General features: G+C 56.2%; 47 protein-coding genes and 5 tRNA genes (1 of these 52 running past the window's edge). 32 read left to right on the plus strand and 20 right to left on the minus strand.

The window, feature by feature from the left end; genetic code table 11:
• Positions 1–166 precede the first annotated feature (166 nt).
• Positions 167–242, minus strand: a tRNA-Asn gene (locus DSL70_RS07590).
• A 264-nt stretch (positions 243–506) separates the two neighbouring features.
• On the opposite strand from DSL70_RS07590, the gene DSL70_RS07595 reads away from it, so the two are divergent.
• Both DSL70_RS07595 and cobU read left to right on the plus strand, forming a co-directional pair.
• Complete coding sequence (locus DSL70_RS07595; protein ID WP_119307851.1) at positions 507–794, plus strand: hypothetical protein; 288 nt, start codon at positions 507–509, stop codon at positions 792–794.
• On the plus strand, positions 791–1,345 hold the full coding sequence (cobU, locus tag DSL70_RS07600) for a bifunctional adenosylcobinamide kinase/adenosylcobinamide-phosphate guanylyltransferase (protein WP_119307342.1): 555 nt from the start codon (positions 791–793) through the stop codon (positions 1,343–1,345). The genes DSL70_RS07595 and cobU overlap by 4 nt, the downstream gene beginning before the upstream one ends.
• 48 nt (positions 1,346–1,393) lie before the next feature.
• Here the strand turns inward: cobU and cbiB are convergent, their stop codons facing one another.
• From cbiB to DSL70_RS22560, 3 genes are all read right to left on the minus strand, one after another.
• Positions 1,394–2,389: an adenosylcobinamide-phosphate synthase CbiB gene (gene cbiB, locus DSL70_RS07605; RefSeq protein ID WP_245418132.1), complete on the minus strand. Its 996-nt coding sequence runs from the start codon at positions 2,387–2,389 to the stop codon at positions 1,394–1,396.
• Positions 2,386–3,414, minus strand: a complete 1,029-nt coding sequence (gene cobD / locus DSL70_RS07610; protein ID WP_162916454.1) for a threonine-phosphate decarboxylase CobD — start codon at positions 3,412–3,414, stop codon at positions 2,386–2,388. The genes cbiB and cobD overlap by 4 nt, the downstream gene beginning before the upstream one ends.
• A gap of 220 nt (positions 3,415–3,634) precedes the next feature.
• Positions 3,635–3,973 (minus strand): hypothetical protein, encoded by a 339-nt coding sequence (locus DSL70_RS22560; protein WP_245418180.1) that lies wholly within the window; start codon positions 3,971–3,973, stop codon positions 3,635–3,637.
• Here DSL70_RS22560 and DSL70_RS07615 point away from each other — a divergent pair.
• Positions 3,950–4,672: a WcbI family polysaccharide biosynthesis putative acetyltransferase gene (locus tag DSL70_RS07615; protein ID WP_425359344.1), complete on the plus strand. Its 723-nt coding sequence runs from the start codon at positions 3,950–3,952 to the stop codon at positions 4,670–4,672. The two genes, DSL70_RS22560 and DSL70_RS07615, sit on opposite strands and share 24 nt — an antisense overlap.
• 3 nt (positions 4,673–4,675) lie before the next feature.
• On the plus strand, positions 4,676–5,761 hold the full coding sequence (locus DSL70_RS07620) for a GSCFA domain-containing protein (RefSeq protein WP_119307345.1): 1,086 nt from the start codon (positions 4,676–4,678) through the stop codon (positions 5,759–5,761).
• Positions 5,762–5,920: 159 nt separating this feature from the next.
• Here DSL70_RS07620 and DSL70_RS07625 read toward each other — a convergent pair.
• Positions 5,921–5,994, minus strand: a tRNA-Cys gene (locus tag DSL70_RS07625).
• 307 nt (positions 5,995–6,301) lie between these two features.
• On the opposite strand from DSL70_RS07625, the gene DSL70_RS07630 reads away from it, so the two are divergent.
• From DSL70_RS07630 to DSL70_RS07650, 5 genes are all read left to right on the plus strand, one after another.
• Positions 6,302–6,955: a protein-L-isoaspartate O-methyltransferase family protein gene (locus DSL70_RS07630; protein ID WP_119307346.1), complete on the plus strand. Its 654-nt coding sequence runs from the start codon at positions 6,302–6,304 to the stop codon at positions 6,953–6,955.
• Between the two features lie 401 nt (positions 6,956–7,356).
• Positions 7,357–8,688: a TolC family outer membrane protein gene (locus tag DSL70_RS07635; RefSeq protein ID WP_425359353.1), complete on the plus strand. Its 1,332-nt coding sequence runs from the start codon at positions 7,357–7,359 to the stop codon at positions 8,686–8,688.
• 348 nt (positions 8,689–9,036) lie between these two features.
• Positions 9,037–9,732 carry a PopZ family protein gene (locus tag DSL70_RS07640; RefSeq protein ID WP_245418133.1) on the plus strand — a complete coding sequence of 232 codons (696 nt, stop codon included), beginning with the start codon at positions 9,037–9,039 and terminating at the stop codon, positions 9,730–9,732.
• A 270-nt stretch (positions 9,733–10,002) separates the two neighbouring features.
• On the plus strand, positions 10,003–12,864 hold the full coding sequence (locus tag DSL70_RS07645) for a valine--tRNA ligase (RefSeq protein WP_119307853.1): 2,862 nt from the start codon (positions 10,003–10,005) through the stop codon (positions 12,862–12,864).
• A gap of 145 nt (positions 12,865–13,009) precedes the next feature.
• Positions 13,010–13,261 (plus strand): hypothetical protein, encoded by a 252-nt coding sequence (locus DSL70_RS07650; protein WP_119307349.1) that lies wholly within the window; start codon positions 13,010–13,012, stop codon positions 13,259–13,261.
• 131 nt (positions 13,262–13,392) lie between these two features.
• Here DSL70_RS07650 and DSL70_RS07655 read toward each other — a convergent pair whose 3' ends face one another.
• Positions 13,393–14,271: an ATP-binding protein gene (locus tag DSL70_RS07655; RefSeq protein ID WP_119307350.1), complete on the minus strand. Its 879-nt coding sequence runs from the start codon at positions 14,269–14,271 to the stop codon at positions 13,393–13,395.
• A 254-nt stretch (positions 14,272–14,525) separates the two neighbouring features.
• On the opposite strand from DSL70_RS07655, the gene yajC reads away from it, so the two are divergent.
• The 5 genes from yajC (at position 14,526) to DSL70_RS07680 (ending at position 18,943) form a co-directional block, all read left to right on the plus strand.
• Positions 14,526–14,864 carry a preprotein translocase subunit YajC gene (yajC, locus tag DSL70_RS07660; protein WP_119307351.1) on the plus strand — a complete coding sequence of 113 codons (339 nt, stop codon included), beginning with the start codon at positions 14,526–14,528 and terminating at the stop codon, positions 14,862–14,864.
• 79 nt (positions 14,865–14,943) lie between these two features.
• A complete protein-coding gene (gene secD, locus DSL70_RS22565; RefSeq protein WP_119307352.1) occupies positions 14,944–16,578 on the plus strand; it encodes a protein translocase subunit SecD in 1,635 nt (544 codons plus the stop codon).
• An 18-nt stretch (positions 16,579–16,596) separates the two neighbouring features.
• Entirely contained in the window at positions 16,597–17,556 is a 960-nt protein-coding gene (secF, locus tag DSL70_RS22570) for a protein translocase subunit SecF (RefSeq protein WP_119307353.1), read from the plus strand.
• Positions 17,557–17,664: 108 nt separating this feature from the next.
• Entirely contained in the window at positions 17,665–18,051 is a 387-nt protein-coding gene (locus DSL70_RS07675; RefSeq protein WP_119307854.1) for an Mth938-like domain-containing protein, read from the plus strand.
• A gap of 22 nt (positions 18,052–18,073) precedes the next feature.
• Positions 18,074–18,943 (plus strand): phytoene/squalene synthase family protein, encoded by an 870-nt coding sequence (locus tag DSL70_RS07680; RefSeq protein WP_119307354.1) that lies wholly within the window; start codon positions 18,074–18,076, stop codon positions 18,941–18,943.
• Here DSL70_RS07680 and trmFO read toward each other — a convergent pair.
• Positions 18,940–20,352 (minus strand): methylenetetrahydrofolate--tRNA-(uracil(54)-C(5))-methyltransferase (FADH(2)-oxidizing) TrmFO, encoded by a 1,413-nt coding sequence (trmFO, locus tag DSL70_RS07685; protein ID WP_119307355.1) that lies wholly within the window; start codon positions 20,350–20,352, stop codon positions 18,940–18,942. The genes DSL70_RS07680 and trmFO overlap by 4 nt on opposite strands.
• A gap of 252 nt (positions 20,353–20,604) precedes the next feature.
• On the opposite strand from trmFO, the gene DSL70_RS07690 reads away from it, so the two are divergent.
• Positions 20,605–21,225 carry a hypothetical protein gene (locus DSL70_RS07690; protein ID WP_119307356.1) on the plus strand — a complete coding sequence of 207 codons (621 nt, stop codon included), beginning with the start codon at positions 20,605–20,607 and terminating at the stop codon, positions 21,223–21,225.
• Between the two features lie 1,009 nt (positions 21,226–22,234).
• Here the strand turns inward: DSL70_RS07690 and uvrA are convergent.
• Entirely contained in the window at positions 22,235–25,129 is a 2,895-nt protein-coding gene (gene uvrA, locus DSL70_RS07700) for an excinuclease ABC subunit UvrA (protein WP_119307357.1), read from the minus strand.
• A gap of 397 nt (positions 25,130–25,526) precedes the next feature.
• Here uvrA and DSL70_RS07705 point away from each other — a divergent pair, with 397 nt between their 5' ends.
• Positions 25,527–26,081, plus strand: coding sequence for a single-stranded DNA-binding protein (locus DSL70_RS07705; protein WP_119307358.1), 555 nt, complete (start codon positions 25,527–25,529; stop codon positions 26,079–26,081).
• Between the two features lie 101 nt (positions 26,082–26,182).
• Here the strand turns inward: DSL70_RS07705 and DSL70_RS07710 are convergent, their stop codons facing one another.
• Positions 26,183–26,797, minus strand: coding sequence for an NADase-type glycan-binding domain-containing protein (locus DSL70_RS07710; RefSeq protein WP_119307359.1), 615 nt, complete (start codon positions 26,795–26,797; stop codon positions 26,183–26,185).
• A 171-nt stretch (positions 26,798–26,968) separates the two neighbouring features.
• Positions 26,969–27,916 (minus strand): cation diffusion facilitator family transporter, encoded by a 948-nt coding sequence (locus DSL70_RS07715; RefSeq protein WP_119307360.1) that lies wholly within the window; start codon positions 27,914–27,916, stop codon positions 26,969–26,971.
• 168 nt (positions 27,917–28,084) lie between these two features.
• Here DSL70_RS07715 and DSL70_RS07720 point away from each other — a divergent pair, with 168 nt between their 5' ends.
• Together DSL70_RS07720 and DSL70_RS07725 are read left to right on the plus strand one after the other, a co-directional pair.
• A complete protein-coding gene (locus DSL70_RS07720; RefSeq protein ID WP_119307361.1) occupies positions 28,085–29,098 on the plus strand; it encodes an efflux RND transporter periplasmic adaptor subunit in 1,014 nt (337 codons plus the stop codon).
• An 18-nt stretch (positions 29,099–29,116) separates the two neighbouring features.
• Positions 29,117–32,323 carry an efflux RND transporter permease subunit gene (locus DSL70_RS07725; protein ID WP_119307362.1) on the plus strand — a complete coding sequence of 1,069 codons (3,207 nt, stop codon included), beginning with the start codon at positions 29,117–29,119 and terminating at the stop codon, positions 32,321–32,323.
• 212 nt (positions 32,324–32,535) lie between these two features.
• Here the strand turns inward: DSL70_RS07725 and DSL70_RS07730 are convergent, their stop codons facing one another.
• A complete protein-coding gene (locus tag DSL70_RS07730) occupies positions 32,536–33,261 on the minus strand; it encodes a DUF2971 domain-containing protein (protein WP_119307363.1) in 726 nt (241 codons plus the stop codon).
• Between the two features lie 223 nt (positions 33,262–33,484).
• Entirely contained in the window at positions 33,485–34,117 is a 633-nt protein-coding gene (locus tag DSL70_RS07735) for a MarC family protein (protein ID WP_119307364.1), read from the minus strand.
• A gap of 289 nt (positions 34,118–34,406) precedes the next feature.
• Here DSL70_RS07735 and gyrA point away from each other — a divergent pair, with 289 nt between their 5' ends.
• Complete coding sequence (gyrA, locus tag DSL70_RS07740; RefSeq protein ID WP_119307856.1) at positions 34,407–37,127, plus strand: DNA gyrase subunit A; 2,721 nt, start codon at positions 34,407–34,409, stop codon at positions 37,125–37,127.
• 204 nt (positions 37,128–37,331) lie between these two features.
• Here the strand turns inward: gyrA and DSL70_RS07745 are convergent, their stop codons facing one another.
• The gene (locus DSL70_RS07745; protein ID WP_162916458.1) at positions 37,332–37,604 is read right to left on the minus strand and encodes a hypothetical protein; all 273 of its coding nucleotides are present in this window, start codon (positions 37,602–37,604) and stop codon (positions 37,332–37,334) included.
• A 179-nt stretch (positions 37,605–37,783) separates the two neighbouring features.
• Between DSL70_RS07745 and coaD the strand changes: the two genes are divergently transcribed.
• The 6 genes from coaD to tgt all read left to right on the plus strand — a co-directional run bounded on the left by coaD (position 37,784) and on the right by tgt (position 42,189).
• The gene (coaD, locus tag DSL70_RS07750; RefSeq protein ID WP_119307366.1) at positions 37,784–38,284 is read left to right on the plus strand and encodes a pantetheine-phosphate adenylyltransferase; all 501 of its coding nucleotides are present in this window, start codon (positions 37,784–37,786) and stop codon (positions 38,282–38,284) included.
• A 56-nt stretch (positions 38,285–38,340) separates the two neighbouring features.
• Positions 38,341–38,853, plus strand: a complete 513-nt coding sequence (locus DSL70_RS07755; RefSeq protein ID WP_119307857.1) for a peptidylprolyl isomerase — start codon at positions 38,341–38,343, stop codon at positions 38,851–38,853.
• An 80-nt stretch (positions 38,854–38,933) separates the two neighbouring features.
• On the plus strand, positions 38,934–39,407 hold the full coding sequence (locus DSL70_RS07760) for a peptidylprolyl isomerase (RefSeq protein ID WP_119307367.1): 474 nt from the start codon (positions 38,934–38,936) through the stop codon (positions 39,405–39,407).
• 38 nt (positions 39,408–39,445) lie between these two features.
• A complete protein-coding gene (locus tag DSL70_RS07765) occupies positions 39,446–39,850 on the plus strand; it encodes a VOC family protein (protein WP_119307368.1) in 405 nt (134 codons plus the stop codon).
• A gap of 44 nt (positions 39,851–39,894) precedes the next feature.
• Entirely contained in the window at positions 39,895–40,950 is a 1,056-nt protein-coding gene (queA, locus tag DSL70_RS07770; protein ID WP_119307369.1) for a tRNA preQ1(34) S-adenosylmethionine ribosyltransferase-isomerase QueA, read from the plus strand.
• Positions 40,951–41,028: 78 nt separating this feature from the next.
• Positions 41,029–42,189, plus strand: a complete 1,161-nt coding sequence (tgt, locus tag DSL70_RS07775; protein WP_119307858.1) for a tRNA guanosine(34) transglycosylase Tgt — start codon at positions 41,029–41,031, stop codon at positions 42,187–42,189.
• Between the two features lie 201 nt (positions 42,190–42,390).
• On the opposite strand, the gene DSL70_RS07780 is transcribed toward tgt, so the two are convergent.
• The 3 genes from DSL70_RS07780 to DSL70_RS07790 form a co-directional block, all read right to left on the minus strand.
• Positions 42,391–42,466: transfer RNA gene (locus tag DSL70_RS07780), tRNA-Lys, on the minus strand.
• Between the two features lie 232 nt (positions 42,467–42,698).
• Positions 42,699–42,774 (minus strand) — tRNA-Lys (locus DSL70_RS07785).
• A gap of 213 nt (positions 42,775–42,987) precedes the next feature.
• Positions 42,988–43,063 (minus strand) — tRNA-Lys (locus tag DSL70_RS07790).
• Between the two features lie 425 nt (positions 43,064–43,488).
• Here DSL70_RS07790 and DSL70_RS07795 point away from each other — a divergent pair.
• Entirely contained in the window at positions 43,489–44,226 is a 738-nt protein-coding gene (locus DSL70_RS07795; protein ID WP_119307370.1) for a cytochrome c biogenesis CcdA family protein, read from the plus strand.
• A 79-nt stretch (positions 44,227–44,305) separates the two neighbouring features.
• Here DSL70_RS07795 and DSL70_RS07800 read toward each other — a convergent pair whose 3' ends face one another.
• Both DSL70_RS07800 and DSL70_RS07805 read right to left on the minus strand, forming a co-directional pair.
• Positions 44,306–45,238: a DMT family transporter gene (locus DSL70_RS07800; protein ID WP_119307371.1), complete on the minus strand. Its 933-nt coding sequence runs from the start codon at positions 45,236–45,238 to the stop codon at positions 44,306–44,308.
• Between the two features lie 127 nt (positions 45,239–45,365).
• On the minus strand, positions 45,366–46,463 hold the full coding sequence (locus DSL70_RS07805) for an SPOR domain-containing protein (protein ID WP_119307372.1): 1,098 nt from the start codon (positions 46,461–46,463) through the stop codon (positions 45,366–45,368).
• A gap of 167 nt (positions 46,464–46,630) precedes the next feature.
• Here DSL70_RS07805 and glmU point away from each other — a divergent pair, with 167 nt between their 5' ends.
• From glmU to DSL70_RS07820, 3 genes are all read left to right on the plus strand, one after another.
• Positions 46,631–47,977, plus strand: coding sequence for a bifunctional UDP-N-acetylglucosamine diphosphorylase/glucosamine-1-phosphate N-acetyltransferase GlmU (gene glmU / locus DSL70_RS07810; protein WP_119307373.1), 1,347 nt, complete (start codon positions 46,631–46,633; stop codon positions 47,975–47,977).
• 151 nt (positions 47,978–48,128) lie between these two features.
• Entirely contained in the window at positions 48,129–49,955 is a 1,827-nt protein-coding gene (glmS, locus tag DSL70_RS07815; RefSeq protein WP_119307374.1) for a glutamine--fructose-6-phosphate transaminase (isomerizing), read from the plus strand.
• Between the two features lie 69 nt (positions 49,956–50,024).
• Positions 50,025–50,609: a GNAT family N-acetyltransferase gene (locus DSL70_RS07820; protein ID WP_119307375.1), complete on the plus strand. Its 585-nt coding sequence runs from the start codon at positions 50,025–50,027 to the stop codon at positions 50,607–50,609.
• Here the strand turns inward: DSL70_RS07820 and DSL70_RS07825 are convergent.
• Complete coding sequence (locus DSL70_RS07825) at positions 50,606–50,983, minus strand: YbaN family protein (RefSeq protein WP_119307376.1); 378 nt, start codon at positions 50,981–50,983, stop codon at positions 50,606–50,608. The two genes, DSL70_RS07820 and DSL70_RS07825, sit on opposite strands and share 4 nt — an antisense overlap.
• Positions 50,984–51,285: 302 nt before the next feature.
• Here DSL70_RS07825 and DSL70_RS07830 point away from each other — a divergent pair, with 302 nt between their 5' ends.
• Positions 51,286–52,122, plus strand: a complete 837-nt coding sequence (locus DSL70_RS07830; protein WP_119307377.1) for a DUF502 domain-containing protein — start codon at positions 51,286–51,288, stop codon at positions 52,120–52,122.
• Positions 52,123–52,144: 22 nt separating this feature from the next.
• Here DSL70_RS07830 and recG read toward each other — a convergent pair whose 3' ends face one another.
• Positions 52,145–54,250: an ATP-dependent DNA helicase RecG gene (recG, locus tag DSL70_RS07835; RefSeq protein ID WP_119307378.1), complete on the minus strand. Its 2,106-nt coding sequence runs from the start codon at positions 54,248–54,250 to the stop codon at positions 52,145–52,147.
• Between the two features lie 182 nt (positions 54,251–54,432).
• On the opposite strand from recG, the gene DSL70_RS07840 reads away from it, so the two are divergent.
• Both DSL70_RS07840 and mfd read left to right on the plus strand, forming a co-directional pair.
• Positions 54,433–54,732: an FAD assembly factor SdhE gene (locus tag DSL70_RS07840; RefSeq protein ID WP_119307379.1), complete on the plus strand. Its 300-nt coding sequence runs from the start codon at positions 54,433–54,435 to the stop codon at positions 54,730–54,732.
• A gap of 106 nt (positions 54,733–54,838) precedes the next feature.
• Positions 54,839–57,671, plus strand: partial view of a transcription-repair coupling factor gene (gene mfd / locus DSL70_RS07845; protein WP_119307380.1) — the 5' portion only. Its footprint extends 671 nt past the window's final position; only the first 2,833 of its 3,504 coding nucleotides appear in the window; it begins with the start codon at positions 54,839–54,841; its stop codon lies off the right edge, out of view.

Genomic DNA, 57,671 nt, shown 5'->3' on the forward strand with positions numbered 1-57,671 from the left:
TTCGTCCATAAAAACCTCCTCATTTGATCTTCAAACCACGCCAATGGTTCAAGTGAGGAGGTCTCTTACCGATATTGTAGAACTTGTCCAGTCCTCCACCGTAGGTGGAGGTTTAGTGTAGATACAACAAAAAGGGCCTTCTGAAATCAATCAGAAGGCCCTAATATGGCTCCCCAGGCCGGACTCGAACCAGCGACCCAGCGATTAACAGTCGCTTGCTCTACCAACTGAGCTACTGGGGAAAACTCTTTTTCGCTTGGCGACCGTGGCCGCCTCAACGTTGGTGAGGTGGTTTCTAATGGAGTGAGCCGCACTTGCCAAGCCCCTTTTTTTATCTTTTTAATTTCTCTTGTGGATCAGTGGAAAAGACCACCGAACTGTCACAGAAAACACAAGCGCAGTGAATTTCCCTTCAAACGCGAGAAGGCCATATTTTGGCTGTTTTGTCGTGCTCTTATCGGCTAAAACAGCACAAAATCAATAACATCGAAAAGGTCACCCCGCAGATGATCGCGCCTCAAAGAGAATTCAGGATCGGCCGGAAGACAATCAAAATTCCACAGACGCCGTTTGCCAGAAAGCTTCTTGGCAGCCTTCTCGTTGTGGGCGGGATTCTCGGTTTCCTACCCATTCTTGGTTTTTGGATGCTGCCGCTGGGCCTTCTGATCCTTTCGATCGATTTGCCAACGCTGCGCAAATATCGCAGAAAGATCTCGATCAAGATGGAAAAGCGCAAACGGAACCAGTCCGTGGCGGATGCGCTCAATCAAACACAGAATCAGGATCTCGCATGACACTTCATTCCGCGCGCACAACTCTCGTTGTCGGCGGCGCACGATCTGGCAAGAGCTCATTCGCCCAGAAGCTCTGCGAAGACAGCCCCCATTCTCTATTCTACGTCGCAACCTCTCCCGTTCTGCCGGACGATTCCGAATTTGCGGCACGAATCCAGAAGCACAAGGATGATCGCGGCCCGCGTTGGACGGCGATTGAAGAGGAAATTGACATCTCCCGCGTCATCAGGGAGTACGACGCCCCTCACAACGCCCTGCTGGTCGACTGCGCCACCTTGTGGCTCAACAATCTCATGTATCACGCTCTGCCGCTCAAGGAGCACATAGAGGCCCTGCTGGAACAGCTCCGGGTCTGTCAGGCTCGTGTTGTCGTGGTATCCAACGAAGTGGGGCAGGGCATCGTTCCCACAGCACCGGACGTCCGGGCCTTCAGGGACTATCAGGGTCGGCTCAATCAGCGGCTGGCGGAAACGTGCGAGAGGGTGGTTGAAGTCCGACTCGGCCTGCCGGTGCTCCTCAAGCCGACAAACCAGCCAAAGCTTGTTCTCTGAGCCAATTTGGCGGCGCCTCAAGGGAGCCGCTAGTGTTTTGAAAATGCACTAGAGTGCTGCAATCAACGCTATGATCGCAACGAAACCAAACTGAACTGTTGACGCACTGACGTAAAGGCGCAGGGCGTCATGGACATCCCGTGCACCAATGGCGCGTCGGCCGGTGTCATTGACAAAGGGCTCATCAACGAGTTCACCGCCATAATAGCGGGGGCCGGAAAGGGCGATATCGAGCCTACGCGCCATGGCTCCCTCCGGCCAACCGGCATTCGGCGACCGATGGCGGTTGGCATCGGCAAAGAACCGTTCCCACGGCGGGGATTGCCTCTCTCGAGCAACAGATAGCCGCAGTGGCGAAAACAGCAGCAACAGCATCGTCAGGCGCGCCGGAATCAGGTTCAACACATCATCGAGTCGCGCCGCCGCCCAGCCGAAATAGCGATAGCGCTCGTTGCGATGGCCGATCATGCTGTCGCCGGTATTGATGATCTTGTAGCAAATGAGGCCCGGCAACCCGAACAGCACCAGCCAGAACAGCGGCGCTACAATGCCGTCGGAATAATTCTCCGCAAGGCTCTCAATTGCGGCCCGCGCCACACCGGATCCATCCAGCTTCGTCGTATCCCGCCCCACGATCATGGAAACGGAGTAGCGGGCCTGTTCAAGGTCGCCTGCAGCAAGATCCTCTTCCACCCGCTTCACGTGATCATGCAGGCTTTTCTGCGCCAGCAGGGTGGAAGCCAGAATGGCAATAATGATCCAGCCAACGACGCCCAGCGACATCAGCAACCACTGCACCAGCGTCCCGCCAACGGCACCGACACCGACGAGCAGGAGCATGGAGACGCTTCCCAGCGCACGACCAGAGAACGCGCTCTGGGTCCGTGGGTGATTGAAGGTCTTTTCAAGAAGGGAAATCGCTTTGCCGAAAAGCACGACCGGATGGGGAAGGCGAGTCCAGATCCAGTCCGGCTCGCCAAACAATCCATCCAGTATCAGGGCCAAAAGCACAACTAAAGCGAACAGGCCGCCAGACAGAATCACCGATACATGACCCTGCCGAGCGCTTCATCAAACCGGGTCATCGACTTCTGGTCGATCGGAATGCCGAAGCGGATATAATCCGTGCGATAATCGAAGATGCGCGTCCAGATGTGCATCTCGGCCAGCTTGCGGTGCAGCTCCTTGGCATCTTCCTTGATGACGAGGCGGAACAGCGACGTGCCACCGGCAATATAAAGGCCGCGTTTGTCGAGAATTTTGTCCATGAGCTCGGCTTGTGCCCGGAGCTTCTCTCTCTGGTCCTTCTGCCATTCCAGATCATTGAGAGCCTGCGTGCCAACGCGCAGCGCTGGTGTGGACACGGCCCAAGGCCCCAGCATGTCGCGGATCTTGCTGATCTGGACCTCGTGGCCCATCAGGAAACCAAGGCGAATGCCGGACAGACCGAAGAATTTGCCGAAAGAGCGCAGGATGACGCAGTTCGGCATTTCGGCCAAATGGGGCATCACGCTCAACTCGGGATTAACGTCAGCAAAGGCCTCGTCAACGATCAGCAGCCCACGCTGGCGATGCAGTCTGTTGGCAAGATCCACCAGCAGCTCGGCGTCGAGCGTACGACCGTCCGGATTGTTGGGGTTGCAGACCAGAAGACAGTCACCGGGGAAGAATTCCTTTGGCAGCTCATTGATCATGGCCACATCGACACCAGCCCGCGCCATGGCACGCTGGTGTTCCGAATAGGTCGGACCAAGGATCAGACAGCTCTGGTTGGTGCCCAAAAGAACTGGCATCGACTGGATGAGCGACTGCGTGCCAGGAGAGGCAACAATCGAAACTTCATCCGGAACATTATAGGCTGAACGAGCAGCAGCGAGGCACTCCACCAGATCCCCTTGCGTTGGCAAGGCACCGATGGAATCAAGCGCGTGTTCCCGGTCAAAGGGATAGGATACGTGGTTGATACCGGCAGACAGATCCAGCCAGCCTTCACGCGTTCCCCCATAACGATTCATCGCGGCGGAAAGATCGCCACCGTGCATCATAATATTGTCGTCACTGGCAACCATGATTTTAGCCCCAAACTGTTCGGCGAGTGTGCCCTTTGCATAGACCTTTTGCCAAACGGATGCAAACCAAAAGCCCTCCTTTTTCATGGAGTGTGACCAAACGGACGAGGTCTCTTTGGTCAACCATAAATGGGGATGATTTCACACCGGCCAGAACCTGCCGGCGATCATCATCCGGGCGTCAAACCCCAATGGCACGAAGCCCTGAAAGCCAACAAAATCAGCAACCGCCCCATTCCGATGAACGACGCGATTGCGATACAGGAAGCGAGTTGGTAACCTCTGCAGCAAAACTATTCAAAAAGGCAACCATGGTCACCTTGCTCGGGCCTTGCCCAAACGCTCCTTGGTCGTCAATGAAGTTGTATTTCAGCAAATCAATTCGGAACAATCCATTTTGAAGATACTCGTCATATCCAATTGCTCCGAGAGAGCCTACAAGCAGATTTTCTCCCTTTTTCTGCCTCAACACGACATTCAGTCCCTCAGCGTTTCCAAACTCGGCAGCACAGATTTGGCGCAGTCGGATTTCGACGTGTTCCTGGCCCTTCAGAGCCATATCGACAGTCTCAAGTCCGGCCTGACGGCCAAACAGATAGAGACAGCCAAGATCATTCCGCTGCCCAATTTCCACTTTTCAGGATTCCACCCCGACACCTGCTATGTGCTCTCGACCAGGCGCAAGAACGAACAAATCCCGTCTGCGGCCGGTGCCTACCACTCGATTCTGGCCTTCACCGCCTTCATGCTCGGAAAGTCAGCCGACGAAGCGCTCACACTCTTCAGGCAGGAGACCTACGAAGCACTGGGCTTTCTGCATGAGTTCGAGCGCAGCAAGAAGGCGCTTATGCAGCAGTTTCGCGCCAGTTCCCTTTCCATGGATGCCCGGTTCATCAACTGGACAAGAAAGGGCGTTTTCATGCACACCCAGAATCACCCGCATCTGCATTGTCTGCATGACGTCGCCAGAGCCGTTTGCGAAGTCCATTTTCCGGACTTTCAGGATTATCGCCACCCGCTGCCCGACTATCTGTCAGACCTGATGATCTACCCATGCTATCCGGAAATTGCCGAGCGCCGGGGAGCCGTCGGCAGCCTGTTGTTCAAGGTCACAGCCCAGGACAAAGCACTGCCTCTTGAGGCATTCGTCCGGCAGACGTTCGAAATCTACAACCGGCACGGCCGCAGGGCGATGCAGATCAGTCCGGCCTTTCAGACCCGATATGATGAAGTCTCTGCCTATATTCAGGGAAACTAGACAATGACCAATCCCTATCACAAGATTGCCAGTTTTCAGCTTTGGCGCCGTGCCGTTTCCCGCGTAGAGCCGTTTGACATCAACCCTGCCGTCAATCCTCGTTTCCAGATTTCCAGCACCGACCGGGTCGCCACTGCAGGCAGCTGCTTTGCCCAGCACATTTCCCGGCGCATTGCCAAAATCGGTTTCAACTATTACTGCCCGGAACATGATGACAGCCTCTCTGCAGAAGAGGCCGTAAAGCAAAACTACGGTGTCTTCTCCGCACGCTATGGCAACATCTATACAGTGCAGCAGCTCAATCAGCTTTTCGGTGAGGCGGTACTGGGCAAAGAGAAACACGAATCCGTATGGAAAAAGGGAGACGCCTTTTTCGACCCCTACAGGCCGAACATCTTTCCGCAGGGCTTTGCAACGGAACTGGCCGTAAAGGAAGAAAGAGGCAGACACCTTGCCTGTGTCCGGCAGATTTTTGAACAGAGCGACATCTTTGTCTTCACGCTAGGCCTGACGGAGGGTTGGCGCTCTCAGGTCGACGGATCAGTCTTTCCGCTGGCACCCGGCGTCGCGGCTGGCAGTTTTGATTCTGCTCTTCACGAGTTCCACAATTTCACCATTGATGAAACCCGTTCGGAGCTTTTTGAATTCCTGACCAACCTCAAGCGGTTCAATCCCGGGGTGAGGGTGCTTCTCACCGTTTCGCCGGTGCCCCTCATCGCCACCTTCGAGGATCGCCATGTCCTGACATCAACCGTTTACAGCAAATCGGTGTTACGCGTTGCGGCCCAGGAAGCCTACGACGCATTCCCATTTGTCGATTATTTCCCTTCCTATGAAATCATCACCGGCAGCCCGACCTGCGGGATGTATTTTGAGGATGACATGCGGGAAATCAACGCCCGAGGCGTCTCCCACGCCATGCGCTGCTTCATGGCAGCCTATGCCTCAGCCGAGGGCACTCCTGCTCCCGCCACATCCGAAGCGGATGAGCAGTATTTCTCCGATCAGAAAAAGGCGTCCGAGATCGTCTGCGATGAAGAGGAAATAGAGAAATCTCTGGTCTCGAAGCTGAAGTTCTGGGGCAAATAGGCACCATTCAAGGGCATTTAACACGCGCCCGGTCAAGGATGATCAGCCAAGATCTGGACAGACTTGGAACGGCCAACTGACGAACTCAGCCAGTCAAATTCTGGCGCCCGCATTCTGGCTTTGCAGCCAGACCATAACAATATGTATCAGGGAAGAGATTGGAGGCTCGAGCCGGAATCGAACCGGCGTACACGGATTTGCAATCCGCTGCGTCACCACTCCGCCATCGAGCCTTCCTTGCGTGTGGTGGAAGGTGCATAGCAAATGGATTTCTTCGGCTCAAGTCAATTTCCACGACATTTCGATTTTTTTACAGTCACCCCCAGAAAATTGTCACAAGGATGACATCTGGCAAAACCTCTTTAAGTATATATACCGCAAATCCCCTTGCAACCGATGGGTCAGGGGGATATTCAGGCAAGAAAGATACGTCTTCCCACGGATCCGGAAAGCAGAATGGACAGAGTGCCTCGCGTCAGATAAACCGAAAAGGCACATCGAACCAGAGAGTTGAACCAGAGAGTTTCAGGGAGTTCGCAGATGAGTGAATTTGGCAAAGCCCGACAGAGGATGGTCGACAACCAGATCCGCACGACCGACGTGACTGCCTACAAGGTTCTGGATGCCTTTCTGACGGTTCCGCGGGAAAAGTTCGTTCCCACGCCAATGCGTTCGCTTGCCTATTCCGATTCCGACATTCGCATTTCAGACCATCGCGTAATGACCCAGCCATCGCCACTTGCCAAGATGCTGCAGCTGGCCGCCATCAAGCCGGACGACATTGTCCTGATCATCGCCTCAGGCTCAGGATACACTGCCGCGCTCGCGTCCCGACTGTCCAACACCGTTGTTGCCGTCGAACCGGACGAAACCCTTGCCCAGTCTTCGGAAAGCGCAATTTCTGATCTTGGTTATGACAATGTCGCCGTGATCTCCGGCGATCCCAAGGAAGGCGTGCCGTCCGAAGGCCCTTATGATGTGATCTTCATCGATGGGGCCGTCGAAGAGGTGCCACAAGGCCTGCTCGATCAGCTCAAGGATGGTGGAGCACTGGTAACGGCCGAGGGCAGGGACCACATGGCGGAGGCGGTCAGGATCCTGCGCAATGGTGAGCATTTCTCTCGCATGTCCGCTTTCGACACCAACGCGCCGTTGCTTGCAGAATTCACCAGAACGCCATCCTTCAATCTCTAGCCGCCTGCGGCATTTTGTACGATTCGGCGTGAGGTCAAAATACGAAAAGCCAAAGGACAGAAGGCCATTCAATGCCCTTTACCAAGGTCGATTGAAGTGGAAATACATCAATTGATACAAAATGATACACAAAGAGGCAAAAAGACTGCTATAGAATAATGGTATCAATTTGGCGAACTTGTTTCTTAAAGTGTTGCAATTAAGCTGTATTCACATTTTTTTAAGAGAATCGACCGCCAGACCACTAGGAATGAAAAACTCTTCCTATTATGGTCCTCAACTAAACGATATCTATGTACCGGCGTGGTGAGGCTAACCATGTCGTAAATTCATTTAGGAGTAATGGTGTGGCTGGGCTACGGACAATATCGCTATGTGCTGTAACTGCACTGCTTTGGAATGTGCAGGGTGCTTCGGCTGAGAATCTTTCCAATGCTTTGTCTCTTGCTTATAGCAACAACCCTACGCTGAACGCGGCGCGCGCCGGTTTGCGCGCAACTGACGAAACCGTGCCTCAGGCGCTTTCAGGCTATCGCCCAACGATCACGGGCACAGGCTCTGCGGGTCGCACTTGGTCGGAATCAGAATATGCAACCGGCATTTCAAGACACAATCAGGTCAACACGACCTCCCTTGGTCTTCAGGTTCAGCAGATCCTTTATCGCGGCAATCGCACTAAGAATGGTGTCAAGCAGGCCGAAGCAGCCATTCTTGCTGCACGTGAGGGTCTCAAGTCGACTGAACAGTCCGTCCTTCTTCAGGTTGCAACGGCCTATATGGACATTCTTCAGAACCAGGCCATCCTTGAACTGCGCAAGCAGAATGTCGCCTTCCTTGAAGAACAGGCCCGGTCCGCAAAAGACCGCTTCGCCGTTGGTGAAACCATCAACACGGACGTCAATCAGGCTGAGGCCAGCCTCGCAGCAGCCATCTCGATGGTGCATGCAGCACAAGCCAATCTGACCGCCAGCCAGGCAACCTATGAGCAGCTCGTTGGCAAGAAGCCGACAACGCTTGTCGCAGGCTATTCGGTTGACAATTTGTTCCCGAAGACGTTGCAGCCTGCTCTCGACATGGGCCTGACCAAGCACCCATCAATCATCTCGGCCAAGTACAACGTCGATGTAGCCGATCTTGATGTCAAGATTGCCGAGGGCGCCCTGTTGCCGACCTTGACAGTAACCGGTGCAGCATCCCGTTCCTTCTCGAACAACATCAATCAAAGCAACGTGTCCGGCTCGACCAACAGCGCGTCCATCACCGGAGCCCTGAGCATTCCACTCTATTCCGGCGGTGCAAACCACTCCAAGGTCCGCGCAGCCAAGGAATCCCTTGGACAGGCTCGCATTCAGCTCGACCTTGCCCGCGCCCAGATCCGCGCTGGCATCATGTCCGCATGGGCCAGCCTTCAGGCCAGTATCCCGTCCATCACTGCAGCTCAGGCACAGGTCAAGGCTGCACGTCTGGCAACGCAGGGTGTGATCGAAGAGCAGAAGGTCGGACAGCGCACGCTTCTTGATGTCCTCGACTCGCAGGAAACCCTCATCACCGCCCGCATCTCGCTTGTGCAGGCACAGCGAGATCGTATCGTCGCTTCCTTTGCCATGGCATCTGCCACCGGCAACCTGTCAGCAGAAAACCTCAAGCTGAAGGTTCAGCGCTACGACCCGACCCAGCATTACAATGCTGTGCGCGACAAATGGGTTGGCCTGCGCACCCCGGACGGTCGCTAGGCTTTTGCCGCGAGCGAGCACAAGAGCAAAAATTCGAAAAGCCGGTGTATCTCACCGGCTTTTCTCTTTTTAACAGGCTACCGACCTGTTAAAACCCGCCGCATCAGACAGGCACAGTCAATTCATACGTAAAGTCATCAGGATAGCGGGGAAATTAACGTATGTTTCCTTCACTCCACATGTCATTGATGCTTTTTTACGGAACAGATTTCAACAATCTGACAAACTCTCTATAGTGTTAGGATGAGCGAATCATATTCGTGGCGGAATATGTTTAGTTCTATGACCTGTTTGTCGTTAGTTTCGGGTGAGGCCATGTCAAATTCCAGCGCAGCTCAAGAACCTTCCATGGAGGAGATTCTCGCTTCCATCCGGAGGATTATTTCGGACGAGGAAGCTGCAATTGGCGAAGAGCCGTCCGCTGCTGCACCCGAACCGAAGGCCGATCCCAATGAAGCACTGAGTCAGGAAGCGCTTGATGCGCTGTTTGACGAACCTGCCCCGAAAGCCGAACCAGAACCCGAGGAAGAAGAAGAACTCGACATGGCTGCAGCAATGGCTGCCATGGAAGAGGAGGAAGCTCCCGAGGAAGATGTTCTGGACTTGCCTTCTGAATGGCAGGAAACCGATCTGGTTGAGCCGCGCGAAGACGACCTGATGTTCGCCAACGCCGAGGAGCCAAAGGAAGAGCCCGAAGCTCCGACCACTCTGGAAGAGATCGTCAACAACAAGCTGGAACAGTCCGTTCCCGCCGCGCTCAAGTCTTCTTTCGAGACAACGCCGATGCCGGAAGGGCCGCTGCCTACCCTGAAGCGGGGTGAGCCTCTTGTTTCCGACGACACATCGCAGAAGGTGACGAGTGCCTTTGGCGATTTGACCCATACCATCCTCAACACCAATTCCCGTACCATCGAGAATGTCGTTGAGGACATGTTGCGCCCGATGCTCAAGGCATGGCTCGATCAGAACCTGCCTGTTATGGTCGAGCGCCTCGTGCGCGCCGAGATCGAGCGAGTGTCCAGGGGCGAGCAGCACTATCGCTGATCGCCCGCACCAACGCTACAGAGTCTCGCCCTTGTGCCCCCAAGCGGCCACATCACGTGTTTTTCTTGAAAAATCTGCGCTGATTGGCTGAAGTTTGACCGCTCATAACTGCAAACGGTTGACAGCTTTGGGGGAATGGGATTTACACCATTACCGATACAGTTTTCGTACCGACCAGTAAGACTTCCCGGTCTTTACTCTGTCGGTTCAAGCCTCAGAATGACGGCGTTGCCAGCGAACCCGCTTGGCGCGCTGCAATATGGATGTGCAATGCTTGAAAAAACTTTTGATGCGGCGACCGTAGAGCCGCGCCTTTATGATGCATGGGAAGAAGCCGGCGCATTCAAAGCCGGAGCTGGGAAGAAGGACGGTCAGGACAGCTTCTCGATCGTGATCCCACCGCCGAACGTTACCGGGTCGCTGCACATGGGGCACGCCCTCAACAACACCCTTCAGGATGTCATGATCCGCTATCACCGCATGAAGGGCTATGACGTTTTGTGGCAGCCGGGCATGGACCACGCAGGCATTGCAACCCAGATGGTTGTCGAGCGCCAGCTGGCCGCCAACAAGGAACCGGACCGTCGTTCCATGGGCCGTGAAGCCTTTGTTGAACGCGTCTGGAAGTGGAAGGGCGAATCCGGCGGCACCATCTTCAACCAGCTGCGTCGCCTCGGCGCAACGGCTGACTGGTCTCGCGAACGCTTCACCATGGACGAAGGCCTTTCCAAGGCTGTTCAGAAGGTTTTCATCCAGCTTTACAATGAAGGCCTCATCTATCGTGGCAAACGCCTCGTCAACTGGGACCCGAAATTTGAAACCGCGATTTCCGACCTCGAAGTCGAGAACAAGGAAGTCGACGGCCACATGTGGCATTTCAAATATCCGCTGGCTGGTGGCGAAACCTACACCTATGTCGAAAAGGACGAGGACGGCAACGTCGTCTTCACCGAAGAACGGGACTATATCTCCATCGCCACGACCCGCCCGGAAACCATGCTGGGCGACGGTGCGGTTGCCGTTCATCCGTCTGATGAACGCTACGCGCCGATCGTTGGCAAATTCTGTGAAATCCCTGTAGGACCGAAAGAGCATCGCCGCCTGATCCCGATCATCACCGACGAATATCCTGATCCGACCTTCGGCTCAGGCGCGGTCAAGATCACCGGCGCGCATGATTTCAACGACTATCAGGTTGCCCGCCGCAACAAGATCCCGTGCTACCGCCTCATGGATGTTCAGGCTTCCATGCGCGCTGACGGTGCTCCCTATGCGGAATGCGCCTCTCAGGCGCTGGCAATCGCCAAAACCGGCACCCTGCCGGGTGAACGAGAAGTCGACGAAATCAACCTGGTGCCTGACGAATATCGCGGACTTGATCGCTTCGAGGCACGCAAGCAGATCGTTGAAGCCATCAACGCCGAAGGCCTTTGCGTCTTCACCAAGGACGAAGAAGGCAACGCCATTCCGCTTGTCGAGAACAAGAAGATCATGCAGCCGTTCGGCGACCGCTCCGGCGTTGTCATCGAACCAATGCTGACCGACCAGTGGTTTGCCGACGCCAAGACACTGGCTGAACCGGCGATCGCATCTGTACGGGAAGGGCGCACCAAATTCGTTCCACAGAACTGGGAAAAGACCTATTTCGAATGGATGGAAAACATCGAACCATGGTGTATTTCCCGTCAGCTCTGGTGGGGCCATCGCATTCCGGCATGGTTCGGCCCGGATGACCAGATCTTCGTCGCCCATGATGACGAGGAAGCCGCCGCACAGGCAAAGGCCCACTATGGCAAGGACGTCGAGCTGAAGCGCGACGAAGACGTTCTCGACACATGGTTCTCGTCTGCCCTGTGGCCTTTCTCCACGCTCGGCTGGCCGGACAAGACACCGGAACTGGAGCGCTACTATCAGACCGACGTGTTGGTCACCGGCTTCGACATCATCTTCTTCTGGGTTGCCCGCATGATGATGATGTCCATGCACTTCATGAAGGAAGAGCCGTTCCACACCGTCTACGTCCACGCTCTGGTTCGCGACGAACATGGCGCCAAGATGTCCAAGTCCAAGGGCAACGTCATCGACCCGCTCAACCTGATCGACGAGTTCGGGGCGGATGCGGTTCGCTTCACCCTGACGGCCATGGCGGCTCAGGGTCGCGACATCAAGCTGGCCACCAGCCGCGTAGCAGGCTATCGCAACTTTGGCACCAAGCTGTGGAACGCAACCCGCTTCACCCAGATGAACGGCTGCGAACGCACCGAGGGCTTCGATCCATCCGCCGTCAAGGAAACGGTCAACCAGTGGATCGTCACCGAGCTGGCCAAGACGGCAACTGAAGTCTCCGACGCCATCGAGACCTATCGCTTCAACGATGCAGCCAACGCGCTCTACCGCTTTGTCTGGAACCTTTATTGCGACTGGTATATCGAGCTCAGCAAGCCCATTCTGCAGGAAGAGGGCAGCAACAGCGAAGCGAAGTCCGAAACGCAGGCCTGCGCGGCCTGGGTTCTCGATCAAATCTGCCTGCTGCTGCACCCGATCATGCCGTTCATCACAGAGGAACTCTGGGCTGAAACCGGCAAGGTCGGACCGGCACGCAACGGCCTGTTGATCCTTGAAGACTGGCCGAGCTATGACATCAAGGACACGGGAGCTGCCGACGAGATCAACTGGCTTGTCGACATGATCACGGCAATCCGCTCCATCCGTGCGGAAATGAACATTGCCCCGTCGACCAAGTTCAAGCTTGAGATTGTTGGGGCATCGGAAGAGACCAAGGCTCGCCTTGCATCCCATGATGCTATTCTGAAGCGTCTGGCACGCGTCGAAGACATCAAGGTCTCCGACACCGTCCCGCACGGTTCTGCGCAGGTTGTCGTCCGCGAAGCAACGGTTGCCCTGCCGCTGGCCGGTGTGATCGATCTGGACGCTGAAAAGGCCCGTCTCGAAAAGGAACTCGACAAGATCAGCAAGGTCGCCGAGAAGTTCGAGAAGAAGCTGGGCAACGAGAAATTCGTTGCCAACGCTCCGGTCGAGATCGTCGAGGAACAGAAGGCCAAACTGGCCGAACAGACCGAACTCAAGGCCAAGGTTCAGGAAGCTTTGAACCGCATTCTGGCTGCTCTCTAAGGGTCCGTCAGAGTCTGAAATGAAATGCCCGCCAGCCAAAGCTGGCGGGCATTTTCATATCTGAAATTCGAGTTGTCGGCTCATCGGATGGAGCGTAGAATGTCCCCACAAGGCTTCTAATGCACCTAAACTCTGGGAGGATGTCATGTCTGACTGGGTAATCAAAGGGTATGATAGCACCAAGGAATTCTACTCCCGCTCCTTCGCACAGCGGGAAACAGGCGAGATAGAACATCTGCTGACCAAACTCTATCTCCAGACATTGCCGATTGGCGAACTCGCCACATCCACAAGGAATGAGGATGTGGCATTCATCGTTACGCACCCTGACGCGGTTGACGAAACAATCCAGATCGGCACCGACCTGCACTTCGTGGCACGAAAAGTCACCCATTAGACCCGCGACAGCGAGTTTCGTTTGCCAAGCCGCCTGACCAATAGCCAGTGACCAATAGCCAGTGACTTGCCAGAAGGAACCGGTCCAGAAGGGACCGGCGAGGGCAGGATCATCCTGAAAAGGGTAACAAGTTACCTGATCACCACGCCTTTTGCCCCGGCCAGATCCTGAATGAACTGCCAGGCGACGCGCCCGGACCGTGATCCTCGTGTCGTCGCCCATTCAAGAGCCGAAGCGCGCAACTCATCGGCGTCCACCTCAATGCCATATTCGGCAACATACCCCTCGACCATCTCCAGATAATCGTTCTGGGAACAATTGTGAAAGCCGATCCACAGGCCGAACCGGTCCGACAGCGAAACCTTCTCCTGTACTGCCTCGCTGGGGTTGATCGAGGTCGAGCGTTCATTCTCGATCATGTCCCGCGGCATCAGGTGGCGACGGTTCGAGGTTGCATAGAAGATCACATTGTCCGGTCGCCCCTCAATGCCGCCATCAAGCACGGCCTTCAGCGACTTGTAAGCCGTTTCACCCGGATCAAACGACAAGTCGTCACAGAACAGGATGCAGCGCTCTTCATGAGCCCTGAGGATGTTCATCAGGACCGGCAGGCTGTCGATATCCTCCCGCGCAATCTCGATGAGCTTCAAGGGCGAAGCCTTGCCTGCTTCCGTGCGATTGACCGCGGCGTGACAGGCCTTGACCAGCGAGCTTTTGCCCATGCCGCGCGCGCCCCACAACAACGCATTGTTGGCTGGCAATCCGGCGGCGAAGCGTTGTGTATTCTCGAGAATCATGTCGCGATTGCGATCCACCGCCTTGAGCAGGGACAGATCGACCCGATTGACCTTGAGCACCGGTTGCAGGTGAGGGGCGGGATCTGTGTGCCAAACATAGGCATCAGCTACCTTGAGGTTGGTATCGACCGGCAAGGGGGGCACCGCACGCTCGATGCTCGTATGAATTTCCTTTAGAATAGCTGCAATTTCAGCAAGTGTTTTTGCGGTCATGGAAGTGACGACTCCCCCTTTTGTTGCCCTGTGCCAAATTAGGTGCAGAAAAACGGCAATAAAGCGTTCCTTTACCCTTTCCCTTTGCACAAAGGATCATTATGTCTAGGCCTTGATTAGCAGAGTTGTGCCGGGCGTTGCAAACCTTCAACTGACTATTTGCAAACTTCGCCGGGATCGCTATAGTCCGCTCAAATCGAAATACGCCTCAAGGGACGGGAAAGCCGTCCATACTGGCCTAAAAGGAGCAATAAATGTTTGTATCGCCAGCTTTTGCACAGGGCGCAGGTGGAGCCGCCGGTGGCCCGGAATTCCTGATCTCCGTTCTTCCTTTCATCCTGATCTTCGTGATCATGTATTTCCTGATCATTCGCCCACAGCGCAATCAGGTGAAGAAACACGCCGAACTGGTTTCCAACGTGCGTCGGGGCGACACCATTGTCTCCAATGGCGGCATTGTCGGCAAAGTCACCAACGCAACGGAAGAAAACGAAGTCACCGTTGAAATCTCCGAAGGCGTAAAAATCAAATTGATGCGCAAGGCCATCGCAGAAGTTCGCTCCAAGGGCGAGCCTGCCGGCGACGCAAAATAGTCTCAATTTCGATTTTCAGATGATAATAGGCACTCGGATTACAATCCGGGTGCACTGCCAATAGTGGTAGGATAGCCGCATGCTACATTTTGCCCGATGGAAGGTCACGCTGGTTCTACTGGTGGCTGTCGTAGGCCTTCTTTTCTCAATTCCAAATCTCTTTTCCGACCAGACTTTGCAAGATGAATATCCAAGCTGGCTGCCAAACGGCAAGCTGGTGCTGGGTCTTGACTTGCAGGGTGGCGCTCACATCCTGATGCAGGTTGAAAAAGACGGGATCATCAAGGACCGTCTCGAAATTCTCCGCGGCGACGTAAGGTCTGCTCTGCGAGAGGACAAGATCGGCTACACCGGCCTTGCTGCCCGGGATGGTGCCGTTCAGGTTCGCATTCGGGATCTCGCCCAGTTGGAAAGTGCCCGGGCAAAATTGAAAGAACTGGTTCAGCCGATCTCGACATCGCTGCTGTCTGGTGGCGGTGCAACCGAAACGTCCCTTGAAGTCAACAACGACGGTCTTGTCCGTCTGGTACTGACGGAAGAGGGGATCAATGCCCGCGTCTCCAGCGCCGTGGCCCAGTCGGTGGAAGTCATTCGCCGCCGCGTTGACGAGCTTGGCACCACCGAGCCATCAATCCAGCGCGAAGGCGATAGCCGCATTCTCGTTCAGGTGCCAGGTCTGCAGGATCCGGATCGCCTGAAAGACATTCTCGAAACGACGGCAAACCTGTCCTTCCGCATGGTGGACACGTCCATGGCAGCTGAAACAGCGCTCCAGACCAGACCACCGCTTGATTCCGAAGTGCTCTTTGAAGCTGACGATCCTCTCAATCCGAAGCCGCAAAACGAGCGCACTCCCTATCTGGTTCAGAAGCGCGTGCTGATCTCCGGTGACGAGTTGGACGATGCTCAGCCGACCTTTGACTCACGCACCAACGAACCGGTCGTTTCCTTCCGTTTCAACACCTCCGGTGCGAAGAAATTTGCCCGCGTAACAGAGCAGAATGTCGGTTTGCCCTTCGCCATTGTGCTCGACAATGAAGTCATTTCGGCCCCGACCATCCGCGAACCGATCCGCGGTGGATCGGGTATCATTTCCGGCTCCTTTACAGCCCAGAGCGCCAATGACCTCGCTGTCCTGATGCGCGCCGGTGCGTTGCCAGCCAAACTGACCATTGTTGAAGAACGGACAGTCGGTCCAGGCCTTGGGGCCGACTCGATTGCGGCAGGTGAAATCGCCGGTATCGTTGGTGCCGCAGCCGTTGTCGTCTTCATGTTCCTCGCATACGGCCTGTTTGGCCTGTTTGCCAACGTCTCATTGATCGTCAACGTGGTACTGCTGCTCGGGGTGTTGTCCTTCCTTGGTGCAACTCTTACGCTGCCCGGTATTGCCGGTATCGTTTTGACCATCGGCATGGCGGTGGACGCCAACGTGCTGATCTATGAGCGCATAAGGGAAGAGAACAATTACGGTCGCTCGACAATTGCAGCAATCGATACAGGGTATTCCCGTGCTCTGGCGACCATTCTCGACGCCAACATCACGACCTTCATTGCCGCCGTCATCCTGTTCTCACTTGGCTCCGGTCCTGTGAAAGGCTTTGCGGTTACGCTTGCCGTCGGCATCGTTACCACAGTGTTTTCGGCCTTTACGTTCAACCGTCTGGTCGTGGCGACCTGGATCAAATACCGTCGCCCATCCAAACTGCCAATTTGATGTACCGGAGATAAGATAATGAAAAAACTACGCTTTATCCCGGATGACACAAACATCCACTTCATGCGCCACCGGCGCTGGAGCTTTCCGCTGTCCGGCACTCTGCTGATTGCTTCGATCGTCCTGTTCCTGATTTCGGGCCTCAACTACGGCATCGACTTCAAGGGCGGGACGCTGATCGAAATCCAGACCGCTGAGCAAACCGCCGACCTTGCCTTCATCCGTGGCGAGCTGAACAACCTTGGCTTTGGCGACGTCGAAGTTCAGGAGTTTGGCGCACCCAACGACGTTCTCATTCGCATCCAGACACAGGAAGGCGAGGGGGAAGACGCCGAAATCGCCCAGCAGCGCGTGGTGGATCAGGTCAAGGCGACCCTTGGCAACACGGTCACCTATCGCCGCGTTGAAGTGGTCGGCCCGCGCGTTTCGGGCGAATTGGCGACAACCGGTGCCATTTCGGTTCTTTCCGCGTTGCTGGCCATCATGGTCTACATCTGGTTCCGATTCGAATGGCAGTTCGCCGTCGGTGCCGTGGTGGCGACAGCCCATGACGTCATCATGACCATCGGTGTCTTTGCGTTGTTGCAGATCGACTTCAACCTCACAACCATCGCCGCTATTCTGACAATTGTGGGCTATTCGCTCAACGATACCGTGGTGGTCTATGACCGTATCAGGGAAGACTTGCGCAAATACAAGAAGATGCCGCTAAAGGAAGTGCTTGATCAGGCCATCAACCGGACCCTGTCACGCACGACGCTGACGTCTTTCACCACCTTGCTCGCCTTGTGTTCCCTATACTTCCTGGGCGGCGAAGTGATCCGGTCCTTCACCTTTGCCATGATCTGGGGCGTATTCGTCGGCACCTATTCGTCGATCTTCATCGCAGCTCCTCTGCTCATCTACTTCAACCTGCGATCTGACAGCGTTCAGAAACCGGGTGATGAAGATGAACTCGAAGAAGCACCCGCGTCCTGATTGATGGTCTTGAAGTGGCTGCAGGGCAAAAAGGCCGAGCCCACTCAAAAGGAAACACCGCGTGCCGGGGAGCCCCAGCTTTCCGGCACGAACACCACAGCAGCTCCGATGTCCGGTCTGGAAATGACCGACGCCTATTATCCCCGACATGATCCCATCGACTTCTATGGCAATGGCGGCTTCCGTTTTGGCAGCATGTCCCATCAGGGCGCCATCCTTTTCCTGCCGAGTGGCATCCACCGCTGGGATGTTGAAACGCTGGCCACACTTGCGCCGGACCATTTCCTGAAGCTGCAGAGAGAAGCTGCCGACATTGAAATTCTGCTGATCGGCACCGGATCGCATCTGGCGATGATAGACCGTACACTTGTCGATGGACTGCGCCATGCAGGCGTCAAGGTTGACATCATGGACACCGGCGCGGCGGTCAGGACCCTCAATATTCTGCTTTCAGAAGACCGTGCAGTCGCCGCCGCGCTGTTTCCGGTAGACTGAACACAGGTGACGGGAACGCCACATGTCAGAGCCAATGGACGACTTCGCATTCTGCCAGACTGAACTGAAGCACCTTGATCCGGTTGGACATTTCATCGCACTGGCGGCCCCGGCGATCCATCGCCCGGCGTTCATGGCTCTGCATGCCTTTCTTGCCACGATCAACAGGATCCCGACGCATGTCTCTACCCCGGAAATGGGGCAGATCAGGCTGCAATGGTGGCGGGACATCATTGCGGACACTCAGTCAGGCTTTGGCAGCGGGTGCGGTCTTGCCAATATCGGGCCCTTGGCCACAGCGCTCAAGCAAGTCCAGTGGCAATACCATCTACGCGCGGAGCACCTGACGGCTATCGTTGATGCGCTGGAGTTCAACCTTGAGCACAACCCAATGCCAGACGAGGCTGCTTATCGACATCATGTCTGGCAAACCGATTCACTGCCAATACTACTCGCTTGCCAGATCCTGAACGAAGGAGGGGAGCCGCGCTTGCCTGAGGGCCTGATGGAATCGGCGGGACTCGCAACAGGACTGGCGAGACATCTGCAGAACTGGCCCCTCGATGCCGCCAACCGCCAGCTTTTCCTGCCACTGGAAAGCTTCACACGTCATGGCCTATCGCTGTCAGATCTGTTTTCGGGCAATCCGCCGGATGGTCTGAGGATTGCTATCGAGGCGCTTTGCCAACTGGCCAAAACCAGTCACCAAAGCGCCATGACCTCTCTCGGTCAGATGCCCAAGGAAAACGCAACGCGTTTCAGCCCGGCGTTTCTTGCTTTGGCAACCGTTCCTCGCACTCTTTCCCTCCGGCGCAAGTCCCCGACGGGTCAGCTTTCAGTTGCCAACTGGCGTCGCTACTGGAGCATCTGGCGCATGGCCGCTCGCTTCTAGTCCCGAGGGATCGCTGTCGCGTCGAGCCAGGCGCGTATATCTTCCAGCGCCCGTCGAGCCAAAGCCTTTTTCTTCGAAAGCTGCTTTTCAACGCCCCGCATTCTCGACCCGTCTTCGCGCTTGCGCGGGAAATCAACTGGCGGAAACAGGCCAAAGTTGACATTCATCGGCTGGAATGACCGGACACCGCCGTTGGAATCGATAAGGTGCCCACCGGTGATATGCCCCAAAAGAGCGCCGAAAGCGGAGGTTTCAGGAGGTGCGATTGCTGTTGCGCCATGCATTTCAGCTGCAATAAAGCGCCCGGCCAGCAACCCGATGGAGGCCGACTCGACATAGCCCTCACAGCCAGTGATCTGGCCTGCAAAGCGGATGTTCGGCTGACTCTTGAGCCGCAGCGTACCATCCAGCAGCTTGGGGGAATTGAGGAAAGTGTTGCGATGAATGCCGCCGAGCCGCGCGAACTGCGCATTCTCAAGCCCCGGGATCATCCGGAAGACCTCGGATTGCGCACCATATTTCATCTTGGTTTGAAAACCGACGATGTTGAACAGGGTGCCGAGCTTGTTGTCCTGCCGCAACTGGACAACCGCATAGGGGTCTTCGTCTGGCTTATGCGGGTTGGTCAGGCCGACCGGCTTCATCGGACCATAGCGCGGTGTATCTCGTCCGCGTTCGGCCATCACCTCGATCGGCAGGCAGCCGTCGAAATATTTCGCCTTTTCCCATTCCTTGAACTCGGCCTTCTCGGCGGCCAGCATGGCATCAAGGAACTGGTTATATTCTTCTTCATTCATCGCGCAGTTGATATAGTCCGCGCCGGTGCCGGACGGGCCCTTTTTGTCATAGCGCGACTGGAACCAGGCCTTGCTCATGTCGATGGAATCGAAATGGATGATCGGCGCGATAGCATCATAGAAGGACAGGGATTCCTCTCCGGTCGCGGCAAGAATGGACTGGGACAACGCCTCGGATGTCAGCGGGCCAGTGGCGACGAGGCACGGACCGGCATCCGGGCCGGGCAGGGCATCCATCTCGCCGCGTACGATGGTGATCAACGGATGAGACGACAGCTTCTGGGTTACCGCCTCCGAAAAAGCCTCCCGCGCCACCGCAAGGGCGCCGCCCGCCGGAATGGCATTGGCATCGGCACAGGCGATGATCAACGACCCGGCCTGCCGCATCTCCTGATGCAACAACCCGACCGCGTTGGCCTCGAAATCATCTGACCGGAAAGAGTTGGAACAGACAAGCTCGGCGCAATGGTCTGTCACATGGGCGTCTGTCGAGCGAATCGGCCGCATTTCATGCAACCGCACCGATACACCGGCATTGGCCAACTGCCAGGCGGCTTCCGAACCGGCGAGCCCTGCTCCAATGACATTCACTACCTTGCTATCCGTGGTCACAACGTTGAACTTTCCTCAAGAATCCCGATCGGGAACCGCCAAAACCGGCTGAATTTTGTCAAGATGGGATACCTAGCACTCTGGGCAGAAAATGCAAGGTTTCACGCTCAAACTGACATCACGATGTCGGGTGTTCCATGTTTTGCACCAACTGGACGCCCAAACATCTTTTTGTGTTGGCAGCGTAAAAATCGAGTGCTAACACCTATGCATCTCATACCATTTCTAAACCAGGCAAGGGGACTGAAAGATATGAACCTCAAACTGCTGACGGCACTTCCCTTGCTGGCATCTCTTGTCGCCTGTAATGCCCAAACGTCGGACTCGACGGCACGCTGGGTCTCGGCGATGAACAACCGCGCACCAACGGCAACCACCATCTATGTCTGCCATGCATTCGGTTGCAGCTTGAAATACGGGTTCCGTTTCACAAAGAAAGACCTCGACAAACTCAAGCGCATTTTGAGCGCGGGAAGCCGCAGCCCTGAAGCCGAACGCAAGGCCATCGGCAATGCTGTCGTCTGGTTTGAGAAGCGTGTCGGTCCGATCATCGGCTCCGACAAGGACAAGGGTGGCTTGGACATGCAAAACGCTGGCGTTCCAGGTCAGATGGATTGCATCGATGAATCGAGCAACACGACCTCGCTTATTTCATTCGCCCAGAATCACGGGTTCCTGAAGTATCACAAAGTGCAGTCCCCTGTTGCCCGTGGCTTCTTCCTCGATGGCCGCTATCCGCACGCAACCGCTGTCGTGCTGGAAAAGGAATCCGGCAAACGCTACGCCGTGGACAGCTGGATCTATGACAATGGTGTCTTCCCCAAGATCAAGCCATTGGAAGCCTGGATGGCAGAGTCACCCGCTCGCGGCTGATAGCCATCAACGAGGTGGCATCTGATTGCCAGCTTGAGACAACGGTTTCCGAACATCTCCATGAAGGCAGCGCTTAAGGCGTTGCAGCGTCGCCATGCCCGCAGCCTTGCAAGTTGCGCGAACGGCGACAAAAGCTTGTTGCGATAATTTCTCAGGACCGGGAAACCAGAAACTAGAAAGCCCACCGGGGGAGGAGGTCCGGTGGGCTTCGTAGGGTGTTTCAAAACGGGGAGGAGACGTTTCGAAACGACAGACTTTCGGGAGGAGGAGAAAGTCTGAAACTTTTAAATTTTACATCCCAACTGCGCGTCTTGCAGTCTGGGTGATGTCCGCACGTGAAATGCTCACTTCGCATTCTCTGTTGGACAAGCGATTTAGATTATCGACCGTGTCACGAAAATTGCGCCACTGCCTATAATTCTGAACAACCGTATCAAGCATCTTGATAATCCTGCGTTGCCGAACTCTTAGTGACATCGTCTCATCTGGGAGACGCCTTATTTCGTTTTCAATCAACATCTCGTTGCTGTTGATAAATAGATAGCAAACTCCGACGCTACTTTGCACTGCGAAATTATGCATAGCTGGCTTGCAGATCATGCAAAACCATCATTGCTCACGAGAAGAAGAAGAAAAATTCGCATATCAAAAATATTAATTGGAAAATACGTTATTATTTTCAGCAAGTTAGAGAATAGAAAGACAAATTGATTCCAATCAGCCCTGATACGTAAATTACCGTATATCACTTGGGTCAAGATCCCACCTCCTGTGAAAAGTGGAATTTTTCAAATTTTGTGACGTTGCAAAATTAACGTTCAAAAACACAATTGTGCGATGCAGCAAAATTCACCAGAATTGACATGATCTATATCAATGCGAATGAAAGATCAGTAGCGCCTGTCAATTTATTCAGAAAAATCATAAAGTTATAAAAATATTGACTTTTGACGGCGTTGTGCACCGCCAAAAGTATTACGTATTTTACCTCACCCCTAAAGCCTGAGAATCAGGCTTTCGAGTCGCGGCGCTCATTGAGCTCCTTCAAAAACAGCCCGGTATAGCTTTTCTCGCATTGCATGACATCTTCCGGCGTACCCTCAACGACAACTTGGCCACCACCATCGCCACCTTCTGGTCCGAGATCGAGAATCCAGTCTGCTGTCTGTATCACTTCGAGGTTATGCTCGATGACAATGACCGTGTTGCCCTGATTGACCAACTCATGCAGCACTTCGAGCAGCTTGGCGACATCGTGGAAATGCAACCCCGTCGTCGGTTCGTCCAGGATATAGAGTGTCCGCCCCGTCGACCGCTTGGAAAGCTCCTTGGCCAGCTTGACACGCTGGGCTTCGCCGCCCGAAAGCGTTGTTGCCTGTTGGCCGACTTTGACATAGCCAAGCCCCACTCGCTGCAGGGTGACCATCTTGTCACGCACGGAAGGCACCGCCGAGAAGAAGTCGGCAGCCTCGTCAACGGTCATGTCGAGCACGTCAGAGATAGACTTGCCCTTGAACTGCACCTCGAGCGTTTCGCGATTGTAGCGATGCCCCTTACAAACGTCGCATGTTACATAGACATCGGGCAGGAAGTGCATCTCGATCTTGATAACGCCATCTCCCTGACAGGCCTCACAGCGCCCACCCTTGACGTTGAAAGAGAAACGACCCGGAGCATAGCCGCGCGCCTTGGCTTCCGGCAACCCGGCGAACCAGTCGCGAATGGGCGTAAAGGCGCCGGTGTATGTCGCCGGGTTGGAGCGGGGTGTCCGGCCAATCGGCGACTGATCGATATCGATGACCTTGTCGACATGCTCCAGTCCTTCGATCCGGTCATGCGGAGACGGCATCTCTCGGGCGCGGTTGAGCTTCATGGCAGCGCTCTTGTAGAGCGTATCAATGAGGAAGGTCGACTTGCCGCCACCGGATACACCCGTCACACAGGTAAAGGTACCAAGCGGAATGGAGGCAGTCACATTCTTGAGGTTGTTGCCGCGCGCATTGACGACCGTGATCTGCTTTTTCTTCTTGCCCTTGCGGCGAGCGTGGTCAAGCATGATCGTCTTGGTGCCAGACAGATACTGGCCTGTCAGGGATGCCGGGTCGGCCATGATCTCCGCCGGGGTTCCCTTTGATACGATCCGCCCACCGTGGACACCCGCGCCCGGTCCGACGTCCACCACATAGTCGGCTTCCAATATGGCGTCCTCGTCATGCTCAACGACAACCACGGTGTTGCCGAGATCACGCAGATGCTTGAGCGTTTCCAGCAGACGGGCGTTGTCGCGCTGATGCAGACCGATCGACGGCTCGTCGAGCACATAGAGAACACCGGTTAGACCCGACCCGATCTGCGAGGCCAGCCGGATACGCTGGCTTTCACCACCTGACAGCGACCCGGAGCCACGCGACAGGGTAAGATAGTCCAGCCCGACATCATTGAGGAATTTCAGGCGCTCACGGATCTCCTTGAGAATCCGCTCGGCAATTTCCTTCTGCTTGTCAGTCAGCGTTGAAGGCAGATCCTGCACCCAATGGGCAGCGGCGCGGATGGAAAGGCTCGCCACCTGCGATATATGCTTGCCATCAAGCTTGACCGCCAAAGCCTCCGGCTTCAGGCGGTTGCCTTCGCAGGCTGAACAGGCATGAGCGGACTGATACTTGCCAATCTCCTCACGCACCATGTTGCTTTCGGTTTCGCGGAACCGCCGCTCCAGATTGGGGATCACGCCCTCGAAAGGCTTCGAGGTCTTGTAGGAACGAGCACCATCGTCATAGACAAACATCAGTTTCTCATTGCCCGTACCGTAGAGAATGACTTCCTGCGCCTTGAAGGGCAGCTCGATCCACGGCACCGTCAGCGAAAAGTCATAATGCTTGGCCAGCGCCTCAAGGGTCTGGCGATAGAAGGGCGAAGAGGTCTTGGACCAGGGCGCAATCGCCCCGTCCTTGATGCTGCGCGAGGTATCGGGGATGACCAGGTCCGGGCTGATCTGCAACTCACTGCCAAGGCCGTCGCAAACGGGGCAGGCGCCAAACGGATTGTTGAACGAAAACAGCCGCGGCTCGATTTCGGGGATGGTAAATCCGGAAACCGGGCAGGCGAACTTCTCCGAAAAGGTGACCCGCTTCGGCTCGCCCTTGTCGTCCGTCTCGTCAACCATTTCGATGATCGCCAGACCATCGGCCAGCTCAAGAGCCAGTTCGAGAGAATCAGCGAGCCGCTTCTCAATCCCTTCCTTGACCACCATGCGGTGAACAACGACCTCGATGTTATGCTTGAACTTCTTGTCGAGCTGCGGCAACTCGCCGTCATTATACATCTGGCCATCGATGCGGAAACGGGTAAGGCCCCGTTTCACCAGATCGGCCAGCTCCTTGCGGAACTCGCCCTTGCGGCCACGCACCATCGGCGCCAGCAACAGGAAACGGGTTTTCTCGGGCAGTTCCATCACCCGGTCCACCATCTGACTGACCGTCTGGCTTTCAATCGGCAGACCGGTCGCGGGACTGTAGGGAATGCCGACACGCGCAAACAGCAGGCGCAGATAATCGTAGATCTCGGTCACGGTCCCCACTGTGGATCGCGGGTTGCGCGAGGTGGTCTTTTGCTCAATGGAAATGGCCGGTGACAACCCTTCGATGGAATCCACATCAGGCTTCTGCATCATCTCCAGAAACTGACGGGCATAGGCCGACAGCGATTCCACATAGCGCCGCTGCCCCTCGGCATAAATGGTATCGAACGCCAGTGAGCTCTTGCCAGAGCCGGAAAGGCCGGTCATGACGACCAGTTGATCGCGCGGAATATCCAGATCGACATTCTTCAGATTATGCTCACGCGCGCCGCGAATCGAAATCATCTTCTGGCCAGGCGCAAATGGCATTTTGGGGGTATCAGTCATGTCAAACAGTCTTTCTCTCAACGCGGGCAGGCATCAGAACCACTACACGAATAGGCTTTACGGGGAGGGTGGGTGACAAGATCACCCAGCCTTGGTGTTTGTCCTGCAATTCTCACCCGATGCAATATCGGTTTATAAAAATCAAGGCAATGGCCAATTTCGATGGCTTCCGAACGCAAACAACTGAATCGCGGGGCTTTCATCCGTACATGATTTGTTCTATATTGTGAAGCTATTCATTGCATCGCCACCATGCATATGGCGCATATGGTGAGCACAGGCCCAAAGTATGGGGATTGCGCCAAAGCCATATGGAAGTCGGGAACGAAGCCGAATATGCTGGGCCAAATGCCTCGACGGACTGTCAGGATACAGCAAAGGAACAAAGGAAAAAGCAATGGCCGGTAGCGTAAACAAAGTCATTCTGGTGGGCAACCTGGGCGCAGATCCAGACATTCGCAGAACTCAGGATGGCCGCCCGATCTGCAACCTGTCTGTCGCCACTTCCGAAAGCTGGAAGGACAGGAACTCTGGCGAAAGACGGGAACGGACTGAATGGCACCGCGTGGTCATTTTCAACGAAGGCCTGTGCCGGGTCGCCGAGCAGTTTCTGCGCAAGGGCTCCAAGGTCTATCTGGAAGGCCAGCTTCAGACCCGCAAGTGGCAGGACCAGAATGGTCAGGACCGCTATTCTACGGAAATCGTGCTTCAGGGCTTCAACGGCAACCTCACGATGCTCGACAACCGCAATGAAGGCGGCGGCGGCTTTGGTGGCGGACAGTCCGGTGGTGATTTCGGCGGGCCTGGCGGATCTGGTGGTTCTGGTGGCGGCTTCAGCGGTGGTGGCAACTATGGCGGCGGCAATCCCGGCGGTTTCGGCGGTGGCCAGTCTGGTGGCGGACAGCCATCCGGCGGTTATCGCGACGAAATGGACGACGATATTCCGTTTTGATTTGACGACAGCTCAACGACAAAACCCGGCCTTCGAGCCGGGTTTTTCTTTGCCTGAAATCAAGCCTGCAACACACCAGACCGTGCGCTGCCAACCATGGCTCACTTGCTGCCGTTGTCAACGCCATTGTCGAGATAATTGCGGGCGGCTTCAAAGTCGACCCCGAAGGCACTGATGCAGAGATCGTCATATTTCGACCCGGGATAGACCGAGAGAATTTCAATGCGCATGTCGCTGAATTCCTGCCAGCCATCCAGAAGCGGCACAATCTGCTCTCCCGGCCGGTCCTCTAGCCTGTAAGACATCTCAAGGCCGGAATTGGTGCTGATATGAATGTCTCTGGCGCGAGCATTCTCTGTAAAGGACTTCCGGCTCTTCTGATAGCCGTTCCAGATATGGACCTCCCGTGCCGTGGCATTCGGCAGTGGGATGTATTCAAACCATTCACCAGCCCCGTCACCCGGAGCCCCTTCACACCAGGCGCTGGCCAGATTGTCTTCCCAGCCATCCAGATTGCCCGGCGTATAAGTCGCCACACGGGAAGGGGACAACACCGAGCTGGCGCAATAGGTGAAGCTGTCAACCAGCTCCGTCTGGATATTGACCGTATCGCAGCCACTGGCCTCAGCCGGCGCCCCGGAGGTCATCACAAGACCCGCCAACACCGCAGCGCCGAACAGAACCCCGTATCGATGATCAGAATGCTCGCATGTCATGATGTTAGCCCTTGTTTTCATAAACCTCAGGAACAGACCACGCCCGCCGGGCAAAGCCATATGTGTCACCTTTCACACCAGCAGCAACAATACCACGATTGCCACACCAACAGCGCCAACAACAGTTTCGTATCCGTCGAGGCGCAATGTCGCAGGATGGATGCCTTTGCCTTAGTCGGCACCATCCAGTTTATCGGCAACCGCCTTGTGATCCTGATAGGACTGGGCCTCGATATAGATCCTATGAACCTGAGGCACCCGTTCTCGAATATGCCGCTCAAGATCGGCAATCACCTGTTCCAGTTGGCCCACGACCATGTCATTGCGGAAGTCGAGGCTGATCGCGAGCAGGATCTCGTTGGGGCCCCGATGCATCGTCCGCAACTCGTTGACCATCGTCACTGCCGGATGTGAACCGATAATGGCAGCAATCTCTGCTTCGCTTTCGGTCGAGGCAGATTCGCCGATCAGCAGGCTCTTGGTTTCGAAGGCCAGCAGGATGGCCGTCAGGCCAAGGATCAGGCCGATGACAATCGAAGCCACCCCATCCATCCACGGCAAGTCAAGGAAATGTGACAGCCCGATGCCAACGGCGGCAACGATAAGGCCAAGCATCGCCGCACTGTCCTCGAACAGAACGGTAAAGACGGTCGGGTCCTTGGAATCGGCAACGGCCTGAAAATAGCTCCGCGTGCCCTTGGTTGCGCTAAATTCCCTCAGCGCCACAAACCAGGCCCACCCCTCGAAACAGAAGGCAAAACCGAGCACCACGAAGTTGATGGTCGGATTGCCGATCGGCTCGGGATGCATGACCTTTTCGATTCCCTCATAGAGGGACAGACCGGACCCGACGGCAAAAATCAGCAACGCGACAACGAATGCCCAGAAATACAGCTCCGCGCCATAACCGAAGGGGTGCTTGCCGTCGGCTGGACGACCCGCCCGCCTAATACCATAGAGTAACAACCCCTGATTACCTGTATCAACAAGGCTATGAATGCCTTCGGACAACATGGCGGAGGAGCCGGTGATCGACGCCGCAATGAATTTTGTTATGGAAATCAATGTATTGCCAGCCAAAGCCGCATAAATGACCTTCTTTGAACCGTGAGATGCCACGTCATTTCTCCCGCAATATATTCAGTATGCAAATTGTCGCTAATTCTTCTAACGGATAGACCTCCGTATGAAAATAGACAAAAACTGGTGATGGCCCTTTGACAATGTGAACATTTTCTTATATTCGTAACTACTAATATATAATTCGACAGCAGGAGAGAATTTTCCATGCGCAAGGCACTCCCGAAAAGAGGCACATTTCTTTCAGTCTGTTTGTTCGCCCTGACCGTTGCGGCTTCCGCCACCAACGCCAACAGCTTTACGGTCAAGCAGACAACCATTCTTGATAAAAAGGCGGTCTATGCCACCGTCCAGAGCACGGATTCCCTCTCGGCCCGTGTCCGCACCTCCGGCACGGTAACGGAACTGAATGTTACCGAAGGCAGCTATGTGAAGGCGGGAGAGACCATTGCCATGGTTCGCGACCCCAAACTCAGCCTGCAAATCGAGGCACTCGACGCCCAGATCAGTGCCTCCGAGCGACAGGTCGCCAACCTGAAGACCGAAAAGGAACGCGCCCAGCAGCTGTTTGACCGCGGTTCCACGACCAAGGCAAAGCTTGACACGGCCAATACCCAGTTTGATGTTGCCGAGAGCAATCTCGAAGCAAACAAGGCCCAGAAAGCCGTCGTTGTTCGGCAGATGGAGGAGGGCGCCGTTCTTGCCCCTCAGGCTGGCCGTGTGCTTGAGGTGCCAATCACGGTTGGCGCTGTTGTCATGACGGGTGAGTCTGTTGCCACCATCGCAAAAGACAATTACATCCTGCGCCTGTCCCTGCCGGAGCGTCATGCCCAGTTCCTCAAGAAGGGCGATCCCATCGAGCTGGCCGACCGCGGCGTCGAATGCAATGGCTCTTGCAACCAAACCGGTGAAATCGTCAAGGTCTATCCGGAAATCTCCGATGGCCGCGTTCTGGCCGACGCCACCGTTGCAGGGCTCGGCGACTATTTCGTTGGCGAGCGCATTCAGGTGCGCGTCGGGGCTGGCAGCCGCAAGGCCTATCTGGTGCCCACCGACCTCGTTTTCACCCGCTCGGGCATCGATTTTGTCCGCGTCAAGGGCACGGACGGAAAGCCGACGGAAGTCGCTGTCCAGATCGGCCTGCCGTACAAGGAAGATGGCAAGGATATGATTGAAATCCTGACCGGCCTTTCCGCTGGCGACGAACTCATTCAGCCATAACGGGACGGAAGTCACATAATGGAGAAGAAAGCCCATCATCTTGGCATTTCGGGGAACCTGGCCAAGAATTTCATAACGTCACCGTTGACGCCCCTGATGCTGATCACGGCCTTCGCGCTCGGCCTCATCGCTCTGATGATGCTGCCGCGCGAAGAAGAGCCACAGATTTCGGTGCCGATGGTCGACATTCAGGTGTCCGCAGATGGCCTGAAGGCAGAAGACGCCGTCAAACTGATCACCGAACCGCTCGAAACCATCATCAAGAGCATCGATGGCATCGACCATGTCTATTCCAACACCTATGACGACAAGGTTGTTGTCACGGCCCGCTTCCTTGTGGGCACAGACTCCGACGCCGCCATCCTGCGGGTGCATGACAAGGTTCGCGCCAACCTCGACCAGATCCCGGTCGGCATTTCCGAACCGCTGATTGTCGGGCGCGGCATCGATGATGTTGCCATCACCGTGCTGACCCTGTCACCGGATCCGTCCGTTGCCGACAAGTGGAACGATACGGCACTCTATGACATCGCCGACGAGCTGCGCGTTGAACTCGCCAAGCTCGACAATATCGGCCTGACCTACATCGTAGGCGGCCAGACCAACCAGATCCGCGTCGAACCGGACCCGGAAAAACTGGCCCTCTATGGGGTCACCCTGCAACAGCTGGTCGGCAAGGTTCAGGCGGCCAACAAATCCTTCATGGTCGGCTCCCTGAGAGAAGCAGGCAAGACTCTGCCGGTTGCCGTTGGCCAGACCCTTCATGGCGTGCCGGACATCGGCCTGTTGCTGCTGACCACGCTCGATGGCCGCCCGGTCTATGTCAAGGATGTCGCGACCATCGTTGTCGGCGGCAGCCAGGATGATCATCGCGTCTGGAACCTGACGCCAAAAGACGGGGGCGGCTTCAACCGTCTGCCAGCGGTCGAACTGGCCATTGCCAAGCGCAAGGGCTCCAACGCCGTCGTCATCGCCCATTCCATTCTGGATCGGGTCGAACAGCTCAAGGGGGAAATCATCCCTGAGGGCATTCATGTTGACGTGACCCGCGACTATGGCGAAACGGCCAACGAGAAGGCCAATGAGCTGCTCTACCACCTAGCACTGGCGACCATTTCCATCGTCATTCTGGTCGGGCTGGCCATTGGCATCCGCGAAGGTCTCGTCGTGTTGATCGTCATTCCAACGACCATTCTGTTGACGCTCGCAGCTGCCTATCTGATGGGCTACACCATCAACCGCGTCTCGCTGTTCGCGCTGATCTTCGCCATCGGCATTCTCGTGGACGATGCCATCGTGATGATCGAGAACATCTCGCGACACTGGTCGATGAAGGACGGACGGTCCAAGCTTGAAGCCGCAATCGAAGGCGTGGCGGAAGTCGGCAACCCGACCGTTATCGCAACGCTGACCGTTGTGGCGGCTCTGCTGCCGATGATGTTTGTCTCCGGCATGATGGGGCCCTATATGAGCCCGATCCCGGCGGTTGCCTCGGCGGCCATGGTGCTATCCTTCTTCGTTGCAGTGATGCTGACCCCGTGGCTAATGAACCTCATCGGCAAACAGGGCCACAGCGAAGCCGCAGACGGAGGCGTACTCGGCCGCATCTACCGGGCTATTGCAAAACCGGTACTCAACGGCCGCAGCCACGCCTGGGCGTTCCTGCTCATCGTCGGTATCGCAACCATCGGCTCGACCATGCTCATCTACACCAAGCATGTCACCGTGAAGCTGCTGCCGTTTGACAACAAGTCAGAAATGCAGGTGATTGCCGATCTGCCGGAAGGCTCTTCAATGGAAGACACCGACCGGTTGCTGCTCGCCGCCGCGCATAAACTGGAGGGGATCGAGGAAATTACCTCCATCCAGTCCCACGCGGGCACGGCAGCGCCTTTCGGCTTCAACGGTCTTGTCCGGCACTATTTCTTCCGTTCCAGCCCGGAAATGGGGGATCTTCAGATCAACCTGACTCCCAAGGGTGAACGCAGCCGCACGAGCCATGAAATCGCCCTGCAGGTCCGCGACCTGATCAAGGGTCTTCCGTCACCGGAAGGCACCGTGCTCAAGGTGGTCGAAGTTCCGCCCGGACCGCCGGTTCTCTCCACGCTTCTGGCCGAAATCTATGGCCCGGATCCGGAGACCCGTCGCGCCGTGGCAACAGAAGTGCGCAAACTGTTTGAAGAGGTGCCGTTCATCGTCGACGTTGACGACAGCTTCGGCACACCGACGACCCGTGCACGCCTCCGCATCGATCAGGACAATCTGGAATACCACAATGTCGATCAGGGCGATGTCTACAATACCATCTCCTATTATCTGAATGGTCAGGTGGTCGGCTATTCCCACAAGGGGGGCGGACGCCGCCCGGTCGAGATTGCCGTAAAGCCGGACAAATCGGACCTGACGGTCTCCGAACGTCTGCTGACGATCCCCGTTCCGCAAAACTCCATTCCGGACGAGCGCGGCGTGGTGGAACTGGGTGACGTGATCCGCATTGATCGCGAGAAGGCCAGCTTCCCGATCTACCGCCACAACGGACGGGCCAACGAGATGGTTCAGGCCGATCTGGCCGGCGATTTCGAAGCCCCGATCTACGGCATGCTGGCCGTACAGGAGAAGATCGACGCCCATGACTGGGGCAACCTGCCCAAGCCGAAAATCCTGCTCAACGGCCAGCCCAAGGACGATTCAGAAGTATCCCTGCTGTGGGATGGCGAATGGGAAGTCACCTGGGTCACCTTCCGTGACATGGGCGCCGCCTTTGGTGTGGCAATTCTGGCCATCTACGCTCTCGTGGTTGCCCAGTTCCACTCCTTCCGCGTGCCGCTCGTGGTCCTGACGCCGATCCCGTTGACGCTGATCGGCATCATGATCGGCCACTGGATCTTCCATGCGCCATTCTCGGCCACCTCGATGATCGGCTTCATTGCGCTTGCCGGTATCATCGTGAGAAACTCGATCCTGCTGGTCGATTTCGTTGGCCATGAAAAGGGTTCGGGAAGACCGCTCAAGGAAGTGCTTCTGGAGGCAGGGTCCATCCGCTTCAAACCGATCATGCTCACGGCGCTTGCCGCCATGATCGGCGCAGTGGTCATCCTCGCCGACCCGATCTTCCAGGGTCTGGCCATCTCGCTGCTGTTCGGTCTGGCCTCGTCAACCTTGCTGACTGTGCTCGTCATCCCGGCCATCTATGTGGCCCTCAAGGGAACCGACAAGCCGGTCTAGAAGACCGTGCCAGTGCCCACCAACAAACAAAAGCCCGGCACCTCGTGTCGGGCTTTTTATATGCAATATAGGAATCTGCAGATTTAGGCTGACACGCTGGTGTCTGCTTTGCGGACGAAGGAGACATTCACGCTCTTAACCCGAACTCCTGTTCAGGTTGCCAACGAGTAGACGCACCAAATGTCGAATTGCAAGCTTTGGTTTTGTTCAACTCATAGTTGAAACGACAGTCTTGCCGGAGGATCGTATAGTGTTGACCTTTTAATTTCAGCCGTATATCCGAGCGCTTTGATTGCTGTGATATACGATTTTCTCAAATCCTCACTCATCCTAGGGTCGAACAGTACGCGATCAAGTGTTTGGGAGGGATCTATCTTGAATCCAAATATATCGCTGGTGCATTTATGGTCCTCACCCGAGAATACCAGTCTAATCTCTTTCTCATGCGAAAATTCTTTGCGTTTATACAGTAGAGACTCTGCTATTCCAGAACCATTTGCGTCAAATATATTCACACTTTGTAATTTTTTTTTCAATGATTTCAGAGTCAGGTATCTCACCTTGCCAATAAAACATCTTAGCTCAGAGTAATCACCACAATCTCCTTTTAGAGCATCTAGGAGCTTTCTGGGTGTTGACCTAACCCGAACTCCATCTTTGTTCGGAGAATAGATCCTCCACATTGCGTCAGTCTCTCTGTGCAATGTCCAACACTGGCCATAAACCGAGTTTCTTGCAGCGATATCAGCGGTAGTCGTTCCAACTTTTATTTCAGATGATAGAAGCAAATTTTCAAATGGATCATCCCACTTAGATGGCTTTACTAGCGTGAGTTCCTTTGTGGTTAGAACTTGGATAAACCTGCTAACTGGAAAAATCCGATAAATTGGTTTATCGAGATCTTCAATATTCAAATTAATATAATTGCGATAGGTCATTCATTAACTCCATACACCCACGCTTACTCTTGCAAGCAACAGTGCTTTATCCTTCATAGCGGGTATTATATAGAGCCGCAACTCGCTATATCGCTTAGAAGTGGGTATGCAAAAAGTTGTGGTTTTAGCATATTCACGTAACTTGTTCGCTCCCAATTAGGTGCTGATAATGCTGCATTTCCTAATGTCGAGTTTGGGCTCCACCCCCCAATTCCATCCCCGCCTAACCAGCGGCGATGATGGCCTTGATGCCGTCGGCTATGAATTGCACGGAAAGTGCGGCGAGGAGGACGCCGAGCAGGCGGGTCAGAATGTTGCGGCCGCTGTCTCCCAGCATTTTCTCGACCCATCCGGCAATGAAGAAGGTCACCAGCACCAGCAACAGCACCAGAATGATGATGACAAAGATCGAGCCTCGGCTTATCCAGTCGGACGATTGCGACGACAGCAGCAGCACGGCTGAAATGGCCCCCGGTCCAGCGATCAACGGAATGGCGAGAGGAAAGACGGCGATGTCATGCATCTCGTCGTCCGACAGCGCCTGTTCGGCCGACTGGGATTTGCGTTTTTCCCGTTTCTCGAAAACCATCTCGAAGGCGATGGCAAACAGCAACAGGCCACCGGCGATTCTGAACGCGGGCAGGGATATGCCCAGCACCTGCAGGATGACATGGCCGATCAATGCAAAAACGAGCAGGATTCCGGCTGCCACCAAAACGGCACGCGTGCCGATCTTGAGGCGGGCCTGTTTGGACGCACCGCTGGTTATTGCCAGGAAAATTGGCGCCAGACCAATCGGATCAATGGTAACGAAAAGGGTCACGAAGGCATTGAGCATGACGTCCAGAGGCAACATTCGGGGGTACCTGTCTTAATGAAATGGGTAAAATCCGGGCGGATGCGTCCGGCAATTTCGCTCTAAGGCCGCATCATCGACCATGCTTGTAGCAGATTCAACATCCATCCTGTGATTGAGGGGCAATTTTGCTCACAGGAACAGAGCAAAACTTTGCTGCGCGGGGCTAAATCGGCTATACAGGGATACCTTATGACAGGGAAGAGATTCTCCTTTGACAGATACACAAGAAACAATTGCGGGCGGCGGGCACAGATCCGACATCAAGCCCGTTTCCATTACGGAAGAAATGAAGCGCAGCTATCTCGATTATGCCATGAGCGTGATCGTGAGCCGTGCATTGCCAGACGTTCGGGACGGCCTCAAGCCGGTGCATCGCCGCATCCTCTATTCGATGCATGAAAACGGCTACGAGTGGAACAAGGCCTATCGCAAGTCCGCTCGCGTCGTCGGTGACGTCATGGGTAAATATCACCCGCACGGTGACAGCGCCATTTATGATGCCCTTGTTCGTATGACGCAGGATTTCTCCCTGCGCGTTCCGCTGATCGAAGGCCAGGGTAACTTCGGCTCGGTCGACGGCGACAGCGCGGCTGCCATGCGTTACACGGAATGTCGCCTTGAAAAGGTTGCCTCCACACTGCTGGACGATCTGGACAAGGACACAGTCGACTTCATCGACAACTATGACGCATCCGAACGCGAACCGGCTGTTCTGCCTGCCAAATTCCCTGACCTGCTGGTCAACGGGGCAGGGGGCATCGCCGTCGGCATGGCCACCAACATCCCGCCGCACAATCTGGGCGAGGTCATCGACGCATCGGTTGCCCTCATCGACAATCCGTCCCTCAGCCCCGAAGAGCTGATGGAAATCGTGCCCGGACCGGACTTCCCCACCGGGGGTATCATTCTGGGCCGCGCAGGGATTCGCAGTGCTTACGCCACCGGCCGTGGTTCGGTCATGATGCGCAGCAAGGTCGATGTGGAGGAAATCCGCAAGGACCGCATGGCGCTCATCGTCACCGAAATTCCCTATCAGGTGAACAAGGCCACGATGATCGAGAAGATCGCCGAAGCCGTGCGTGACAAGCGCATTGAAGGCATCTCCGACATCCGCGACGAATCCGACCGCCAGGGCATGCGCGTGGTGATCGAGCTCAAACGCGACGCCGTTCCTGATGTCGTGCTCAACCAACTCTTCCGCTTCAGCCAGTTGCAGACTTCCTTTGGCTGCAACATGGTGGCGCTGAATGGCGGCAAGCCCGAGTTGATGAACCTGCGTGACATTCTGGTCGCCTTCAACGCCTTCCGCGAAGAAGTTGTCAGCCGCCGCACCAAGTTCCTGCTCAACAAGGCCCGTGATCGCGCCCATGTGTTGGTTGGTCTGGCCATTGCGGTCGCCAACATCGACGAGGTCATCCGGACCATTCGACAGGCACCAGACCCGACAACGGCTCGCATGCAGTTGATGGAACGCCGCTGGCCTGCGGAAGACGTGGCTCCCCTGATCACTCTGATCGATGATCCGCGCCACACGATTCACGAAGATGGCACCTACAACCTGTCTGAAGAGCAGGCCCGTGCCATCCTTGATCTGCGCCTGCAGCGCCTGACCGCTCTTGGCCGTGACGAAGTTGGCGACGAATTGAACGCTCTTGGCGAGAAGATTGCAGACTATCTCGATATTCTGCGCTCCCGCGAGCGGATCTTCACCATCGTCAAGGACGAGATGATCGCCCTCAAGGAAGAGTTTGCTACCCCGCGCAAGACAGAGATTATCGAAGGCGGCGCAGACTTTGACGATGAGGATCTGATCCAGCGCGAAGACATGGTCGTCACCTTCTCGCATTCCGGCTATATCAAGCGCGTGCCGCTGTCCACCTATCGCGCCCAGCGCCGTGGTGGCAAGGGCCGCTCCGGCATGTCGACCAAGGACGAGGATTTCGTCACGCGGCTGTTCGTGGGCAACACCCACACGCCGGTGCTGTTCTTCTCCTCGCGCGGCATCGCCTACAAGATGAAGGTCTGGCGTCTACCTTTGTCCGCGCCGCAAGGCAAGGGCAAGGCTCTCATCAACCTCCTGCCATTGCAGCAGGGCGAAATCATCACCTCCATTCTGCCGTTGCCTGAAGACGAGGAGAGCTGGGATACGCTCGATCTGATGTTCGCCACGGTGTCCGGCTCGGTCCGTCGCAACAAGCTGTCGGACTTCAAGCAGGTCAACCGCAACGGCAAGATCGCCATGAAGTTCGAGGATGGCGTGGAAGATGGCATTGTCGGGGTTGAGACCTGCAATGCAACCGACGACGTCCTGTTGACCACCGCTGATGGCCAGTGCATCCGCTTCCCGGTTGATGATGTTCGCATCTTCCAGTCCCGCGGCTCCACCGGCGTTCGTGGCATTCGTCTGGAACAGAACGACAAGGTCATTTCCATGTCGATCCTGCGCCACTTCGACGCCACACCGGACGAACGCACCGAATATCTGCGTCAGGCCAATGCGGCGCGCCGTGCGCTCAATGGTGAGAATGGCGATGACGGCATGGAAACGCCGACGGATGCTCCGGCAACCGCTCTGCCGATCGAGCGCTATGCAGAAATGGGGGCTGCCGAACAGTTTGTCCTGACCATTTCCGAAAATGGCTACGGCAAACGCACCTCGTCCTACGAGTATCGAACCTCCGGTCGTGGCGGCAAGGGTATCGTTGCCATGGCTGTCAACGAGCGCAACGGTCGCCTGATCGCAAGCTTCCCGGCGGAAGAGAGCGACCAGATCATGCTGGTGACCGATGGTGGCCAGTTGATCCGCTGCCCGATTGACGGCATCCGCATCGCCGGCCGTTCGACCCAGGGCGTCACCGTCTTCAAGACCCGCGAAGACGAACGCGTTGTTTCCGTCGAGCGCATTCCGGAAGACGAGAATGAGGAAGCGGAAGACGCAGCCGAGGCATCCGCCGACAGTAATGGCGCTGGCGAACAGCCTTCCGAAGACGGACCTCAGGAGGAATAGCCCTCCGACCCGATACGGACAAACAAATCAAAAGGGCTCCTCGGGAGCCCTTTTTCTTTTTGCAAAACACATCCCGAGATCAAGCACTGTACCGCGCCAAGAAAAAAGGCAAGCAATCCGCGAGGATCACTTGCCATCTTCAGGTCAGAATGTCGGTGGTGTCGCATGGAGTATCAATCCAATCCACCGGAGGGTAATTCTCGATCAGTTGAGCGCCAGGTCTACCGGAGCACAGGTCTGCGCCCCCTTGACGGCGATGCATTGGCCGGACTGATCACCATGCCAAAGCGAAAGACTGGGCATTTCGAAGCCGGTTCCATACCCTTCGGACAAAGCGGAATTTCCGCTCATGGCAATAAAGGTCAGCCCGACGAGGCACACCAGAATGCCCGTTGCCACGAAGAATTTGGTTTTGCGAACAGAAATCATCATCTGCTTCCCGGTTTCATGCGCCTCACTCTTTCCAGTCTCAGCCATTTTAAAGCTCCCGATATGAAAGACGACTGAGCAGGCCATTCATCTTTCATTCACCTTGGTTAACACCTGTCTCCTATAAGACGCGCGAGCAGCACAAATGGTTCAAAAATTTTTTCTTCCTTGTTTGTTAGACCATTTCTGTCTTGTACTTCAGCAAGGCTGAGGCTAGGACTTTGAGCATGACAGACAAAATCGCCATATACCCCGGATCCTTTGATCCCATTACTTTGGGTCACCTTGATATTGTGCAGCGCGCCTGCCACATCGTGGACAAGCTCGTGCTCGCGATTGGTGTCCACCACGGTAAGAAACCCTTCTTCTCAACCGAAGAGCGCTTTGCCTTGATCAACGAGGTGGTGGCGCCCATTGCCAGCCAGACAGGCACCGTTCTGGAAGTGGTGGCGTTCGACGATCTGGTAATCGATGTCGCGCGACGGGTAAATGCAACCATCCTGATCCGCGGCCTCAGAGACGGCACGGATTTTGACTATGAGATGCAGATGACCGGCATGAACGAAACGCTGGCACCGGAAATCCACACGATCTATTTGCCCTCCAGCGGTGCCGTTCGCCATATTGCTGCCAGCCTTGTGCGTCAGGTAGCAACGCTGGGAGGAGACATCTCTCCCTTTGTGCCTGACGCCGTTCAGGCTGCATTCGAACAGAAGCTTTCTAGCTGACAGGATTTTTTATGGCATTCTTTCATCGTACCCTGACCGGTCTTGCCTGCGCCCTGATGCTGGCATTGGCTGCCCCCATGGTCACCTCCATGGCTGCACAGGCACAGGACAAGGAAAACACCCTTTATCTCGACACCCAGTATGGCCGCGTCGTCATCGAGCTTTTGCCAGACATTGCCCCCAAGCATGTGGAGCGCATCAAGACTCTTGCCCGTCAGGGTTTTTATGACGGCATCAAGTTCCATCGCGTCATTGATGGCTTCATGGCCCAGACCGGCGACCCGCTCGGCAATGGCACCGGCGGCTCCGATCTGCCGGACCTCAAGGCCGAGTTCAACCGTTATTCCTTCACACGCGGTGTGGTCGGCATGGCCCGCAGCAGCAATCCGAACAGCGCCAACAGCCAGTTTTTCATCATGTTTGCTGATGCCCCATGGCTCAATGGCCAGTATACCGTCTGGGGCAAGGTCGTATCCGGCATGGAATTTGTCGACAAGCTGCACAAGGGCGAACCACCGCGCAACCCTGATGTCATCGTCAAGATGCAGGTTGCCGCTGACGCCAAATAGCGTCTGGTTGCCAACGAAATAACCCAAAGCCAAATCAGGGCTCTACCAAAGGCCCGTTCAAACCAACAAGGAATAGACAATTGGCAGAGATCAAAGATCCCGAAAACACACTCGTCATGGAAACAACCAAGGGTACGGTTGTGATCGCCCTTCGCCCGGACCTTGCTCCGGCCCACTGCGATCGCCTCAAGGAACTGGCTCGTGAAGGCTTTTATGACGGCATCGTCTTCCATCGCGTCATTGACGGCTTCATGGCTCAGGTTGGCTGCCCGTATGGCACCGGCACCGGCGGCTCTGACAAGCCGAACCTGAAGGCAGAGTTCTCCACCACGAAGCATGTCCGTGGATCCTGCTCCATGGCCCGCGCCATGGATCCGAACTCCGCCAACAGCCAGTTCTTCATCTGCTTTGACACCGCTCCTTGGCTCGACAACCAGTACACCTACTGGGGCGACGTCATCGAAGGCATGGAAAATATCGACAAGATCAAACGCGGTGAACCGGTACAGAACCCGGACAGCATCGTTTCCATGAAAGTTGCAGCCGACCTCTGAGGCCGGTTCTACACCCCATTGAAAAGCCCGGACCAGACATGACCGACAACACCCGTTTTCCAAAAATGCGCGTCGCCCGGTCCAGTCGCAACTTCGAAGCCATCCAGCGCTTCTATTGCACAGGTCTGGGCTTTTCCCTGCTTGGCTCCTTTGAGGGTCACAACGGCTTTGATGGCCTCATCATCGGCCACCCCGATGCCCCGTATCATCTGGAATTTACCCGGCAACAGGGGATAACCGCGCCCGTCGCCCCCGATGAAGAGGGTCTTCTCGTCTTCTACCTGCCGGACAGGGTGGATTGGCAGAAACGGGTTGATATGATGCGCAAGGCGGGATATGAACCCGTTCAATCCAACAATGACTATTGGGATGTCGACGGGATCACCTTTGAAGATCCCGACGGATATCGTGTTGTCCTGCAAAATCGTGCCTGGTCGAACTGAAGGACCGGGCGCTGTGAAACGCCCACTGAGAATTGTCCTGAACCATGCGCGTCGACTCTTTCGACTTTGATCTCCCGCAAGACTGTATCGCCCTGCGTCCTCACCATCCGCGCGATGAGGCAAAGCTTCTGCTTGTGCCGCCGTCCGGTGCCTTTGAAAACCACCGCGTGTTGAACCTTCCCGACTTTCTGGAACCGGGCGATGCGCTGGTGTTCAACGACACAAGGGTTATTCCAGCCGAGTTGACCGGCGACCGTGTTCGGGGAGACATTCGCGCCAACATCCATTTCAATCTGCACAAGCGGGAAGATCTGGCCACCTGGCGCGCTTTTGCCCGTCCGGCCAAGAAGCTGCAGCTGGGGGACCGCATCGAGTTTTCTGAGGGTTTCAGTGCTGAAATTTCCGAGAAAGGCGATGCTGGCGAGGTTTGTCTCGTCTTCAGTTGCAGCGGTCCGGAACTGGATCAGGCCATTGCCTCGGTCGGCCACATTCCCTTGCCGCCCTATATCGCCTCCAAGCGTGCCGAGGACGAAAAAGACAAGACCGACTACCAGACCATCTATGCCGACCGCGACGGCGCCGTTGCGGCTCCAACGGCCGGGTTGCATTTCACCGACCGCCTGTTCGGCATGCTCGACGCCAAAGGCATCGAACGCCATTTCGTGACCTTGCATGTCGGGGCAGGGACCTTCCTGCCGGTCAAGGCCGAAGACACGGATGATCACAAGATGCACGCCGAATGGGGGGAAATCACCCCGGAGCTGGCGGCAAGGCTCAACGCCGTGCATGCGCGGGGCAACCGCATCATTGCTGTCGGAACGACGTCTCTGAGGCTGCTGGAAAGCGCCGCCGACGCAAATCATGTGATCCAGCCCTTCTGCGGCGACACGGACATTTTCATCACCCCGGGCTACAAATTCCGTGCCATTGATGGCCTGATGACCAATTTTCATCTGCCGAAATCAACCCTGTTTATGCTCGTTTCCGCCATCATGGGGCGTGAGCGCATGCAGGCGGCCTATGCCCATGCCATTGCCAATGGTTACCGCTTTTATTCCTACGGAGATTCGTCACTGCTGCTGCCCGAGAAGACCAGCTGAGTGCCAAGGAGAGCTGACGAGATGACTGACAACACCCCAACTAGCGCCCTTAGCACCCCGCCGCTCGGTCACGACCGGATGAACAAGGGGCAGCCCGTACCGGAGCCGCGCCCGACCGAATTCGGGTTCAAGCTGCTGGCAACCGACGGCAAGGCTCGCCGTGGCGAGGTTTTCATGCCGCGCGGAATCATCCGCACACCGGCATTCATGCCGGTCGGCACTGTAGCAACCGTCAAGTTCATGTATCCCGGCCAAGTGCGGGATCTTGGTGCCGACGTCATTCTGGGCAACACCTATCATCTGATGCTGCGGCCCGGTGCAGAGCGCGTCGCGGCCCTTGGTGGCTTGCACACCTTCGCCAACTGGCCATACCCGATCCTGACCGACTCAGGCGGCTTTCAGGTCATGTCTCTGGCACAGCTGCGCAAGATGAGCGAGGAGGGGGTTGAATTCAAATCCCACATCGACGGCGCCAAATACATGATGACCCCGGAACGCTCGATCGAGATCCAGTGTCTGCTCGGATCTGACATTCAGATGCAGCTCGATGAATGCACGCGTCTGCCTGCCAAGGAATCAGAAATCGAAAAGGCCATGCAGCTTTCCCTGCGTTGGGCCGAGCGCTGCAAGACCCAGTTCGGCAACCGGCCTGGACAGGCGATGTTCGGTATCGTGCAGGGCGGTGATGTCCCGCGCCTGCGCGAGGAATCGGCTCTCGCCCTCAAGGCCATGGACCTCAAGGGCTATTCCATCGGCGGTCTGGCCGTGGGCGAGCCTCAGGCGGTCATGCTGGACATCCTCGATGTCACCTGTCCGATCCTGCCTGAGAACAAACCTCGCTACCTGATGGGCGTCGGTACGCCTGATGACCTTCTGGAAGCAGTCAGCCGCGGCGTTGACATGTTCGACTGCGTCATGCCGACCCGTGCCGGACGCCATGGTCTCGCCTTTACCCGCTTTGGCAAGGTCAATCTGAAGAACGCCCGCCACAAGGACGATCCGCGCCCGCTTGATCCCGAGAGCGATTGCCCGGCAGCGCGCGACTATTCTCGCGCCTATCTCTATCATCTGGTCAAGTCCAACGAAGCGCTTGGCGCCATGCTCCTGTCCTGGAACAATCTGGCCTATTATCAGACCCTGATGCAGGGGATGCGCGATGCCATTGAGCTGGGGCGCTTTGAGGACCACAAGGCCGAAGTGAAGGCCGCATGGGAGAGAGGCGACATGCCAGCGTTGTAAGGATCCAAGCAGCACTCAGCCCCGGCTGCGCTCAGGCTCAACAGCACTCAGGCAACAACTTTTGCAAGGCTGCATCATTTCCATGGTGCGGCCTTTTTCATGCACACAGGAATCAGGCACTCAACTTGAGGCCAGCCATGAGGCGACACCAAAGGCACAGAACTGCGCCGCGCAAAAGACGATTCAATGAAAGAAAAGGGGTGGTACGCCATCAAGGGTTCGAACCTTGGACCGTCCGATTAAGAGTCGGATGCTCTACCAGCTGAGCTAATGGCGCTTAACCTAAACAAGCTTTGAAGCGTTGTTTATCGTTTCGATGACAGTCTTCTACCAGAGATCAGAGAAAAAGCAATATACGGGAATGTACGGTTTTTGACTTTCTTCACCGCTTTGTTTGAAAAGACGTCTTTTTCCGGATTTTATCAACAAGGCATGCACATGACAAAGCCATCGACCAACCTTATCAGGCTGATTTCATAACTGAATCGCGATGTCGGGGAGGAGGAGAATGGTATGCCCGGAGGGATTCGAACCTTCGACCGTCCGATTAAAAGTCGGATGCTCTACCAACTGAGCTACGGGCACAAACTCTATAACGACAGTGAAACCGCCGCATTGCCTTTTCGTTAAAGGCCGGACCCTTGTAGCAGAAAAAACCATTCAGTCGAGTAGCGAATTCCACTTAATCCGGTTTTCTACAACATATTTGCCGAAGCAACCGGGCCAACAAAAAAGGCCAAAACATTCCCATTCGGTCCATCAAGAACTTTGGCTAAGATCTTCAAAAAGGGAGAGAAATGGTATGCCCGGAAGGATTCGAACCTTCGACCGTCCGATTAAAAGTCGGATGCTCTACCAACTGAGCTACGGGCACTTAACGTTGGTGAGCGCTGTTGTAACGCATTTTTCGTCTCAGTCAACACCCTCGACAAATTCATTTTGCTTTTCGTGGAAAACCTCCACCATGGTCATAATTTCGTAGTTTCCTGCGCCAAGATCGAGCCCAAGTGGCTGTTTTGGCCCCACTTGCTGTCAGTTTCAAATACAAGAAAGTGTGGTCAAAAGAACGTACAATCCTGTCAGAACCACATCATGGGTGGATAAACAGGACCTGCCGGGTCACATTTCCTCCTGCCATGTTAAAGCTGGTGGGGAAACCTTTTAAGAAGCCAGTCATAAGAAGCGAAAAATCGCATCAGCGTGATTGGACATTGACGAGTGCAGCCCCTATCAAGGACCACCTCGCCAAAACGGAATCGGCCAGTGGCCATTCCTGCGGAACGATGAAGGAGCAGACAGTTGAATTTCGATGTATCCATCACCGGCGCGATTCTCGCCGGCTTCATCTCCTTCATTTCGCCTTGTGTGCTACCGCTGGTGCCTCCATACCTGTGCTATATAGCTGGCGTCAGCATGGATGAGTTCACCGGCAACAAGGACCAGCAGCGGGCCGCGACTCGCATTTTTTTCTCCGCCTTGGCCTTCGTGTTGGGCTTTACGACCATTTTCGTGCTGTTGGGGGCGGGGGCTTCGGCTGCCGGGCAGTATCTGAAGCTTTATTCAGGCTTCTTCTCCTACGTCGCCGGAGCGATCATCATCATCATGGGGCTGCATTTTCTCGGCGTCTTCCGCATCGCGCTGCTCTATCGCGAAGCGCGGGTCAATGTGCAGAAGAAGCCAGCAGGAATCGTTGGCGCCTATCTCATCGGACTGGCCTTCGCCTTTGGCTGGACGCCCTGCATTGGACCGGTTCTGGCGACCATTCTGGCCATTGCCGGTACGGAAGAAAATGTCCAGCGCGGCATGCTGTTGCTGACGTCTTACAGCCTCGGCCTTGGCGTACCCTTCCTGCTGGCCGCCTTGTTTGCAGGGCAGTTCATGGGCGCCATGCAGCGCTTTCGCAAGCATATGGGAACGGTTGAGAAGGTTATGGGCGCACTGCTGGTCATCACCGGCATTCTGTTCATCACCGGTCAGGTACAGAATGCGGCCTTCTGGCTACAGGAAATGCTCCCCGGCCTCAGCACAATTGGCTGAACGATTTGGCATCTGGAATCAAAAAGGGTCCGGAATCACTTCCGGGCCCTTTTCTTTGAACATCACGACGCTGTTCCAATCAGTCCTGAGCGACTGCTGCTGTGCTCCTCTGTCTTCTGAGCAGGCTGAGCGGGAAGGTCGCCATAATGACGCCCCCCATGACCAGAACAAAGCCGACGAGGTGGAACAGGCGGAAGTCCTCACCAAGGAACATCACCGCCATGAAAATCCCGAACGGCGGCATCAGATACAGCGCCAGACCGGCCGTGGAAGGCCCCAGAACGCGGATCATGTATTGATAGGCCAGCAAGGCCCCGATTGAGGCAGAGAAAACCAGCCCGCCAACGCTGAGCCACTGTTCCATCTGGGTTGGCAGCGTGTCATAGACAATGTTCTCCCAGATCACGAACGGAATCTGGATCGCCGCACCAACGAGCCCGACAACCGTGAACATGCCGATTGTCGAAAGCGACTGAAACAGCGCCTTCTTGGAAAGCACCGTATAAATCCCCCATGTCGTGGCGGCGGCAACGAACAGCAGATCACCACTGGAGAAACGGATCGTCAGCAGGGTTTCCAGATGTCCCTTGCAGACGATCAGCAGCACACCGGCAAAGCCGAGAATGATGCCCATGGCCTCGCGCAACGAGATCTTGCGCCCCCGAAAGATCCATTCAAGCAGAATGATGATGATCGGGCATGCAGAATAGATCAGCGTTCCGTTGGTCGCAGACGTGTGCTTGAGCGCAAAGTAAACACCAGAGCCGCTGAACCCCATCCCCATGAAGGCGGTAATGAGAATGAGCTTCCATTCCGCCAGCAGGCGCTTGCGGTTTGCATAGAGCGAAGACCAGGCAAAGGGCAAAACGAGCAGCGACGCAAGACCCCAGCGCAAAAAGGTGAGGGTGAAAGGTTCAATCGACCGAACAGCCGCAGCACCGACAATGATGTTGGAGGCAAAGAAAATCGGGCACACTGCCATCAGCAGATAGGCAAACAATTTGGGAGACAAGGGAATGATCCATGGAGGAGAGGCTGAATTTTGCACGGATACTACTGAAGTTTCATGCCCTTAACAATGGCTATTTGTCGACAGCCAACATGCAGCAAGGCAAATCCGCCCAATACGCTTCCGGGCTCTAGTTCAGCGCCAGTCGCTGTCCCATGAAGGCAGAGACGGTGCAGTCATAATTGGCATAGTTAAGCTCGGCACATACCGAGGCAGCCTGAGCCGCATTGGAAATCGGCCCGAGGATCAGGTGCAGTTTCAAATTGCCGTCAGCCCCCTGAATGACGCGCGTGAGCGGACGCATGGTCCCCACGAGCGTTTTTTGCTGGGCCGAAACTTCCCGCCAAGCAGAGCTGATATCGGAAATCGACACGAAGGCCCCAAGGTCAAGCCCGAACTCGGTCTGGCTTGCAGGCAGCATGACAACCGGGGTCGGGGTGGCGACGATCTGGCTCTCCGGTTCGGAGCTGTCTTTCTCATCCGTTTTTGCATCCACCGGCGTGACCATCACCATGCTGGAAGGCTTCACCCGAGGAAGCATCGGCCTCACAGGCTCGGCACTCTTCGCGCTACCAACATCCAGATCCATTGTCAGTGGCTGCTCGGTGATCTTCATGTTGGGAATTCCTGGCTTGAACGGATCAAACGCCCCGCCGGATTGTTCAGTGTGAGTCGCGGTCTTGTCGATTGATCCGGTCGACTGGGGATCAACCATCTGAGAGCTTTTAGCAGCTGAGATGAACGGACTGCGGCTATCTTCCTGACGCGGCAGGTCTACGACACGCACCCGCGACGCGCTATCGCCCAACTCCAGACTGGCCAGGCGTTGCCGCAGCCGGTCATTGTCGTCGCGCAGTCTCTGTGTCGTCACATGAAAGGCCTGCACTTCCTGCTTGAGGCTTTTCAGTTCGGCAATGAGTTCCTGCAACTGACGGGAGTCTTCTCCCGATTGTTTCGCAAACGGATCGAAGGCCTTGTTCTGCCGGTCAACGAGAGAGGCGGTCTGGGGAGAAGAGGCTGTCTGGGGAGAGAATGTCTCGACCGGTTCGATGGAACCGGTGATAAGGCGCGTGTCAACGCCCCCCACCGTAGATGCAACGGTAGTGGTGTTGGCGGAATCACCGGTGTCATCCACCATCGTCAAGGCAACCAAACCGGTAAGCACTGCCGCAAACGCCCAACCGGCCATCATGGTCACATCGAAGATGGCTTTGCCTGGCCGCGCCATACAAATGCCTCCTTAGCGCGCGAATCTTTTTGGTTCACGCAATGTTAAGGAAAGTCTTTTTTTCCTGTTACCGCAAGGCCCGTTCGTATATCTGTTTCAATTGTTCCTTAGGAAATTTCTTCAAATAGATCATTACGCAACAAAGAGTTGGTCGCAGGAGGCATTTGATGACGCATCGCTCATGTCAGGCAATCATACTGGCAGCCGGACACGGCACCCGGATGAAATCGAAAACACCAAAGGTCCTTCACAAGGTGGCCGGCCTGTCGATGGTGGGTCATGTTGCGCGGGCAGCAAAGGACGCTGGCGTCGAGGAAGTTGCTCTGATCGTCGGCCCCGATATGGAGCCGGTGCTTAAGGATGCACAGAGGATGCACCCCAATGTCGTTGCCTGCGAACAAACAGAACGTCTGGGCACCGCCCATGCCGTGTTGGCCGCCCGTGACCATCTGATCGATGCCAAAGACGATGTGATCGTGCTGTTTGGCGACACGCCCTTGCTGCGCAGTGAGACCATTGCGGCCATGCGCGAGAAACTTGCGGCAGGCTACGATGTGGTCGTTCTGGGCTTTCGCACCGACACGCCGGAACCCTATGGACGCCTTTTGGAAAAGGACGGCAATCTGGTTGCCATTCGCGAAGCCAAGGACTGCACCGAAGAGGAATTCAAGGTATCCTTCTGCAATGGCGGCATCATGGGCTTTGCCGGGGCAGGGTTGCTGGATCTGCTCGACAGCATCGAGACCAACAATGCGCAGGGCGAGTATTACCTTACCGATGCCGTCGAGATTGCCAACGCGCGCGGCCTCAAGGTAACAGCCATCGAGGCAGACGAATCCGAGCTGCAGGGCGTCAACAGCCGCGCTCATCTGGCCAGAGTGGAAGCCACCTTCCAGCAGAGGGCGCGTGAGGAAGCCATGGCAGGAGGGGTCACCCTTGTCGCGCCGGAAACCGTTTTCTTTTCCTATGATACGAAACTGGGGCAGGATATCACCATCGAACCCAATGTCATTTTTGCACCCGGCGTGACCGTCGGCGACGACGTGACCATTCTGGCCAATTGCTATTTCGAAGGAGCAGTGATCGGTGAGGGATGCGCCATAGGACCCTATGCCCGTCTGCGTCCCGGTGCGGTGCTCGAAAAGAAAGCCAAGGTCGGCAACTTTGTCGAGATCAAGAAGGCCATTGTGGAAGAGGGCGCCAAGGTCAACCACCTGTCCTACATCGGCGATGCCCGCGTTGGTGCCAAGGCCAACATCGGTGCAGGCACCATCACCTGCAACTATGATGGCTTCAACAAGTTCAAGACCGATATCGGCAAGGGTGCGTTCATCGGATCCAACACCGCACTCGTTGCTCCGGCGACCATCGGTGACGGCGCAATCATCGGAGCAGGCAGTGTCATCACAGACCCTGTTAACCCTGACGATCTGGCGTTCACGCGCTCGCGCCCCATTGTCAAGGCAGGCTGGGCAGCAGCTTTCCGAGAGAAAAAGAAAAAAGAAAACAAATAGATGGAATGTTTTTGAGAGGGGTAGAAAGCCCCTCTTTTCAATTGCGTTAGAAACTGCAATCCGATTTGATTTCTCAAATCAGAAAGCTCTGCGTTACTGGTTACCCAAGACATAGACATCTTGATTCAATATTTTTGGGAAAGACATTGCCATGTGTGGAATTGTTGGAATTCTAGGTAAAGAAGCTGTAGCGCCCCAGCTGGTTGACGCTCTCAAACGGCTCGAATATCGCGGATACGATTCCGCCGGGGTCGCCACAATCTGCAACAAGACCCTGGACCGCCGTCGTGCGCCCGGCAAGCTGCGCTATCTGGAGCAGTTGCTGAGCGGCAATCCGTTGCCGGGCACCATCGGCATCGGCCACACGCGCTGGGCCACCCATGGCATTCCCAATGAGACCAACGCCCACCCACATCGGGCTGGCAATGTGGCTGCCGTGCACAACGGCATTATCGAGAACTTCCGCGAACTGCGCGAAGAGCTGACCGCCAAAGGCCATGTGTTCGAGTCGGAAACCGACACGGAAACGGTCGTTCATCTCATCCACGACGAGATTCTCGCTGGCAAGAAGCCGGTAGAGGCCGTCGCTGCCGTTCTCGGTCGTCTGGAAGGGGCTTTCTCGCTGGCCATCATCTTCGGTGATGAAGAAGACCTGATGATCGGTGCCCGTCGCGGCTCTCCGCTTGCAGTCGGCCATGGCGATGGCGAAATGTATCTCGGGTCTGATTCCTTTGCTCTCGCCCCTTTCACCGATGAGGTCACCTATCTGGAAGAAGGCGACTGGGTGGTTCTGACCAGAACATCGGCCACCTATTTCGACGAAAACAACAATCAGGTCGAGCGCAGCAAGACCACGGCACAGGCTGCGGCCAATATCGTCGACAAGGGCAACTTCAAGCATTTCATGGAAAAGGAAATCCATGAGCAGCCGGAAGTCATCCAGCACACGCTGTCCCACTATGTCGATTTTGCCAATGGCACAGTGCGCCTGAACGAAGCCCTGCCGTTCGACTTTGCCACCCTCAGCCGCATTTCTCTCAGCGCCTGCGGCACCGCCTATTATGCTGGCGTCGTCGCCAAATACTGGTTCGAACGGCTGGCCCGCATTCCGGTTGACATGGATGTCGCCTCCGAGTTCCGTTATCGCGAAATGCCGATGCCGGAGAATGGTCTGGCGCTGTTCATCTCCCAGTCCGGCGAAACTGCTGATACACTGGCATCCCTGCGCTACTGCAAGCAGCAGGGACAGCATATCGCTTCCATCGTCAACGTGCCGGAAAGCACCATCGCCCGCGAGAGTGACGTGATCTTCCCGACCCTTGCCGGTGTTGAAATCGGCGTTGCCTCGACCAAGGCCTTCACCTGCCAGCTGTCCGTGCTGCTGGCCCTTGCCATCATGGCGGGACGCGCACGGGGCACCATCACGGCAGACGAAGAGAAAGCCTATGTCAAGGCGCTGAGCGAATTGCCGAAATTCATCCGTCAGGCCCTCAAGCCGAACGCATCCCTGTCGGATCTCGCCCATGAGCTCTCAAAGGTCAAGCATGTTCTCTATCTGGGTCGCGGCTCCAACTTCCCGCTGGCTCTGGAAGGCGCCTTGAAGCTCAAGGAAATCTCCTACATCCATGCAGAAGGCTACGCCGCCGGTGAATTGAAGCATGGCCCGATCGCGCTCATTGACGAGACCATGCCGGTCGTCGTTATCGCGCCGCACGACGGATATTACGAGAAGACGGTGTCCAACATGCAGGAAGTCGCCGCCCGCGATGGCCGCATCATTCTGATCACCGACGAACTCGGCGCATCCAAGAACTCCCTTGATGACGCCACGATGATCGTCCTGCCAACCGTGCCGGAAGTCATCGCACCCATCGTCTTTGCCCTGCCGGTGCAGTTGCTTGCCTATTACACCGCCAACTTCATGGGCACCGATGTGGACCAGCCGCGCAACCTTGCCAAATCGGTGACCGTGGAATAATGAGGGTCTGAAATTCCTCTCACTCAGCCTGCTTGCCCAAGAAGGGCAGGCGGGCACAAGAAATGTCTCATGAAGATCGCGCTCCGCCCCATCAAGCTTGAAGACCTGCCACAATACCGCAAGCTCATCGCCCCGACACAAGCCTACCATCGCTTGAACGGGCCCTATATGGGCATGCCAACAGCAGCCGATCAGAACAAGAAGATCATGGAATTCGGCTTTGAGCTGACCAAGCCGAACCCGAGCTTCAATTTCAAACTGATTTTCGATGAAGAGGACGGTCGTGTCCTCGGCGAGGTGTCCTACTACTGGAAGGATCAGCGCACCAACTGGCTGGAGGTCGGCATCGTCCTGTTCAACCAGACGGACTGGGGCAGGGGCATCGGAACCGTTGCCTTGCCGCTTTGGATAGACCGGCAACTGGCCGAACGCCCGGCGCTAGTTCGCATCGGCCTCACCACATGGTCCGGCAATGCTGGCATGATGGCCCTTGCGGAACGGATCGGCCTCAAGCTGGAAGCCTGCTACCGCAAGGCCAGAATCCTCGACGGCAAGTATTTTGACTCCCTGAGCTACGGCATTCTGCGCGAGGAATGGGACCAGTTGCGCGCACACCCCGCCTCAAACGCCAACAAAGCTCAGTCTCAGCGCTAATCCTTCGGGCCATCCGGTCGGGTGCCGACATAGAGCGCCGAGGCGGCAAAGAACAACATCACCGGAAGCAACAACCAGACCCCCGGTCGCGCGAACACAATAAACATGGCAAAGCCAAAAGCCATCCCGCCAAAGGCAAAATATTTCGCCCTGCGGCTGATCGCTCCATGGTCTCGCCACGCAACAACCGGCGGTCCGAACAGCTGATGATCGAGAATCCATGCTTCAAGCCGTGGCGATGAATGGGTGAAGCAGAAGGCGGCCATGATGAAAAAGACCGTCGAAGGCAACACCGGCAGAAAGGCACCGACAATGCCTATTGCGGTAAGGGCCAGACCCGACAGAAAATAGAAAGGCCGCTTGAGCTGTTTCATCCAAAATCATCCGCTGACAGTGCAGCCCGACGCCTCAAAAAGGGAGTATGAACTCCAGAAATATTTATTGCGACGCTCAACTGCAACATGCGTAGCCCATAATTCGGGCAGGAAACTGATTTCTTCATCTTTTAAGTAGACACAGGGCGCATTATCTTTATAGGCAGGAAAGAATATCTTGACCTGCCATAAATGCCAAAAGACATAGGCTTGCTGGCCCCCAATTGACGGCCGGCGGCAAAGCGTGGTCAAGCACAGGGTTTTCGACCTCAAAAGGCCGGGATTGAACGGAACAAACACAGATGACATCGAAGAATGAAGACAAAAAGGGTCCAATCGAACTCGGCAGGCTGACCTTTGGTGCCCGTGTGAGAAACTATTTCCTGATGGGTCTGGTCATCGCGGCTCCAATCGGCATCACGATCTACATCACCTGGGCGTTCATCGGCTGGGTTGACTCCACCGTCAAACCCTACATTCCGCATATCTATAACCCGGACAACTATCTGCCATTCTCCGTGCCGGGTGTCGGTCTGGTCTTCTCCTTCCTGATCCTGACGATCCTCGGATTCCTGACGGCCAACTTCGTCGGGCGCTCACTGCTGACCTTTGGCGAAGTGCTCGTCGGCCGCATGCCGCTGGTACGCAACCTCTACAACGCGCTCAAACAGATTTTCGAAACGGCTCTCTCCCAGAAGGGCAAGACCTTCACCAAGGCAGCTGTTGTTGAATACCCACGCCGCGGCATCTGGGCACTTGCTTTCGTTGCCACGGAAACGATGGGCGAGGTAGCACACCGGATTGAAGACCGGGAGAAACCCGGTGACGACCATGAGGGCTATATTTCCGTCTTTCTGCCGACCACGCCGAACCCGACATCCGGCTTCCTGCTGTTCGTACCGCGCAATGACGTCATCATGCTGGACATGAGCGTTGAGGATGCAGCCAAGCTCGTCGTCTCTGCCGGTCTGGTCACCCCCAAGTTCATCACCAAGAATGCGACCGAGGAAGACAAGCCAAAGGCGCACAAGAAATTCGGCTCCAAGGGCGCGTCAAAGGATGTATCCCCGGCAAATGACGTGGCCTCGACGGACGAGGACAGCAAACCGAAGTCCAAGCGCATGGAAGTGGCAGAATGATCAGAAGCGGCAAGGCCGTGCATCAGCCGGCTTTCAGCAGCAGAATGGCTTCGTCGCGCCCGAACAGATAGAGCAGATCCCTTAAGGGTTCCCCGCGCTTGCCCTGAAGACCGGGGTCCATTTCCACGATCAGCCGTGCCTCCTTGCGTGCCATCTCCATCAGATCCTTGTGCGCCTCGGCATCCGTCACCCTGAACCCGGGCATACCGGACTGCTTTGTGCCTAGAACATCGCCTTCACCGCGCAACCGCAGATCAGCCTCGGCAATGCGGAACCCGTCCTCGGTCTCCCTCATCATGTTGAGGCGTTCCTTGGCGACCGATCCGAGCGGCCCCTGAAACAGCAGGATGCAGGAAGAGGCCTTGTCGCCACGGCCAACGCGACCGCGCAACTGGTGCAACTGCGCCAGCCCGAACCGCTCGGCATGTTCAATCACCATGATGGTCGCCTCGGGCACGTCAACGCCGACCTCGATCACGGTTGTTGCCACAAGGATCTGCGCGTCACCATCCTTGAAATGATCCATGGCGGATTTCTTCTCCTCCGCCGACATCCGCCCGTGAATAAGCTCCACCCGATGGCCAAAGACCGCCTTGAGGCTCTCGTGCCGCTCTTCGGCAGCCGTCGCATCAAGCAGCTCGGATTCTTCCACCAACGGACAGACCCAATAGCATTTGGCGCCCTTTTCAAGCTGTGCGGCGAGGCGTGACACCAGCTCACCGAGCCGGTCCAGTGACATGGTCCGCGTCTCGATCGGCTTGCGCCCGGCAGGCTTCTCGGTAAGCAGAGACACATCCATGTCACCATAATGGGTCAACACCAGCGTGCGCGGGATGGGCGTAGCCGTCATCACCAGAAGGTCTGTCGCAACACCCTTGTCCGACAACATCAGGCGTTGCTGTACGCCAAACCGATGCTGTTCATCGACAATCGCCAGCCCCAGATCGGCAAACACCACCGATTGCTGGAACAGCGCGTGGGTGCCGATCAGAAAATCGATATCACCTTTTTCAAGTGCCTGCAGGATCTGTCGCTTGACCGCAGCGCTGTCCTTGCCCGTCATCACGGCCACCCGAATGCCCACCGTCTCGCAAAGGCGGCGGACGGACTGATAATGCTGCCGCGCCAGCAGATCCGTCGGAGCCATCATCGCCGCCTGAGCACCGGACTCGATGACATCGGCCGCCGCCATCAGCGCCACCATGGTCTTGCCACTGCCCACATCGCCCTGAACCAGCCGCAGCATGCGTTCCGGCAAGGCCAGATCGGCCTCGATCTCGGCGATTGCCTGTTGCTGGCTGCCAGTCAACGTGAAGGGCAGGGCATCAATCAAGGCATCCTTGAGCTTTCCATCCCATTGCCGCGCCAGCCCCTTGGCCTTCTTGACATTGCTGCGAACCAGCGACAGGGCCAACTGGCTGGCAAGACATTCGTCATAGGCAATCCTGCGCCGTGCCGGGGAAAGAAGATCGAGATCGGACAACCCGATCGGATTGTGGATGCGGTCGAGCGCTTCGTGGAAGGCTGGCCAGTGTTCACGATCAAGCAATGCCGTCTCCTGCCATTCGGGCAGCGGCGGCATCTCTTCAAGGCAGGCCTGAACCGTCTTGTGCACCACCTTGCCCGAAAGCCCTGCGGTCAGCGGATAGACCGGCTCGATCAACGGCATGGAGGCAAAATCATCCTCATCGACCACATGATCGGGATGGGTGATTTGCGGAACGCCATTGAAGCGCTCAAGCCTGCCGGAGACGAACCGGACAGAGCCGACGGGCATCTGTCGTTCCAGATAGCCGCCATTGGCGTGAAAATAGGTGAGGGTGATCTCGCCCGTTTCGTCATGAGCAAGAACGCGATAGGGAACACGCTTGTTGTTGCGGGGTGGCGGCAAATGCTTGTCGATTGTCAGGCGCACCGTGACGATGAACCCGTCAGGCGCTTCCGCAAGGGATGGCTGCAAGCTACGGTCAATGACCGCCACAGGCATGTGCAACAACAGGTCGATCCGTCGGCTCGGCTGCAACACGTCGCCCCGCAAAAGCCGCGAGAAGGCCTGACCGATCTTCGGCCCCACCCCTTTGAGGGTCGTCAGGGAAGCGAAATAGCTGTTGAGACGGTCGGGGCGCATCGGTCGAGATCTGATTCCGTAAATTGGCACGCATTTACACCAACCATGGCCAACTCAGGGGGCGGCGTCAATACATGTTCTCCTTTTGTTTTGTGATAGACTATCGATCAATGGCTGACAAGCAGCCTCACAGTGGTTATACAGGGTCAACAAGTGACTAAGCCCTAAAGGAGCAAACGACCATGTCCCACGGCACGACCCGCAGCAGCGAAGGTTTGGATGTACGGCACAAGAAGATTCTCATGCGTGCCTGGCACCGGGGCGTCAAGGAAATGGACCTGATGCTGGGACGGTTCGTCGACAACGAGCTCGACAAGCTGACCGATGAGGAACTGGACCAGCTGGAAATGCTGATGGACCAGCATGACCGCGACCTGATGCAGTGGTTTACCAACGAGCTGCCAGTGCCGGAAGCCTTTGACTGTCCGATGTTCCACCGGATCAAGAACTACCACAAGAATTTCGAGTCCGGCCTTCTCTGAGGCCTTCCTGCCCTTATATTGCTTTTTGCCAAGCTGGCGGACAAGGCCTTTAGCTGCTATAGAGCCTGTCCGCCTTTTGCATTCACACACACGACCTTTTCCTGCCATGACCACTATTGCCGACGCCCTTGCCAAGTCCATGATGCTTCACGTCAGCCACGTTCCGGACGGGCTGGAGGGGTTGGCTGTTGCCGAAGTCGCTGAAGCGCATCTCAAGCAAACAGCAGGCAAGACACTGGCTGCGGTCTATATCGCCCGCGACGATCGCCGCATGGCTGCCATGGAGGAGGCGCTCAAATTCTTTGCGCCGAAGCTCACCTGTCTGTCGCTACCTGCGTGGGATTGTGTGCCCTATGATCGCGTGTCGCCGAATGCGGAAATCTCGGCCCGGCGGATGACGGCCCTGTCGCGGCTGGCCTATGCCAGCTTTACGAGCCCGGTCATCCTGCTGACCTCGGTCAACGCCATGCTGCAGCGTGTCCCCAGCAAGGCTTCTGTCAAAAAGCAGAGCTGGTCGGCAAAACCGGGCAACTCGGTCGATATGGATGAGCTCATCGTCTGGCTGGAAACCAACGGCTTCCTGCGCACACCGACGGTCAGGGAACATGGCGAATATGCGGTCAGGGGCGGCATCGTTGATCTGTTCGTGCCCGGCGCAGAGGAACCGGTGCGCCTCGACTTTTTCGGCGACACGCTGGAGAGCATCCGCAAGTTCGACCAGAACACCCAGCGCACGGTTGGCCAGCTCAAGGGCATCGACCTTGTCTCCGCCTCCGAAGTGGTGTTGACCGATGAGGCAATCTCCAGTTTCCGACGCCGATATACCTCCAATTTTGGCGCCTCGACCCGCGACGATCTGCTCTATCAGGCCATCTCGAACGGTCATCGCTATCAGGGCATCGAGCACTGGCTGCCCTATTTCAACGACGATTTGCAGACGCTGTTCGACTTCACCGACGAGGCCCCGGTCATTCTCGACCCGCTGAGCGATGAAGCCATCAAGGAACGGATGGAGCTGATCAAGGACCATTATGCCGCCCGCAGGGAAGCGCTTGAGTCCGGCCTCGATCAGGGCGTGCCCTACAAGCCGGTTGAGCCGCATCTGCTCTATCTGGACCGCGAGGCCTGGACCAGCATCCTCGGCACCCAGAAGCGCGTGCGACTGTCTCCGTTCGACATCCCCGAAACCGGGGTAGAAACCATCGTTGATCTTGGTGGCAAGCAGGGACGCACCTTTGCAGCCGAACGCAGCGCCGAAAATGTCAACGTCTTCGATGCGCTGATCGACCACATCAAGGCCCTCAAGAAGGACAACAAGCGCGTCACCATCGCCTGCTGGACACCTGGCACCGCCGAGCGTATGCATCAGGTTCTGACCGACCACGAGATGACCGGGCTGGTGCCCTATGAAACATGGCAGGCGCGGCAGGTCATCAAGTCCAATCAGGTCGGTCTCACCGTTCTTGAGCTGGAAAGCGGCTTTGCCATCGACCGCGACGTGGTCATCGGCGAGCAGGATATCCTAGGCGACCGCCTCATTCGCAACAAGCGCCGCCGCAAGAAAAGCTCTGACGTTCTGACAGAGGCCTCAAGCCTTTCCGAAGGCGATATCGTCGTACATATCGAGCACGGTATCGGCCGCTTCATGGGGCTGCAGACCGTCGATGCAGCCGGTGCACCACACGACTGTCTCGAAATTCACTATGCCGGCGGCGACAAGCTGTTCCTGCCGGTCGAAAACATCGAGCTTCTCTCGCGCTACGGCTCGGAAGACACCGAGGCGCAGCTTGACAAGCTGGGTGGTGTCGCCTGGCAGGCCCGCAAATCGAAGATGAAAGAGCGGATCCGCATGATGGCGGACCAGCTGATCAAGGTTGCGGCCGAGCGCGAACTGCGTCAGGCAGAGCGTGTAACGCCGCCTGAAGGCCTCTATGACGAATTCGTCGCCCGCTTCCCGTTCGACGAGACCGAAGACCAGTTCAACGCCATCGAACAGGTATTCGACGACATGGGTTCGGGCCGTCCGATGGATCGCCTCATCTGCGGCGATGTTGGCTTTGGCAAGACCGAGGTTGCCCTGCGCGCCGCCTTTATCGCCGCCATGAACGGCAAGCAAGTCGCCGTGGTGGTCCCCACCACGTTGCTTGCCCGCCAGCATTACAAGAATTTCGCCGACCGCTTCGTCGGGTTCCCGCTCAATATCGCCCAGGCATCGCGGCTGGTTTCCTCCAAGCAACTGTCCGACACCAAGAAGGGCCTCAAGGACGGCTCCGTCGACATTGTCATCGGCACCCACGCGCTGCTTGGCAAGAGCATCGAATTCCGTGACCTTGGCCTGCTGATCATCGACGAGGAACAGCATTTCGGCGTCAAGCACAAGGAACGCCTCAAGGAACTGCGCGCCGACGTCCACGTCCTGACCCTGTCCGCGACCCCGATTCCGCGTACCTTGCAGCTTGCACTCACCGGTGTGCGCGAACTCTCGCTCATCGCCACGCCGCCGGTCGACCGTCTCGCTGTGCGCACCTTCATCTCGCCGTTTGATGCGCTCACCATCCGCGAAGCCCTGCTGCGAGAACGCTATCGCGGCGGCCAGAGCTTCTATGTCTGCCCGCGTGTTTCCGACATCGCCGAAATCCAGCGGTTCCTTGAAGAACAGGTACCGGAAGTCAAATTCGCCATCGCCCATGGCCAGATGCCCGCCGGGCAGCTTGATGACATCATGACGGCTTTCTATGACGGCAAGTTCGACGTTTTGCTCTCCACGACCATCGTGGAATCCGGCATCGACGTGCCCACCGCCAACACGCTGATTGTCCACCGCGCCGACATGTTCGGCCTTTCCCAGCTTTATCAGCTCAGAGGCCGCGTTGGCCGCTCCAAGACCCGTGCCTATGCGCTCTTCACGGTTCCGGCCAAGAAAACCCTGACGCCGACCG

This window comes from Cohaesibacter haloalkalitolerans, from assembly GCF_003574655.1.
Classification (GTDB): Bacteria; Pseudomonadota; Alphaproteobacteria; order Rhizobiales; family Cohaesibacteraceae; genus Cohaesibacter; species Cohaesibacter haloalkalitolerans.

Bases quoted from the DNA above. Each gene is read 5' to 3' on its own strand.
- DSL70_RS07595 (WP_119307851.1), top strand. From the start codon at position 507: ATGATCGCGCCTCAAAGAGAATTCAGGATCGGCCGGAAGACAATCAAA.
- cobU (WP_119307342.1), top strand. From the start codon at position 791: ATGACACTTCATTCCGCGCGCACAACTCTCGTTGTCGGCGGCGCACGA.
- cobD (WP_162916454.1), bottom strand. From the start codon at position 3,414: ATGGTTGCCAGTGACGACAATATTATGATGCACGGTGGCGATCTTTCC.
- DSL70_RS22560 (WP_245418180.1), bottom strand. From the start codon at position 3,973: ATGGCTCTGAAGGGCCAGGAACACGTCGAAATCCGACTGCGCCAAATC.
- DSL70_RS07620 (WP_119307345.1), top strand. From the start codon at position 4,676: ATGACCAATCCCTATCACAAGATTGCCAGTTTTCAGCTTTGGCGCCGT.
- DSL70_RS07630 (WP_119307346.1), top strand. From the start codon at position 6,302: ATGAGTGAATTTGGCAAAGCCCGACAGAGGATGGTCGACAACCAGATC.
- DSL70_RS07640 (WP_245418133.1), top strand. From the start codon at position 9,037: ATGGAGGAGATTCTCGCTTCCATCCGGAGGATTATTTCGGACGAGGAA.
- DSL70_RS07645 (WP_119307853.1), top strand. From the start codon at position 10,003: ATGCTTGAAAAAACTTTTGATGCGGCGACCGTAGAGCCGCGCCTTTAT.
- DSL70_RS07650 (WP_119307349.1), top strand. From the start codon at position 13,010: ATGTCTGACTGGGTAATCAAAGGGTATGATAGCACCAAGGAATTCTAC.
- DSL70_RS07655 (WP_119307350.1), bottom strand. From the start codon at position 14,271: ATGACCGCAAAAACACTTGCTGAAATTGCAGCTATTCTAAAGGAAATT.
- yajC (WP_119307351.1), top strand. From the start codon at position 14,526: ATGTTTGTATCGCCAGCTTTTGCACAGGGCGCAGGTGGAGCCGCCGGT.
- secD (WP_119307352.1), top strand. From the start codon at position 14,944: ATGCTACATTTTGCCCGATGGAAGGTCACGCTGGTTCTACTGGTGGCT.
- secF (WP_119307353.1), top strand. From the start codon at position 16,597: ATGAAAAAACTACGCTTTATCCCGGATGACACAAACATCCACTTCATG.
- DSL70_RS07675 (WP_119307854.1), top strand. From the start codon at position 17,665: ATGTCCGGTCTGGAAATGACCGACGCCTATTATCCCCGACATGATCCC.
- DSL70_RS07680 (WP_119307354.1), top strand. From the start codon at position 18,074: ATGTCAGAGCCAATGGACGACTTCGCATTCTGCCAGACTGAACTGAAG.
- DSL70_RS07690 (WP_119307356.1), top strand. From the start codon at position 20,605: ATGAACCTCAAACTGCTGACGGCACTTCCCTTGCTGGCATCTCTTGTC.
- uvrA (WP_119307357.1), bottom strand. From the start codon at position 25,129: ATGACTGATACCCCCAAAATGCCATTTGCGCCTGGCCAGAAGATGATT.
- DSL70_RS07705 (WP_119307358.1), top strand. From the start codon at position 25,527: ATGGCCGGTAGCGTAAACAAAGTCATTCTGGTGGGCAACCTGGGCGCA.
- DSL70_RS07710 (WP_119307359.1), bottom strand. From the start codon at position 26,797: ATGACATGCGAGCATTCTGATCATCGATACGGGGTTCTGTTCGGCGCT.
- DSL70_RS07720 (WP_119307361.1), top strand. From the start codon at position 28,085: ATGCGCAAGGCACTCCCGAAAAGAGGCACATTTCTTTCAGTCTGTTTG.
- DSL70_RS07725 (WP_119307362.1), top strand. From the start codon at position 29,117: ATGGAGAAGAAAGCCCATCATCTTGGCATTTCGGGGAACCTGGCCAAG.
- DSL70_RS07730 (WP_119307363.1), bottom strand. From the start codon at position 33,261: ATGACCTATCGCAATTATATTAATTTGAATATTGAAGATCTCGATAAA.
- DSL70_RS07735 (WP_119307364.1), bottom strand. From the start codon at position 34,117: ATGTTGCCTCTGGACGTCATGCTCAATGCCTTCGTGACCCTTTTCGTT.
- gyrA (WP_119307856.1), top strand. From the start codon at position 34,407: ATGAAGCGCAGCTATCTCGATTATGCCATGAGCGTGATCGTGAGCCGT.
- DSL70_RS07745 (WP_162916458.1), bottom strand. From the start codon at position 37,604: ATGGCTGAGACTGGAAAGAGTGAGGCGCATGAAACCGGGAAGCAGATG.
- coaD (WP_119307366.1), top strand. From the start codon at position 37,784: ATGACAGACAAAATCGCCATATACCCCGGATCCTTTGATCCCATTACT.
- DSL70_RS07755 (WP_119307857.1), top strand. From the start codon at position 38,341: ATGCTGGCATTGGCTGCCCCCATGGTCACCTCCATGGCTGCACAGGCA.
- DSL70_RS07765 (WP_119307368.1), top strand. From the start codon at position 39,446: ATGACCGACAACACCCGTTTTCCAAAAATGCGCGTCGCCCGGTCCAGT.
- queA (WP_119307369.1), top strand. From the start codon at position 39,895: ATGCGCGTCGACTCTTTCGACTTTGATCTCCCGCAAGACTGTATCGCC.
- tgt (WP_119307858.1), top strand. From the start codon at position 41,029: ATGAACAAGGGGCAGCCCGTACCGGAGCCGCGCCCGACCGAATTCGGG.
- DSL70_RS07805 (WP_119307372.1), bottom strand. From the start codon at position 46,463: ATGGCGCGGCCAGGCAAAGCCATCTTCGATGTGACCATGATGGCCGGT.
- glmU (WP_119307373.1), top strand. From the start codon at position 46,631: ATGACGCATCGCTCATGTCAGGCAATCATACTGGCAGCCGGACACGGC.
- glmS (WP_119307374.1), top strand. From the start codon at position 48,129: ATGTGTGGAATTGTTGGAATTCTAGGTAAAGAAGCTGTAGCGCCCCAG.
- DSL70_RS07820 (WP_119307375.1), top strand. From the start codon at position 50,025: ATGAAGATCGCGCTCCGCCCCATCAAGCTTGAAGACCTGCCACAATAC.
- DSL70_RS07825 (WP_119307376.1), bottom strand. From the start codon at position 50,983: ATGAAACAGCTCAAGCGGCCTTTCTATTTTCTGTCGGGTCTGGCCCTT.
- DSL70_RS07830 (WP_119307377.1), top strand. From the start codon at position 51,286: ATGACATCGAAGAATGAAGACAAAAAGGGTCCAATCGAACTCGGCAGG.
- recG (WP_119307378.1), bottom strand. From the start codon at position 54,250: ATGCGCCCCGACCGTCTCAACAGCTATTTCGCTTCCCTGACGACCCTC.
- DSL70_RS07840 (WP_119307379.1), top strand. From the start codon at position 54,433: ATGTCCCACGGCACGACCCGCAGCAGCGAAGGTTTGGATGTACGGCAC.